Annotated in this window: 57 protein-coding genes (2 of these 57 running past the window's edge); 37 read left to right on the forward strand and 20 right to left on the reverse strand. The window is 53.2% G+C overall.

Features of this window, described 5'->3' with window-relative positions:
• From NHM04_RS00715 to NHM04_RS00745, 7 genes are all read left to right on the forward strand, one after another.
• On the forward strand, positions 1–968 hold the 3' portion of the coding sequence (locus tag NHM04_RS00715) for a NupC/NupG family nucleoside CNT transporter (RefSeq protein ID WP_254265143.1). It extends 253 nt beyond the left edge of the window; 968 of the gene's 1221 nt are visible here — the last part of the coding sequence; the start codon falls outside the window, past its left edge; the stop codon is at positions 966–968.
• 79 nt (positions 969–1047) lie between these two features.
• Complete coding sequence (locus NHM04_RS00720) at positions 1048–2625, forward strand: FG-GAP-like repeat-containing protein (protein ID WP_254265144.1); 1578 nt, start codon at positions 1048–1050, stop codon at positions 2623–2625.
• 83 nt (positions 2626–2708) lie between these two features.
• On the forward strand, positions 2709–3221 hold the full coding sequence (locus tag NHM04_RS00725; protein ID WP_254265145.1) for a GbsR/MarR family transcriptional regulator: 513 nt from the start codon (positions 2709–2711) through the stop codon (positions 3219–3221).
• A 36-nt stretch (positions 3222–3257) separates the two neighbouring features.
• Positions 3258–4601, forward strand: a complete 1344-nt coding sequence (locus tag NHM04_RS00730; protein ID WP_254265146.1) for a cytochrome ubiquinol oxidase subunit I — start codon at positions 3258–3260, stop codon at positions 4599–4601.
• Positions 4598–5602 carry a cytochrome d ubiquinol oxidase subunit II gene (locus tag NHM04_RS00735; RefSeq protein WP_254265147.1) on the forward strand — a complete coding sequence of 335 codons (1005 nt, stop codon included), beginning with the start codon at positions 4598–4600 and terminating at the stop codon, positions 5600–5602. Before NHM04_RS00730 ends, NHM04_RS00735 begins: the two co-directional genes overlap by 4 nt.
• Before the next feature lie 92 nt (positions 5603–5694).
• Complete coding sequence (locus tag NHM04_RS00740) at positions 5695–6348, forward strand: methyltransferase (protein ID WP_254265148.1); 654 nt, start codon at positions 5695–5697, stop codon at positions 6346–6348.
• 160 nt (positions 6349–6508) lie between these two features.
• Positions 6509–6967: a DUF2383 domain-containing protein gene (locus NHM04_RS00745; protein ID WP_254265149.1), complete on the forward strand. Its 459-nt coding sequence runs from the start codon at positions 6509–6511 to the stop codon at positions 6965–6967.
• Here NHM04_RS00745 and sppA read toward each other — a convergent pair whose 3' ends face one another.
• The 4 genes from sppA to arsC are packed head-to-tail and all read right to left on the reverse strand — an operon-like array spanning position 6968 to position 10157.
• Positions 6968–8797, reverse strand: a complete 1830-nt coding sequence (gene sppA / locus NHM04_RS00750; protein ID WP_254265150.1) for a signal peptide peptidase SppA — start codon at positions 8795–8797, stop codon at positions 6968–6970.
• 21 nt (positions 8798–8818) lie between these two features.
• A complete protein-coding gene (locus tag NHM04_RS00755) occupies positions 8819–9226 on the reverse strand; it encodes a DUF2069 domain-containing protein (RefSeq protein ID WP_254265151.1) in 408 nt (135 codons plus the stop codon).
• Positions 9223–9819 carry an NAD(P)H:quinone oxidoreductase gene (gene wrbA / locus NHM04_RS00760; RefSeq protein WP_254265152.1) on the reverse strand — a complete coding sequence of 199 codons (597 nt, stop codon included), beginning with the start codon at positions 9817–9819 and terminating at the stop codon, positions 9223–9225. Before wrbA ends, NHM04_RS00755 begins: the two co-directional genes overlap by 4 nt.
• On the reverse strand, positions 9816–10157 hold the full coding sequence (gene arsC, locus NHM04_RS00765; RefSeq protein WP_254265153.1) for an arsenate reductase (glutaredoxin): 342 nt from the start codon (positions 10155–10157) through the stop codon (positions 9816–9818). The genes wrbA and arsC overlap by 4 nt, the downstream gene beginning before the upstream one ends.
• Positions 10158–10311: 154 nt before the next feature.
• Between arsC and NHM04_RS00770 the strand changes: the two genes are divergently transcribed.
• Together NHM04_RS00770 and NHM04_RS00775 are read left to right on the forward strand one after the other, a co-directional pair.
• Positions 10312–10677 (forward strand): response regulator, encoded by a 366-nt coding sequence (locus NHM04_RS00770; protein ID WP_254265154.1) that lies wholly within the window; start codon positions 10312–10314, stop codon positions 10675–10677.
• Between the two features lie 7 nt (positions 10678–10684).
• Positions 10685–11941 (forward strand): valine--pyruvate transaminase, encoded by a 1257-nt coding sequence (locus NHM04_RS00775; protein WP_254265155.1) that lies wholly within the window; start codon positions 10685–10687, stop codon positions 11939–11941.
• 11 nt (positions 11942–11952) lie between these two features.
• On the opposite strand, the gene NHM04_RS00780 is transcribed toward NHM04_RS00775, so the two are convergent.
• Together NHM04_RS00780 and NHM04_RS00785 are read right to left on the reverse strand one after the other, a co-directional pair.
• A complete protein-coding gene (locus tag NHM04_RS00780; RefSeq protein ID WP_254265156.1) occupies positions 11953–12300 on the reverse strand; it encodes a hypothetical protein in 348 nt (115 codons plus the stop codon).
• 19 nt (positions 12301–12319) lie between these two features.
• Entirely contained in the window at positions 12320–13624 is a 1305-nt protein-coding gene (locus NHM04_RS00785) for a flavohemoglobin expression-modulating QEGLA motif protein (protein WP_254265157.1), read from the reverse strand.
• 137 nt (positions 13625–13761) lie between these two features.
• Here NHM04_RS00785 and NHM04_RS00790 point away from each other — a divergent pair, with 137 nt between their 5' ends.
• From NHM04_RS00790 to NHM04_RS00855, 14 genes are all read left to right on the forward strand, one after another.
• The gene (locus NHM04_RS00790) at positions 13762–14073 is read left to right on the forward strand and encodes a Rieske (2Fe-2S) protein (protein WP_254265158.1); all 312 of its coding nucleotides are present in this window, start codon (positions 13762–13764) and stop codon (positions 14071–14073) included.
• Positions 14074–14213: 140 nt separating this feature from the next.
• Positions 14214–14486: a zinc ribbon domain-containing protein gene (locus tag NHM04_RS00795; RefSeq protein ID WP_254265159.1), complete on the forward strand. Its 273-nt coding sequence runs from the start codon at positions 14214–14216 to the stop codon at positions 14484–14486.
• Positions 14487–14511: 25 nt separating this feature from the next.
• Positions 14512–16296: an aspartate--tRNA ligase gene (aspS, locus tag NHM04_RS00800; protein ID WP_254265160.1), complete on the forward strand. Its 1785-nt coding sequence runs from the start codon at positions 14512–14514 to the stop codon at positions 16294–16296.
• Positions 16297–16383: 87 nt separating this feature from the next.
• A complete protein-coding gene (locus NHM04_RS00805) occupies positions 16384–17124 on the forward strand; it encodes a YebC/PmpR family DNA-binding transcriptional regulator (RefSeq protein WP_254265161.1) in 741 nt (246 codons plus the stop codon).
• A 20-nt stretch (positions 17125–17144) separates the two neighbouring features.
• Positions 17145–17663, forward strand: coding sequence for a crossover junction endodeoxyribonuclease RuvC (ruvC, locus tag NHM04_RS00810; RefSeq protein ID WP_254265162.1), 519 nt, complete (start codon positions 17145–17147; stop codon positions 17661–17663).
• Positions 17664–17696: 33 nt separating this feature from the next.
• Positions 17697–18299: a Holliday junction branch migration protein RuvA gene (gene ruvA / locus NHM04_RS00815; RefSeq protein WP_254265163.1), complete on the forward strand. Its 603-nt coding sequence runs from the start codon at positions 17697–17699 to the stop codon at positions 18297–18299.
• 9 nt (positions 18300–18308) lie between these two features.
• The gene (ruvB, locus tag NHM04_RS00820; protein ID WP_254265164.1) at positions 18309–19331 is read left to right on the forward strand and encodes a Holliday junction branch migration DNA helicase RuvB; all 1023 of its coding nucleotides are present in this window, start codon (positions 18309–18311) and stop codon (positions 19329–19331) included.
• A complete protein-coding gene (gene ybgC / locus NHM04_RS00825) occupies positions 19328–19750 on the forward strand; it encodes a tol-pal system-associated acyl-CoA thioesterase (protein WP_254265165.1) in 423 nt (140 codons plus the stop codon). The genes ruvB and ybgC overlap by 4 nt, the downstream gene beginning before the upstream one ends.
• A 6-nt stretch (positions 19751–19756) precedes the next feature.
• Positions 19757–20458, forward strand: coding sequence for a protein TolQ (gene tolQ, locus NHM04_RS00830; protein WP_254265166.1), 702 nt, complete (start codon positions 19757–19759; stop codon positions 20456–20458).
• A 24-nt stretch (positions 20459–20482) separates the two neighbouring features.
• Positions 20483–20911 (forward strand): protein TolR, encoded by a 429-nt coding sequence (tolR, locus tag NHM04_RS00835; protein ID WP_254265167.1) that lies wholly within the window; start codon positions 20483–20485, stop codon positions 20909–20911.
• A 14-nt stretch (positions 20912–20925) separates the two neighbouring features.
• A complete protein-coding gene (gene tolA / locus NHM04_RS00840) occupies positions 20926–21738 on the forward strand; it encodes a cell envelope integrity protein TolA (RefSeq protein ID WP_254265168.1) in 813 nt (270 codons plus the stop codon).
• Positions 21735–23021, forward strand: a complete 1287-nt coding sequence (gene tolB / locus NHM04_RS00845) for a Tol-Pal system beta propeller repeat protein TolB (RefSeq protein ID WP_254265169.1) — start codon at positions 21735–21737, stop codon at positions 23019–23021. Before tolA ends, tolB begins: the two co-directional genes overlap by 4 nt.
• Positions 23022–23066: 45 nt before the next feature.
• Positions 23067–23576 (forward strand): peptidoglycan-associated lipoprotein Pal, encoded by a 510-nt coding sequence (gene pal / locus NHM04_RS00850; protein ID WP_254265170.1) that lies wholly within the window; start codon positions 23067–23069, stop codon positions 23574–23576.
• 10 nt (positions 23577–23586) lie between these two features.
• Positions 23587–24411 (forward strand): YbgF trimerization domain-containing protein, encoded by an 825-nt coding sequence (locus NHM04_RS00855; protein WP_254265171.1) that lies wholly within the window; start codon positions 23587–23589, stop codon positions 24409–24411.
• Between the two features lie 470 nt (positions 24412–24881).
• Here the strand turns inward: NHM04_RS00855 and ppnN are convergent, their stop codons facing one another.
• A complete protein-coding gene (gene ppnN, locus NHM04_RS00860) occupies positions 24882–26294 on the reverse strand; it encodes a nucleotide 5'-monophosphate nucleosidase PpnN (RefSeq protein ID WP_305881955.1) in 1413 nt (470 codons plus the stop codon).
• Between the two features lie 283 nt (positions 26295–26577).
• Here ppnN and NHM04_RS00865 point away from each other — a divergent pair, with 283 nt between their 5' ends.
• The 8 genes from NHM04_RS00865 to NHM04_RS00900 are packed head-to-tail and all read left to right on the forward strand — an operon-like array spanning position 26578 to position 31930.
• Positions 26578–27492, forward strand: a complete 915-nt coding sequence (locus NHM04_RS00865) for an urease accessory protein UreD (RefSeq protein ID WP_254265172.1) — start codon at positions 26578–26580, stop codon at positions 27490–27492.
• Between the two features lie 17 nt (positions 27493–27509).
• The gene (gene ureA / locus NHM04_RS00870; RefSeq protein WP_254265173.1) at positions 27510–27812 is read left to right on the forward strand and encodes an urease subunit gamma; all 303 of its coding nucleotides are present in this window, start codon (positions 27510–27512) and stop codon (positions 27810–27812) included.
• 8 nt (positions 27813–27820) lie between these two features.
• Positions 27821–28126, forward strand: a complete 306-nt coding sequence (locus tag NHM04_RS00875; RefSeq protein ID WP_254265174.1) for an urease subunit beta — start codon at positions 27821–27823, stop codon at positions 28124–28126.
• A gap of 1 nt (position 28127) precedes the next feature.
• Positions 28128–29831, forward strand: a complete 1704-nt coding sequence (gene ureC, locus NHM04_RS00880; protein ID WP_254265175.1) for an urease subunit alpha — start codon at positions 28128–28130, stop codon at positions 29829–29831.
• Positions 29832–29863: 32 nt separating this feature from the next.
• A complete protein-coding gene (ureE, locus tag NHM04_RS00885) occupies positions 29864–30352 on the forward strand; it encodes an urease accessory protein UreE (protein ID WP_254265176.1) in 489 nt (162 codons plus the stop codon).
• An 18-nt stretch (positions 30353–30370) separates the two neighbouring features.
• The gene (locus tag NHM04_RS00890) at positions 30371–31027 is read left to right on the forward strand and encodes an urease accessory protein UreF (protein WP_371872605.1); all 657 of its coding nucleotides are present in this window, start codon (positions 30371–30373) and stop codon (positions 31025–31027) included.
• 33 nt (positions 31028–31060) lie between these two features.
• Positions 31061–31678 carry an urease accessory protein UreG gene (gene ureG / locus NHM04_RS00895; RefSeq protein WP_254265178.1) on the forward strand — a complete coding sequence of 206 codons (618 nt, stop codon included), beginning with the start codon at positions 31061–31063 and terminating at the stop codon, positions 31676–31678.
• A gap of 24 nt (positions 31679–31702) precedes the next feature.
• Entirely contained in the window at positions 31703–31930 is a 228-nt protein-coding gene (locus tag NHM04_RS00900; protein WP_254265179.1) for a hypothetical protein, read from the forward strand.
• Positions 31931–31981: 51 nt separating this feature from the next.
• On the opposite strand, the gene mgrA is transcribed toward NHM04_RS00900, so the two are convergent.
• From mgrA to NHM04_RS00915, 3 genes are all read right to left on the reverse strand, one after another.
• Positions 31982–32995, reverse strand: coding sequence for an L-glyceraldehyde 3-phosphate reductase (gene mgrA / locus NHM04_RS00905; protein WP_254265180.1), 1014 nt, complete (start codon positions 32993–32995; stop codon positions 31982–31984).
• Between the two features lie 104 nt (positions 32996–33099).
• On the reverse strand, positions 33100–34017 hold the full coding sequence (cysK, locus tag NHM04_RS00910) for a cysteine synthase A (RefSeq protein WP_254265181.1): 918 nt from the start codon (positions 34015–34017) through the stop codon (positions 33100–33102).
• A gap of 49 nt (positions 34018–34066) precedes the next feature.
• Positions 34067–35302, reverse strand: a complete 1236-nt coding sequence (locus NHM04_RS00915) for a hypothetical protein (protein ID WP_254265182.1) — start codon at positions 35300–35302, stop codon at positions 34067–34069.
• Between the two features lie 186 nt (positions 35303–35488).
• Here NHM04_RS00915 and NHM04_RS00920 point away from each other — a divergent pair, with 186 nt between their 5' ends.
• The 3 genes from NHM04_RS00920 to ahpF all read left to right on the forward strand — a co-directional run bounded on the left by NHM04_RS00920 (position 35489) and on the right by ahpF (position 38905).
• On the forward strand, positions 35489–36424 hold the full coding sequence (locus NHM04_RS00920; protein WP_254265183.1) for an HPP family protein: 936 nt from the start codon (positions 35489–35491) through the stop codon (positions 36422–36424).
• A 209-nt stretch (positions 36425–36633) separates the two neighbouring features.
• On the forward strand, positions 36634–37200 hold the full coding sequence (gene ahpC, locus NHM04_RS00925; RefSeq protein ID WP_371872565.1) for an alkyl hydroperoxide reductase subunit C: 567 nt from the start codon (positions 36634–36636) through the stop codon (positions 37198–37200).
• 121 nt (positions 37201–37321) lie between these two features.
• Entirely contained in the window at positions 37322–38905 is a 1584-nt protein-coding gene (ahpF, locus tag NHM04_RS00930; protein ID WP_254265184.1) for an alkyl hydroperoxide reductase subunit F, read from the forward strand.
• Between the two features lie 61 nt (positions 38906–38966).
• On the opposite strand, the gene NHM04_RS00935 is transcribed toward ahpF, so the two are convergent.
• From NHM04_RS00935 to NHM04_RS00960, 6 genes are all read right to left on the reverse strand, one after another.
• Positions 38967–39518 (reverse strand): porin family protein, encoded by a 552-nt coding sequence (locus tag NHM04_RS00935; protein WP_254265185.1) that lies wholly within the window; start codon positions 39516–39518, stop codon positions 38967–38969.
• 663 nt (positions 39519–40181) lie between these two features.
• The gene (locus NHM04_RS00940) at positions 40182–41333 is read right to left on the reverse strand and encodes a polysaccharide lyase family 1 protein (protein WP_254265186.1); all 1152 of its coding nucleotides are present in this window, start codon (positions 41331–41333) and stop codon (positions 40182–40184) included.
• Between the two features lie 82 nt (positions 41334–41415).
• Entirely contained in the window at positions 41416–43560 is a 2145-nt protein-coding gene (locus NHM04_RS00945; protein ID WP_254265187.1) for a DUF1349 domain-containing protein, read from the reverse strand.
• 69 nt (positions 43561–43629) lie between these two features.
• Complete coding sequence (locus tag NHM04_RS00950) at positions 43630–46602, reverse strand: TonB-dependent receptor (RefSeq protein ID WP_254265188.1); 2973 nt, start codon at positions 46600–46602, stop codon at positions 43630–43632.
• A 248-nt stretch (positions 46603–46850) separates the two neighbouring features.
• Positions 46851–47900, reverse strand: a complete 1050-nt coding sequence (locus NHM04_RS00955; RefSeq protein WP_254265189.1) for a class I fructose-bisphosphate aldolase — start codon at positions 47898–47900, stop codon at positions 46851–46853.
• A gap of 235 nt (positions 47901–48135) precedes the next feature.
• Positions 48136–49422, reverse strand: a complete 1287-nt coding sequence (locus tag NHM04_RS00960; protein WP_254265190.1) for a 6-phosphofructokinase — start codon at positions 49420–49422, stop codon at positions 48136–48138.
• 407 nt (positions 49423–49829) lie between these two features.
• Between NHM04_RS00960 and NHM04_RS00965 the strand changes: the two genes are divergently transcribed.
• Genes NHM04_RS00965 through NHM04_RS00975 form a run of 3 tightly spaced genes read left to right on the forward strand, consistent with a single transcriptional unit; the run spans position 49830 to position 52166 of the window.
• Positions 49830–50090 (forward strand): Trp family transcriptional regulator, encoded by a 261-nt coding sequence (locus NHM04_RS00965; RefSeq protein ID WP_254265191.1) that lies wholly within the window; start codon positions 49830–49832, stop codon positions 50088–50090.
• A 28-nt stretch (positions 50091–50118) separates the two neighbouring features.
• On the forward strand, positions 50119–51498 hold the full coding sequence (locus NHM04_RS00970) for an anthranilate synthase component I family protein (protein ID WP_254265192.1): 1380 nt from the start codon (positions 50119–50121) through the stop codon (positions 51496–51498).
• Between the two features lie 11 nt (positions 51499–51509).
• The gene (locus NHM04_RS00975) at positions 51510–52166 is read left to right on the forward strand and encodes an aminodeoxychorismate/anthranilate synthase component II (RefSeq protein ID WP_256527003.1); all 657 of its coding nucleotides are present in this window, start codon (positions 51510–51512) and stop codon (positions 52164–52166) included.
• Positions 52167–52234: 68 nt separating this feature from the next.
• On the opposite strand, the gene NHM04_RS00980 is transcribed toward NHM04_RS00975, so the two are convergent.
• The 4 genes from NHM04_RS00980 to NHM04_RS00995 form a co-directional block, all read right to left on the reverse strand.
• A complete protein-coding gene (locus NHM04_RS00980) occupies positions 52235–53701 on the reverse strand; it encodes an MFS transporter (RefSeq protein WP_254265193.1) in 1467 nt (488 codons plus the stop codon).
• A 259-nt stretch (positions 53702–53960) separates the two neighbouring features.
• The gene (locus tag NHM04_RS00985; protein WP_254265194.1) at positions 53961–54929 is read right to left on the reverse strand and encodes an alpha/beta hydrolase; all 969 of its coding nucleotides are present in this window, start codon (positions 54927–54929) and stop codon (positions 53961–53963) included.
• Positions 54930–55135: 206 nt separating this feature from the next.
• Entirely contained in the window at positions 55136–55933 is a 798-nt protein-coding gene (locus NHM04_RS00990) for a DeoR/GlpR family DNA-binding transcription regulator (RefSeq protein ID WP_254265195.1), read from the reverse strand.
• 227 nt (positions 55934–56160) lie between these two features.
• Positions 56161–56753, reverse strand: the 3' portion of a protein-coding gene (locus NHM04_RS00995; protein ID WP_254265196.1) for an LUD domain-containing protein. 64 nt of this gene lie beyond the right edge of the window; 593 of the gene's 657 nt are visible here — the last part of the coding sequence; its start codon lies beyond the right edge, outside the window; the stop codon is at positions 56161–56163.

The raw sequence follows: 56753 nt of genomic DNA on the forward strand, positions 1-56753 counted from the left end.
AGCTCGGGTTTATTTTTGCCTTCAATGTATTGCCCATCGTTATATTTTTCTCCTCTTTTGTAGCTGTACTTTACTACTTGGGCATTATGCAGTGGGTTATTCGTATTCTGGGTGGGGCGCTGCGCTTTTTGCTGGGCACTAGCCGGGCAGAGTCGCTTTCCGCTACCGCCAATATTTTCGTCGGCCATACTGAGGCGCCCATGGTGGTTAAGCCTTTTATTGCCCACATGACCCGCTCAGAGCTGTTCGCCATTATGGTGGGCGGTCTGGCGACCGTGGCGGGCTCTGTGCTAGCCGGCTATGTGGGTTTGGGAGTAGAGCTAAAATACCTGTTAGCCGCGAGCTTTATGGCTGCGCCTGGTGGTTTTTTAATGGCGAAGTTAATTGTTCCGGAAACCGAAACTCCCGTAGAAGACATCGAAGCCAGTGCCGCCAGTGAAACTCAGTACACCAATGTATTCGACGCGGCTGCCGTGGGTGCAACCGACGGCTTAAAGCTTGCTAGTAATATCGGCGCGATGCTGATTGCGTTTATCAGCCTGATTGCATTGGTGAACGGCCTGTTTGCTCTAATCGGCTCATGGATTGGCTTTGAGTCCTTAAGCTTGCAGTGGCTGTTGGGACTATTGTTTCAACCCTTGGCGTTTTTGCTCGGTATCCCCTGGGAGGAAAGCAGGCTCGCGGGCAGTTTAATTGGGCAAAAACTGGTGTTGAACGAGTTTGTTGCTTTCGTCGATTTAGCCGCTCAGCGGGATCAGTTATCTCAAGCTTCCCAAGCCATACTTTCGTTTGCGTTGTGTGGTTTTGCCAACTTTGGCTCTTTAGCGGTACTGCTGGGTGGCTTTGCCACCCTGGCGCCCAAGCGCCGTACCGATGTTGCCAGTATGGGCCTAAAAGCGGTATTCGCTGGTTTTTTAGCGAATATGATGAGTGCCGCCATCGCCGGGTTTTTCTTTTCGCTGGGTTAATCGCAGGATAAAAATATTTCCAGCCGTATTGTTATTTCGCGATGCTTGGTAACATTCACAGGCAGCGGGAGATAATATTATGTTTAAAAAACGGGCTAGCAACATCGCACCAGTCATCGGCCTGATAGTTTTGGTATTCGGTACAGCGGCTGTGTGTTCTGCACAGGCGCAGCCACCAGAGCAAAAAACACCCCAGCAAATCGCCGCTTTGGCCCAGCAGTACTGCGGTTCCTGCCATACTACGCCCTCGCCGCAACTGTTACCTAAAGCCAGTTGGCCCGGAGTCATCGATTCAATGGCCGAACTGTCCGAGCGACGCCTGGGCAAGCCCTATATCCCCGATACCGCGTTGCACCATATAAAAGCCTTGTATTACGGCAGTGCACCCAAGGTGTTGCCAGTGCTGCCGTATATTGATCGCACTCACCCTCAGGTTCAGTTTACGCAAAAGCCTCTCTCGGTGCCGACTCAAGTGCCGCAAATTATGTCGATTACCCAGGTGGCCAACAGTGCAGGTTATTTTGAGTTTTTGTTGGCAGATGCCGAAGCAGGTGAGTTGATAAAACTGTCGGGCAAGGTGGGTGAGCTGGATCAGTGGCAGGAGCAGAGTATCGCACAGATAGATCTTCCCGTGGCTGTGGATACGCTGGACGCCAATGGTGATGGCTTGACCGATTACATTGTTGCCGATCTGGGTGAGCTGCCACCGAATGGCAACCCCTCGGGAAAAGTCTATGTGTTGCTTAACAATAGTAAGGGGGCATACGAGAAAAAACTATTGGTAGAAAATCTGGGGCGGGTGAGCGACGTCAACGCCCTGGACTTGGATCAGGATGGCGATACCGATATAGCTGTTGCCGTCTTTGGCGGCCAGGGGCGTGGCGAAGTATTGTGGTTAGAGCAAACCCCTAGCGGTTACCAAACTCATGCACTGCTGAGCATGAGTGGCGCGCTAAATATCGACGATACCGATTTAAACCAGGATGGAATCGTTGATCTGGTTACTCTGGTGGCGCAGGAGCACGAAACCTTGATTGCTTTTGTGGGGACGGGCAAGGGACAGTTTGAGCGGCATGATCTGGTTAGTGCTGGTCACCCAATGTTTGGTGCCACAAGTCTTACCGTAGTGGATCTTGATCGCGACGGCGACGACGATCTGTTGTTTACCAATGGCGATGCCTTTGATACCCAAACCGATCCCAAGCCCTATCACGGTATTCAATGGTTGGAAAATAGAGGCGAGCTTAAGTTTGCCGCCCATGACGTTGGGCGCTATTACGGGGCGGTCAATGCCAAGGCCGCCGATATGGACGGCGATGGTGATCTGGATATTGTCGCCAGCAGTTGGGTAAATTATTGGCAAGACCCCAAGCGCAATGCGCTGGTTTGGTATGAAAATACCGGCGCACAAAAGTTTATTCCATACCCTGTTAACCAGAGTCTACGTGGCCTGGTGCCGCTGATACTGGAAGATTTCAACGGCGATGGTCGAGTGGATATTCTTACTGGTTCATTTCGTATGGATTTATTGCATCAGGCGCTTAAACGAGAGGGTGATACCTTGAGTTTTGAACTTAATAAATCTGATCAGGCGCCACGCAGTGACCGTTTAATGATCTTTGTTTCCCAGTCTAGGCAAGCGTCTTCCTCCCCCTAGTGCTTGTTGGAGCCGCAGGTATTGCTTGCACCGGGGTTCGTGTCTTGTATAATTACTGAAATTTCAGAAATTAGTGAAAGTTCATGTCGCCGCTGATCGAATCGTTCGTTCGCCACTTTGGTGAAATGGGTAGCCGCTGGGGGATTAATCGCACAGTAGGGCAGATGTACGCCTATATTGTGCTGTCTGACGAGCCGGTAAACGCCGATGAGCTTGCCAGCGAGCTAAAAGTGTCACGTTCCAATGTGAGTATGGGGCTAAAGGAGTTACAGAGTTGGAATCTGGTGCGCCTAATGCATGTGCCGGGTGATCGTAAGGATTACTTCACCGCGCCTGAGGATGTTTGGGAAATCGCGATGACGCTTATCAACGAGCGACGCAAGCGAGAAATCGACCCGACGTTGACGGTAATGCGTGATTTACTGATGGAAAACCCGCGCAGCAGTGGGGATCAATACGCGCAAAAGCGCATTGAAGACATGTATCAGCTGATCGAGATGCTTACTCAGTGGAGCCGTGAAATACAACAGCTTAGCCCCAAGCAAATTTCCCGCATGCTTAAGCTGGGCGCAGGTGTAAGTAAGCTGCTCGGCTAGCGTAAGAGCCAGTTAACACGACAGCAAGAGGTAGTCATGCTGGATGTTTTTATGCTGTCGCGAATTCAGTTCGCGGCCAATATTACCTTTCACATTCTCTTTCCGACCATCACCATTGCGCTGTGCTGGCTGCTGTTGTTTTTTAAGCTTCGCTACAATCGCACTGGCGACGAAGCCTGGCTGCAAGCCTATCGGTTCTGGGTAAAAATTTTTGCTCTGAGTTTCGCCCTGGGCGTGGTCAGTGGCATTACTATGTCGTTTCAGTTTGGCACCAACTGGCCTGGGTACATGGAGACAGTAGGGAATATTGCAGGCCCCTTGCTCGGCTACGAAGTATTGACTGCGTTTTTCCTGGAGGCGACTTTCCTCGGAATTATGCTCTATGGTACCAAACGGGTTTCCAATCGCATTCATACCCTGGCAACGGCACTGGTGGCCGTAGGTACTTCTATGTCGGCATTTTGGATTCTGTCTCTCAACAGTTGGATGCAGACCCCGGCCGGGTTTGAGATGCGAGACGGTGTCGCCTTTCCGGTGGATTGGTGGGCGATTATTTTTAACCCCTCTATGCCCTATAGAGTAGGACATATGTTGCTGGCATCGGGGCTTACGGCTTCGTTTTTTGTCGCCGGAGTGTCTGCGTATCGCAGGCTAAAGGGCGATCACTCCCGTGAGGTTAGCTACAGCTTAAAAACCGGAGTTTATCTGGCGGCTCTATTGATTCCACTGCAAATATTTATGGGGGATCTACACGGGCTTAATACCCTAGAGCACCAGCCCGCCAAAATTGCCGCAATGGAAGGCGTATGGCATACCGAGTCAGGGGCGCCGCTACAGTTGTTTGCATTACCCAATAGTGAGACCAAGACCAACGACTATTCCATTGCTATCCCTCGCGGTGCGAGTTGGATTTTAACCCACAGTGGCGACGGCGAGATTCGTGGCCTGAATGAGTTTGAAGGCGAACACCCGCCGGTGGCGCCGGTGTTTTGGGCCTTTCGAGTAATGGTGGGAATGGGACTGTTGATGCTGCTGATGTCTTGGACCTGCACTTGGCAGGTATGGCGACGGGGGGCGCCGGACCGACTGTGGTTAAAAGGGCTGGTGGCGATGACATTTGCCGGCTGGGTGGCCACCGTAGCCGGTTGGTATGTGACAGAAATCGGCCGCCAGCCCTATATGGTTTACGGGGTGGTGAAAACCGCTGACTTGGTGACCAATACACCGGCCAGTCACGTTATGTTTACTGCCACCGCTTATGTGCTCGTCTATATTGGGCTGATAATCGCGTTCTTGCACACGCTATTTTATCTGGCTCGTAAGGCGGTAAAAAGCTCGGTTAAAGATTTGGATCCGGAAGTTGCGGGAGGCGAAATATGAGTGGCGAAGCTTATTGGTTGCCGATCATCTTTATTTTCTTGATGGGGCTTGCGGTTCTAATTTATGCCGTGCTCGATGGATTTGATCTGGGAGTTGGGATATTGATGCCCATGGGCCGGCCTGAATCGCGCGATACGATGTTTGCCTCTATCGGACCATTTTGGGATGCCAATGAAACCTGGTTGGTGCTGGCGGTAGGGGTGTTGCTCATTGCGTTTCCTACCGCTCACTCGGAAATACTGGGCACCCTGTATTTACCGGCTTTCTTTTTGCTGTTTGGCTTGATTTTGCGGGGCGTGGCATTCGATTTTCGCGCAAAAGCCCACGCCGATTATCAATTGCGTTGGGATCGCTGTTTTAAAACCGGCTCGCTCATCGCCTCGCTATCGCAAGGTTATATGCTGGGTATTTATGTCACCGGGTTTGAGGGCGGTGCTCTGTCAATCGGGTTTGGCGTACTCAGTGCGATTTGCGTTACCGCAGCCTATGCGTTTATCGGGGCCTGCTGGCTGGTGCGTAAAACCGAAGGTGAATTACAGCTATGGGCGGCAAAACGGGCGAGATTTACGGCGGTTTTAATGATTGTTGGCTTGATAAGCGTGAGCCTGGTGAACCCACTGATCAGCCCCGAAGTCTTTGATAAATGGTTTACCTTGCCCCAGGCGTTGTTGTTATTGCTGATTCCGTTTATGTGCGCGGTCTTGTTTGTGGTGCTGTTTATTTATTTGCGTCACTTCCCCTACGAGGGCGACTTCGCCTCCTGGGTGCCTTTTGCCTGTGCTATAGGTATATTTTTTCTCTCTTTTCAGGCCTTGGCCTACAGTTATTTCCCTTATGTTATACCGGGACAGCTGACTATTTGGCAGGCGGCTAGTGCCCCAGAATCGCTAATGTTTATTCTGGTTGGCGCACTGTTTGTATTACCCACTATTCTTACCTACACCTTTATCGTCTACCGAGTCTTTGGCGGTAAAGCGCAAGCACTCACTTATGGCGACTGAGGTTTCGCAGTTGCCACTGTCATAAAAATGCCCTCAAGGTTTTTTGTTCATCGTGGTAGCATAACCGCTTTGCTTAATACTTGGGGGCCGAGATGGCTGCAAAAAAAGCGCACAAATCGGGTTATAAAACCGATGACAAGAATATGCACATCTTGCACGATATTTACCTGCCAAAGGCACAACACAAAGAAATTCGTCGCTTTAAGCGCTTGTATGAAGAGCCGTCATTGCATGGCACTAAAGTCTGGCGTTCTAGTGCTGTGCTAATGGACTATTTACTCGAAAACCCGATTCGCAAGCGCGCGAAAGTGTTAGAGATAGGTTGTGGCTGGGGTGGCTTGAGCTGTTTTATGGCTAAGCATTTTGACGCCCGCGTAACGGCTGTTGATGCCGACGGCGCGCTCGCTCCCTATGTCGAGTTTGTTAAAGCGCTTAACGACGTAAAGAAAGTTGAGTTTGTCACCAAGCGTTTCGAAAAAATCACGAAAAAAGATCTGCAAGGCATACATACTCTAATCGGTAGCGAAATCTGTTTTTGGGATGAGATGACCAAACCCCTCTACAACTTGATCAAGCGTGCTCGTGACGCGGGGGTAAAGAATATACTGATCGCCGATCCGGGTCGGACGCCATTCTTAAACCTGGTAGACAAATGCGAAGCCAAGTTTGATGGGGAGATGCTTGGGCATACCATCAAAAAACCCTGGAAGACGGAAAAGTTCATCCTCAAGGTTTCCGGTCGCTAATGGCGGGGTAAATTGTACGTTTTACAAGCCTGGCCCCTTAGCCGGCTTGTTTTACACTCGGTATTTATAAGTTTCTTCCTTCAGCGAGCTATTTTGGTCGCCCTGAGCTGTGGCAAGGCATTTGCAGTAAGCCAGTCAATACGATTGCTCAGGAGGCGGTATGTTTGTTACTCACGAAAAAATAGCGGTAGAGTTTCTGCTGGATGATCTGAATGATTTGGTGCGCAGTCACTGCGATTTAATTGCCACCTACGAGGATGCGCAAAAGCAGGTGCGCTCATCCCAGCTGCAAGAATTGCTGGACCAGCTGCGACTGGACCACCGGGTCAACATTAAACTATTGGGGCAGCTGGTTGCTGACCATGGTGGTGAGCTGAATGCCTCTCCCGACAGCGGCCAGCTGCCACAAAAAATGCGCGTGATTTTCGGTAGCTTGCTCAGCGATGGCGCGGTAATTAGAGCAGTGCATAACGCCGAGGCTAAATTGCTGCAGGAATATACCCGTGCACTCAACAACTTGACTTATATTCCTGGGTTAGAAGCGGTGTTGGAAAGCAACCGCTTGGCTACGCAAAGACGCCAAGGGCGGTTGCAAATCGCGATTAGTTTGGATGACTAACTAATTGCCCTGACACTCAAGGCAAAAGCTCATTACCTCGCCTGGGGTGTCTGTGAGTGGCACGGAGGCCAGCGCGCTGCTCATCTGATTCCAGCCCGCTACCGCCTGCTTTAATTGGGTGGGCAAAGGCACGCTGACGCTCCCTAAGCGTTGCAGTAATTCTTCCATCGGCGTGAGCGGGGCGCTGATGGTTTTGACTTCCCATTTTTCAAGCTCAGCGGCTTCTGCGGCCGCTTGCAGAGTGTCCTGCAAGGTTCCCAGGCGGTCGACCAAGCCAAGCTCCAACGCACTTTTTCCACTCCATACGCGCCCCTGGCCGATTTTGTCGACCGCATCCACGCTCATATCTCGTGCATTAGCCACTGTGGTGATAAAGCGCTGGTAAATGCTGTCTACCGAAAGTTGCATTAGGCGTGCAGTTTCTTCGCTCATAGAGCGAGTGGGGTTAAGTGCGTCGGCCAAGGCTGTGCTGCCTACGCCATCCGTGTACACACCGAGTTTGGCGAGAGATTCCTCGAGGGTAGGAATTAAGCTGAAGGCGCCGATTGAACCGGTAATAGTGGTCGGTAGCGCCCATATTTGCTCGCCGGCGCTGGCAATCCAGTAGCCGCCCGAGGCGGCCACACTGCCCATACTGATGTAAACCGGTATACCTGCGTCCCGCGTGGTAGCAATTTCGGCGCGTATGATCTCCGATGCGAAGGCGCTACCGCCGGGGCTGTCAACGCGAATCACCAGGGCTTTTATGTCTCCGTCCTGCCGTACCTGGCGCAGCAGCTGAATCATGCTGTCACTGCCAATTGTGCCCGGCGGTTGCTCGCCGTCGTAAATGGGGCCCACAGCGTTAATCAGTGCAATATAGGATTTGCCGGGCAAGGGCAGCTGGCGGTTGTGATCTAAATAGCGGTACCAATCGACGCTTTTGTAACTGTCGCTGTGTTTGTCGTAACCCAATAAGTCGACAAGCTCGGCGCGCATTTGCTGGCGGCTGGCTACTTTATCCACCAGGCCGTAAGCCAGAGCCAAATGTGAGGTGTCGCCGCCGGCGCTGGCCAGGGCTTGATCGCTGTGGTTAATAAGCTGGTCGATTTTGCCTTTTTCCAGCTCGCGCATTGACTCCACCCGCGCGGTGTATTCACTCCATAATTGGTTTACCCACAAACGATTGTGCTCGCGCGAGGCCTCAGACATTTCTGTGCGCGAATAGGGCTCTATTGCGTCTTTAAACTTGCCCGCGCGAAAGATATGAAAGTTAAGCCCCAGTCTTTCGATAGCCTCTTTGTAGTACAGACGATAGCTGCCGTAGCCCGTTAGCAGCACAAAGCCCATATCGTGCAAATACACAGTATCGGCGTGGCTGGCCAGGTAATAGCGGTCTTGCATGTACTGGTCGGCCATAGCGATAACCGGCTTGCCGCTTTGTTTAAAGCGTTCAATGGCCTGCGCGATTTCATGCAATTTGCTGATGCCGCCGCCGTTGAGGTAGTTAAGGTTGAGCAGCAGGTGGCTTACCCGGCGATCATCTCGGGCGAGGTCAATACTGCGCACCAGGTCGCGCACAATGGTTTCGCTGTGCAAAGCGCTTTCGCCACCCAGTGCGGACAGGGCATCCAGCGCCTGGCGCTCATCCACCAGGGTGCCGTAAGGGGTTAATTCCAGCGCGAAAGATTCGGGCAGGACATCGCTTTGGCGCTGGCTGATGGCCACCACAATAATTACCACAATCAGTAAAAACAGCAGGTTGGCTATGACCCGGCGTGTCCAGGTTATGCCGTTCCACACAACCGCAAAAAAGCGGCCAATGGGGTTTCTGGATTTGGATTCGCTCACGAAATTTCCTTTTGTTGGGGTCTAGGCGTTCTGGCTTGTCTGCTGGTGTGCCAGGTTGGCGTGCTGCCGCCAGCGGCTGGTCATCATGGCCGCGCAGAACAACACCACCGTCAAGCCGACACCTAAATAGTCAATTACACTGGCCTTGGGCGCCATGGCGGTCACGACAAAACCGCAAAAATAAAACAAGGTGAGAAAGCACAGCCAGCTGTAGGTTCGGTAATGCCCACGAAAACAGCCGGGGATAAACAGTGCCAGCGGCAGCGTTTGAATGGCCCAGCGTACCCAACTGCCACTGGACTCAGTGAAATTGACCCAGCTGAATAAAAGGCACAGTCCCACCAGGCAGATAAGGCTTAGGGTACGACCCATTTGGTAGCGGCGGGTCAGCGGAGCGATGTCGGCAGCGGTGTATTGGGGAGTTTTCACGCGGTCCTCTTAAGTTTTAGTGCCAGCTCGGCGATGCGTTTGCCCTGGGCGTGGCACAGCGCCTGTTCGGTAGCATCAAGCTGCGGGTGTTCGCCGTGGTGGCTGGCGCCATAGGGCGTACCGCCAGCGGTAGTTTGGTTGAGTCCCCCCTCGCTGTAGGGAATACCGGCCATTATCATGCCCTGGTGCAGCAGCGGTAACATCATGCTCAGCAGAGTGCTCTCCTGGCCACCGTGCAGGCTGGCGGTTGAGGTAAAGACCCCGGCAGGTTTGTCGATCAGATCGCCGTTAAGCCATAAGTCGCTGGCCGAATCAATGAAATATTTCAGCGGCGCGGCCATATTGCCAAAACGGGTAGGGCTGCCCAGCAGCAGGCCCGCGCAGTGGCGCAAGTCATTTTTGCTGCAGTAAACGGCGCCTGTGGCGGGAATTTCGGGCAGGCTAGCCTCGGTATCCGGCGAAACCGGCGCTACCGTGCGCAGGCGTGCCTCCACACCTGTAGCTTCTACGCCGCGCGCCAAGGCTTCGGCCAGGGCCCGGGTGGCGCCGCTGCGGCTGTAGTAAAGAACCAGAATATAAGGGGCGTCGCTCACAGTAGCTCCAGTACCTTTTCCGGGGGGCGACCGATGCAGGCCCGCTCGCCAGCAACGACTATAGGCCGTTCGATCAGTTTGGGGTGGCGGCTCATGGCGTCGATAAGCTCGGCGTCGGAAAGTTCGCTGCGCTGTAAATCCAGCTCTTTGTATTCGGCTTCACCACGGCGTAGTAACTGGCGCGCGCCGATTCCTAGCTTGCCCAGTAGCTGCTGCAACTCGGCTTTATCGGGCGGAGTTTCTAAGTAGCGGATGATTTCGGGCTCGACCCCTCGCTCTTGCAGCAGTGCCAGGGTTTGGCGGGATTTGGAACAGCGAGGGTTATGGTAGATGCGCATAAATGGCTCCGGGTAAACTGACAGCGCTCGATTATAGCCGCTAGGCGCACCGCAGCGCATCCCAGTTTGCGGTAGCTTCAGCAATGAAAACCGTTTAAGGTTACTGGGTCTATAATGGCCGTTAATTGAATGTAATGTGGAATAAAAGCCGTTTATGAGCACACCGCTGTTAATTTGTGATGACTCGAAAATGGCGCGCAACCAGGTGGCGCGCTCACTGCCCGATACCTTAGATGTAGATGTCAGCTTTGCCACCAACGGCATGGAGGCTCTGCAGGCGATTCGCGATGGACGCGGTGAAATCGTGTTTTTGGATTTAACCATGCCGGAAATGGATGGCTACCAGGTGCTCGAACAGATTGCAGCTGAGCAGCTCAAATGTGTCGTGATTGTAATTTCCGGCGATATTCAACCTTCGGCGCGCGAGCGGGTTACCGGCCTGGGGGCGCTGGACTTTATCAAAAAGCCTGTCAACACTCAGTCTTTGCAAGAAACCCTGCGTAAGTTCGGCCTGATCTGATCTCTCTATGCGATTATCCCAGTTTGGTGAAACACTAAGTGCGGGCTCCAGCATTGTCTCGCTTATGGAGGATCTCGGCTCTGCGTTGCGGGAAAATCCGGAAATGTTGTTTTTAGGCGGTGGTAATCCGGCGCGCATACCGGCGGTAGAGACTGCATTGAGCGGGGCCTTGCATAACGCCCTGGCGGACCCTGAAAAAGCCTGGCAGATGCTGGGTGTGTATCAGTCGCCGGCGGGCGACACGCAGCTGCGCCAGGAGTTGGCCGACTGCCTTAAAAGCCGCTATCAGTGGCCTGTTAGTGCAGCCAATATTGCCTTTGCCAATGGCAGCCAGTCGGCTTTCTTTGTTTTGTTTAATCTATTTGCCGGCGCCATGAGCGATGGCAGCGCGCGTCATATTCAGTTGCCTTTGGTACCTGAGTATCTGGGGTATTCGGAGCTCGGGCTGGGCAGCAATTTTTACCGCGCCAGCCGCCCGGATATTGAGCTGATCGGTGACCATAGCTTTAAATACCATGTGGATTTTTCACGTTTTGCTATAGACGCCGACAGCGCCGCCGTATGTGTGTCGCGCCCCACCAATCCCACCGGGAATATGATTACCGATACTGAGCTGGCAGGTCTTGATGAACGCGCCCGGGTGGCGGATATTCCCCTGATTATTGACGGCGCATACGGACTGCCGTTTCCCGGCATTGTGTTTACCGAGGCCTGCGCCCATTGGAATGAGAATACGATACTGGTGCTCAGTTTATCTAAGCTAGGGTTGCCAGGGGTACGCACTTCTGTAGTGATCGCTGACGAGCCCGTGATTCGCGCCTTCGCCCAGGCCAATACGGTACTGAGCTTAGCAGCGGGCAATGTGGGGCCGGCCATTGCCCGTGAGCTTCTGGCCAGTGAGCAATTGTTGCAGCTGGGGCGTGAGCAGGTGACGCCTTTTTACCGCGAGCGCTGCCAGCAGACGCTGGCCATATTACAAGCCGCCCTCGGTCATCTGCCCATGCGAGTGCATCGCCCTGAAGGGGCCATTTTTCTCTGGCTCTGGTTTGAGGGGCTGCCCATATCCAGTGCTGAGCTGTACCAGCGTTTAAAAGCACGCGGCGTGTTGATTATTGCCGGCGAACACTTTTTCCCGGGCTTGCAGGAGCCCTGGCAGCACCAGTACGAATGTGTGCGTATCAGCTATGCGCAGCCCGGTCATGTGGTAGAGCAGGCCGCGAAGATCTTGTCTCAGGAGGTGGCTCGCGCCTATGCCCAGGGTTAATTGCTCTGGGGTTAGCGCAGCCGGTACCAGGGGCGGGCGCTGTGGTGAATCAAAGCCAGGTGTTCGGCTTTTACCGCGTCGCTGTCGTAGAAGAAGTAGTCTTGATTGAGAGTGCGATTTAGCCACTTTTTCACTGGTGTCACCTGGGCCGCTTCCAGGCTGGGCACGCCCAGCTTGTGCTGGGCGTTGTAGCTGTGATTCCAGTGCACCAGCACATGATGCTGCGCCAGCTGCACCGCTTCGTCTGCATCGTTTGCTTTTACCCGCCTGGCGGTCAAAAAACCGATAATCGGTGTCTCGGCGTAGTTATCAAAAAAGATACCGGTTCCGCACAGAACAACATCATAATAGCGGGACATAATGCCTGAACGAGCCTCGTTAACTGAGCGATTGGGGGGTGTTGAGTAAGCGCGCAAAGTGCTTGCGCACGCGCACATTGTCAAGCCCGGCAATACTACTGGAAAAGCCAAACCAAACATACAAGCCGTTAAGGTTTTTGAACATAGGCGGCAGGTGCTGCGGCCCGTAGATATGGCCCTCGCAAAAATGCTCGTATAGTACCGGAATGTCCTCCAGGGTTACCTTGCCCAGATACAGCATGGGAATCATTTCGGGCATGCCTGCGGCAATGGCGCTGCGGATAAAACCCACGTTCTCCACAAAACCTTTAACGTAGCTGATGTCCTTGGTAAACGCCGCTCCGCCGGTGACCGGGGCGCCGCGAAATACTCGCTGGGTCACTTTATAGCTGTCCTGGGGGCTGTCGCCGCGATCGCGAAAGTAGCGAAACACCTCGACAAAGTCGGCGCCGCTTTCGGCCATATCCACCGCTACCACCCGGTCACTCACTTTTTGTGCCCGGCGCGGAAACGAGCTGAATGTCAGGGTTTCCATCAGAACGGCCATGCCCTCCTGAATTGCGGTAATGCGCGGTGAGCCGACGCTCAGCCAGGTGGCCCAGGGCTGCGCACGGCCGTTTAGGGTAGTGCCGATGTGTACCCAACCCTCGTGGACTTCGAGTACGTTCAAGTCCTGCAAGGTGAAGGTAGCGCGGCTGTTGATTTTAATGCAATCCCCACCCGCGGCGGCATCTGAAACGATGTCGTCGGACAGCTCAACCCGCACCTTGTTCGCACCAAAGTACTCATCCATACGAGTGGCCAGATAGTCCACTGCAAACTCGGCGCTATAGCTGCGCCCGCCGGGCGGGGTCAGGTGCTCGGCGGCGGGCCAGGAGAATATTTGACATAGGTCCTGACCCAGCTCCAGCAGAGTTTTATTGTCGCCGGCAATAGTGTTGGAGGGTGAGCCGTACAGCAGGCGGCTGTAGTGGCCAAACTCTGCACTGCCGCGACAGCCCAGCATGGCAAGTACCTGGCGGTACTGCCCCGCAGTGTTGCGCATAATGTTGCCGAGCGCGTCTTGGGCGCCCAACTGGCGAATAATGTCTATTTCGAGCTGGGCAAACGCCTCACTTAAATTGTGGCGGTCAAAGGGTAGTGGCATGTGCTCGTAATAGTCCCGGCCGATATTGGGCAGGGCGGCGCCGTCACGGGCTAAGAAGGTATCTTGCACGCTGGCGGGCCATTTAATGGCATCGAGAATTCGGATAGGGCGCTGCAGGGCTACCAGGCGGTCAGACAGTGTCTTGATGCGTTGCAGGTAGGCTTGGGAATCGGGCATGGGAGCTGGAACCAGAGTTAACTTCCTTGAAGGGTGCAGTGTAGCCTGACGGGTAGTGTGGCGATAGTGGTTGAATGCGCAATTGAGCCTGATTGTGGCTCTTTTCACGCCCCGGCCATTGCGGCATAGTAGCGCTTATGGCTTATGTTCCTTTGGCACGCTTGCACGAACTTTACGATGGTTACCGTCAACCGATACGGCTGGCGGGACAGGAGCTATTGTTGTTGCAGGATGAGGGTCGCCTAGTGTTGCTGGCAAACCGCTGTCCGCACCGCCAGGCGCCCTTGAGTAATGCCAATATCGCCGCCGGTGTGCTGCGCTGCCCGCAGCACGGCATAGAGTTCTCTCTGCGCAGCGGGCAGGCTCTCAACGAGGCCGGTTGTGCCGCTTTGCAGTTCTTTCCCCTCATTTACGAGGGCAATACTGTCGGCGTGGAAGTGGCGCCGTAACAGCCGCTGCGTTCGCGTGGCCCGCACCAGCAATGGCGCGGTTTCGAAGCGTCTCACTCTCAGGTATAATTGCGCCCTTTTTGGCGGCCAGGGCAGCCTGGACGCGTTGTTTATTGGTAGGTTTGAAGTGGAGAAAAGCTATGCCTATCTATGAATACCGTTGTGAGGCCTGTGGCCACGAGATGGAAGCATTGCAAAAAATGAGCGATGCGCCTTTAACCGATTGCCCTAAATGCCAGCAAGCCGAATTGGTGAAAAAGATCTCGGCGGCCGGCTTCCGTTTGAAAGGCGGCGGCTGGTACGAGACCGACTTCAAGTCGGGCAAGCAGAAAAACCTTGCCGGCGGCGGTGAATCGAAAAAGCCCGCCTCAGGCGGCAAAAGCGAGTCGGCAGCGGCCGCCTCAGCCAGTTAATGAATAACCAGACGGGAATATACCTATGCGCAGTGATTACTGTGGCGCCTTGAATGCCTCTTACATCGACCGTGAAGTGACTTTATGCGGCTGGGTCGATCGTCGCCGCGACCACGGTGGTGTGATTTTTATTGATTTGCGTGACCGCGCAGGTGTTGTTCAGGTGGTGTTCGATCCGGACGCCAAAGAGAAATTTGAACTCGCCGATAAAGTGCGTGGTGAATATGTGTTGCAAGTAACCGGTAAGGTTCGTGCCCGCGACGCCGCGACCGTCAACCCCAATATGGCGACGGGTGAAATTGAGGTGTATGGCACGGAGCTGGAAATTCTCAACGAGGCCGAGACCATTCCTTTCCCGCTGTCAGAGCACTCAAGCGTGGGTGAAGATGTACGCCTGAAGTACCGCTACATTGATTTACGCCGTGCTGAGATGCAAAAAAGCCTGCAATTTCGTTCCAAGGTGACCATTGCGATTCGCAACTATCTGGACGAAAACGGTTTTCTGGACATCGAAACCCCGATTCTTACCCGCGCAACCCCGGAGGGTGCCCGCGATTATCTGGTGCCTTCGCGCACCCACGAGAACAAATTCTTTGCCCTGCCGCAATCACCTCAGCTGTTTAAACAGCTACTGATGGTGTCTGGCTTTGACCGTTACTACCAAATCGCCAAGTGCTTCCGCGATGAAGACTTGCGCGCTGACCGTCAGCCCGAGTTTACCCAGATCGATATTGAAACCTCGTTTATGGACGAGGAAGGCATTATGGGTATCACCGAAGGCATGATTAAGCAGTTGTTTAACGACTTGCTGAGCATCGATTTGGGCGAGTTCCCGCGCATGGACTACGCCACCGCCATGGAAAAATACGGTTCCGACAAGCCGGATTTACGTATTCCGCTGGAGCTGGTGGATGTGAAAGACTTGATGGGCGAAGTGGAGTTTAAAGTCTTCTCAGGTCCCGCTAAAGATCCGAAAGGCCGCGTTACCGCGCTGAAAGTGCCCGGTGGCAACGACAAGCTGACCCGCAAGCAAATTGACGACTACACCAAGTTTGTCAGCATCTATGGCGCGAAAGGCCTAGCCTACATCAAGGTTAACGACGTTAGCGATGTGGAAGAGGGCTTGCAGTCACCGATTGTTAAGTTTTTGCCCAACGATGTTCGCAAGGCTATTTTGCAGCGCCTTGACGCTCAAAATGGCGATTTGATTTTCTTCGGCGCGGATAAAGCCACCATTGTGAGTGAAGCTTTGGGCGCGCTGCGCTGCAAGCTGGGTGAAGACCTGGATTTGTACACCTGTGAGTGGGCGCCGCTGTGGGTAGTCGACTTCCCGATGTTTGAAGAGAATGACGACGGCTCCATGCAGGCATTGCACCACCCGTTCACCGCGCCATCGTGCAGCCCGGACGAGCTGAAAGCAAACCCGGCGACCGCGCTGTCACGCGCCTACGACATGGTGTTAAACGGTACCGAGTTGGGCGGGGGTTCTGTGCGTATTCACGATCAGAACATGCAGCAGGCGGTGTTTGATATTCTGGGCATCAGCAGCGAAGAGCAGCGCGAAAAGTTCGGCTTCTTGCTGGATGCCTTGAAGTACGGCGCGCCGCCGCACGGTGGCCTGGCGTTTGGTTTGGATCGCCTGATTATGTTGATGACCGGTGCCAGCTCCATTCGCGATGTAATTGCCTTCCCGAAAACTCAGAGCGCGGCCTGTGTAATGACCGACGCGCCAGGGGCGGTGGATGCCGCGCAACTGCGCGAGCTGCACATTCGCCTGCGCCAGAAAGAGCAAAAAGAAACGTCTGAATAGCCGTCATGGCGGTTAAACGGCCGGGCTTGCCCGGCCGTTTTTGTATCTGACAGTTGTATAACCCAGTAACAAAGAGCGGAGTCGACTATGGCTGGCCACAGTAAATGGGCAAACATTAAACACCGCAAAGCTGCACAGGATGCCAAACGCGGCAAGGTTTTTAGTAAAATTATTCGCGAGCTGACGGTTGCTGCGCGAAGCGGTGACAACCCCGACGACAACCCGCGCCTGCGCGCCGCTATGGATAAAGCCCTGGGCGCGAACATGAAAAAAGACACTATCGACAAAGCCGTAGCGCGCGGTGCTGGCAATGCCGACGGTGAAAACTACGAAGAGTGTACCTACGAAGGTTATGGTGTAGGAGGCGTTGCGGTGTTGGTGGAGTGTATGACCGACAATAAGAATCGCACCGTCGCCGAAGTGCGTCACGCTTTTAGCAAGCGCGGCGGTAATCTGGGAACAGACGGTTCCGTGGCTTATCTGTTTTCTAAAATCGGGCAGTTGGTTTTTAATCCCGATGTCGATGAAGATGACCTTCTTGAAGCCGCACTGGAGGCGGGCGCCGAAGAGCTTATCACCCATAGCGATGGCAGCAAGGAAATCGAAACCGCGTTTGAAGATTACTTTGAGGTGAAAGGCGCAATGGTCGCGGCGGGCTTTGCACCCGAGGCTTCGCAAATTACTATGAAGCCTGCCACCACCGTCGAGCTGGATAAAGATGGCGCGGAAAAAATTATCGCCTTGGTGGATATGCTGGAAGATCTGGATGATGTGCAAAATGTGTACACTAACTCCGACATTCCCGACGATGTTCTGGCGCAGCTTTAGCCTCAACCAGGTTTAACAATATGGCAATAGTTATGGGGGTGGATCCAGGTTCGCGTAAAACCGGCTTTGGCCTGGTGAATGCGACTGGCGGACGCTGTGAATACATCACCAGCGGGGTGATTCGCATCCCCGATATTGCTTTTCCCGAGCGCTTAAAATTAATTTTTGATAGCGTCACTCAGCTGATTGAGCAGCATTGCCCGCAGGAGTTTGCCATCGAGCAAGTGTTTATGGCGAAAAGTGCCGGCTCGGCGCTAAAGCTTGGTCAGGCGCGTGGAGCGGCGATTGTCGCGGCGGTAAACCAGAGCCTGCCGGTGGCTGAGTATGAAGCGCGTAAAGTGAAGCAGGCCATTACCGGTACCGGCGCCGCCGATAAGCTGCAAGTACAGCATATGGTAAAAACTTTGCTCAAGCTGCCCGCGTGCCCTCAGGAGGATGCCGCCGATGCCCTGGCCATCGCGTTATGTCATGTAAACTCCCAGCAACATTTAGTAAAACTCGCTCGCGCTCGCAGCTTTCGCCGTGGTCGTATGGTATAAAGAGCGACAAATTTGAACAGAAATTAATAACTCATGATTGGACGATTGCACGGCACATTGCTGGAACAACAGGCACCTTTTTTATTGCTGGATGTCAGTGGCGTAGGCTATGAGCTGCAGGCGCCCATGACGACTTTTTACCAGTTGCCTCAACCCGGGCAAACAGCCACGCTGTATACCCATCTCGCCGTCAGCGAAACCGCGCACCAACTGTTTGGGTTTGCCAAGCGCTCCGACCGAGATTTGTTTCGCACGCTTATTAAAGTCAATGGCGTGGGGCCGAAGATGGCAGTGGCGATTCTATCCGGGATGGATGCCGACGATATCGCCCGCTGTGTCCACGAGGATAACGTTGCCGCCTTGGTGAAAGTCCCTGGGGTCGGTAAAAAAACCGCCGAGCGATTGGTGATTGAGCTGCGCGATAAAATCGCGCCCTCCGCTGCGCCGCAGGATCTTTTAAACCCGGCAGCTGCCGCAGTGCCCGGTGGCGCCGACGAAGAGGCCGAAAGCGCTCTGATTGCATTGGGCTATAAACCGGCAGAGGCCAGCCGCATGGTAAATGCGGCGCACAAGGCGAATCCTACCGCCAGTGCCCAAGAGCTGATTCGTCATGCACTGCGAAAAATTGCCGGCTAGGGCTTTCTCATGATTGAAACCGACCGCTTAATTGCCCCCGAAACTAAGGGCCCCGAGGAGCAGCTGGACCGTGCGATACGGCCAAAAACTCTGGCCGAGTATGTGGGTCAGCCGGTGGTGCGAGAGCAGATGGAAATTTTTATCCAGGCGGCACGCGGGCGAGGCGAGTCGCTGGACCATACGCTGGTGTTCGGCCCGCCCGGGCTGGGTAAAACCACCCTCGCCAATATCATTGCCCAGGAAATGGGCGTGGCTTTAAAAAGTACCTCGGGCCCGGTGCTGGAAAAAGCCGGCGACCTTGCTGCGCTAATGACCAATCTGGAGCCCGGCGATGTTTTATTTATCGATGAAATTCACCGCCTGAGCCCGGTAGTGGAAGAAATTCTCTACCCGGCGATGGAGGATTTTCAGCTGGATATCGTGATCGGCGAAGGTCCTGCCGCCCGCTCTATTAAACTCGACTTGCCGCCTTTCACCCTGGTGGGCGCAACCACAAGGGCGGGACTTTTGACATCGCCGCTGCGCGATCGCTTTGGCATTGTGCAGCGCCTTGAGTTTTATAATATTTCCGATCTCACCCACATTGTGAGTCGCTCGGCATCGCTTTTGGGTGTGCCTATGGACGAGGCGGGCGCAGCCGAAGTGGCCAAGCGCTCGCGCGGTACACCGCGCATCGCCAACAGGTTGCTGCGCCGGGTGCGTGACTTTGCGCAAATAAAAGCCAATGGCGAGGTCAGCGAGGCGGTGGCCGACCAGGCGTTGAATATGCTGAATGTAGACGTGCGTGGTTTTGATCACATGGACAGACGTTTGCTGGTGGCCATGATGGATAATTTTACCGGCGGCCCGGTAGGCATTGATTCACTGGCGGCGGCAATAGGTGAAGAGCGTGGCACCATTGAGGATGTTATCGAGCCCTACCTGATTCAGCAGGGCTTTATCGCCCGCACCCCTCGTGGACGCGTATTGACCCCTTTGGCTTATGAACATTTCGGTGCTCCGGTGCCCGATCGCTTTAAGGACGGTTTGTGAGCGACAGCGTGTTCTCTTTGCCGGTGCGAGTTTATATCGAAGATACCGATGCCGGTGGTATTGTCTATTACGTCAATTACCTCAAGTTTATGGAGCGTTCGCGCACAGAATTTTTGCGCCAATACGGTTATGATAAGCCGGCGATATTGGACGGTGGTCAGTTACTGGTGGTGCACCGCGCCGAAGTAGATTACAAGCGCTCCGCCAGGCTGGATGACTTGTTACAGGTAACCACCGAGATAGAATCTCTGGCGCGCACCAATGTATTGTTTCGCCAGAATATTTTTCGCGGGAACGAATTGCTTTGTGCGGGTCTAATCCGCATTGCCTGTGTGTCGCCCGCAACCATGAAACCCTGCGCCATGCCGCTTACCATGCGTGAGAAGCTGGCCGAGACTATTGAAACGGACAAGAGTTAAGTCTTTATGCCAAACGAACATTCGCTTTCTATCTGGAGTCTGATTGCCAACGCCAGTTTACTGGTGCAGCTTGTCATGGCGCTGCTTTTTCTGGCGTCGGTTGTTTCTTGGGTGATGATTATTCAGCGCGGCATGTACCAGCGCAACGCTAGAGCAAAATATTTGGCTTTTGAAAAGCAGTTTTGGTCAGGCATTGACCTCAACCAGCTGTATCGTCAGAGCAATGGTAAAACAGGTAAAGACGCGGTCGACGGCGTCGAGAATATTTTTCGCGCGGGGTTTAAAGAGTTTATGCGTTTGCGCTCGCAAAGCAGTGCAGACTCGGATGCAGTCATGGAAGGCTGTCAGCGCGCCATGCGTGTGGCTTTGGCCCGCGAAGAAGAAAAGCTGGAGGCAAATTTGCCGTTTCTTGCCAGTGTGGCATCGGTCAGCCCCTACATTGGCTTGTTTGGCACCGTGTGGGGGATTATGAACTCTTTCCGCGGTCTGGCAAATGTTCACCAGGCCACCCTGGCTACGGTGGCGCCCGGTATCTCCGAGGCATTGGTGGCGACCGCCATGGGCTTGTTTGCAGCGATCCCGGCGGTGCTTGCCTACAACCGTTTCTCGGCTCGGGCCGAGGCCATGGAAAATCAGTACCAGACCTTTGCCGAAGAGTTCTCTGCGATTTTGCACCGCCAGGTGCACAGCAAGCAGGTGTCTTCGTAAATTTCCCATTGCAATAGGTGATGTATGGCAGCCTTTGGCCCCAAACAAAAAAAGAAACCCATGGCAGAAATCAACGTCGTGCCTTATATCGACGTAATGTTGGTGCTGTTGGTGGTATTTATGGTGACTGCGCCTATGTTGATGCAAGGGGTAAAAGTGGATTTGCCCGAAGCGCCCTCAGCGCCCATTGATAACAAAGACGACGAGCCTTTGATTGTCTCGGTGGATAAATCCGGTCAGTACTATATCGAGTTAGGCGGCGAGCCGAAGCAAGCCAAGCCACTCGCGCAGATTACCGAGATGGTCGGCAAAGTATTAGGTGAAAAGCCCAGCACACCTGTATTGGTGTGGGGTGATACCGATGTTAACTACGGCGTGGTAGTAGGCTTGATGACCCAGTTGCAAAATGCTGGCGCGCCTTCTGTCGGTCTGGTTACTGATCCGCCGCAGTAGGTGATGCTGTCTCTATGAATTGGCGCAGTAGTTACACCCTTCCCGTTGTTATCAGTGTCGGCATGCACCTGGCGCTGATAGCGGTTATTACGCTCGGTTGGGAGACAACCGCCGAGGTCAAACCTCGGGTTTTTAAGCCCAAATTTGTCGAGGCCAAACTGGTCGAGTTAAAGGCCCAGTCCAAAGAAGAGACGGCACCCGCGCAAAACAAGATCATCGACTTAACCAAACAGCGTGAGCTGGAGCGTCAGCAGGCTGAGGCAGAGCGCAAGGCCCGGGAGCAAGCGGCGCGAAAACGCCAGCAAGAGCAAGAGCGCAAGGCAAAGGCCGAGGCGGAGCGCAAGCGCAAGCAAAAAGAGGAGGCCGAGCGCAAACGCCAACAAGAGCTTGAAGCCAAGCGTCGCGCCGCAGAGGCCGCCGAGAAAAAGGCCGAGCAAGAGCGGCGCGAGCGATTGGAGCGTCAGCGCCTTGAAGAGCAAAAACGCAAAGCCGAAGCCGAGGCCCGGCAGCAGGCTGAATTGGCTGCAGCGCAGACGCAAAGTTACGTCAATATGATCGCTGCGCGCGTCGAGCAAAACTGGAGCAGGCCGCCATCTGCGCGCCGTGGCATGCGCGCCACACTCCTGATACAGTTAGTGCCCACCGGGCAGGTGGTCAATGTGACGGTGATTGAGAGCAGCGGTAACGCCGCCTTTGATCGTTCCGCCGAGCAGGCCGTGCGCCGAGTCGACCGCTTTACCGAGCTGCAAAACATGCCGCCTAAACTGTTTGAAGAAAACTTCCGCCAGTTGCGGTTGGAATTTAAGCCTGAGGATTTACGCTTGTGAGAATTTTTGTCGCTTTGCTGTTGTCATTGTGCGCCTTGACCGCCAGGGCTCAGCTGACTATTGAAATTACCCAGGGGGTAGATAACCCCACCCGAATCGCAGTTGTGCCTATGGGGTGGAGTGGCTCCTCGCCGCTGCCCGAAGACGTATCGTCTATCGTGTCGGCTAACCTTGAGCGCAGTGGTCAGTTTGAATCGGTGCCGCGCACCAGCATGCTGTCTTTCCCCAGTAAAGAGGCCGACGTGTTTTACCGCGACTGGCGTGTAATGGGCACCGAGTTTTTGTTGGTGGGCAATATAGAGGAGCGCGGCGGTCGCTACTATGCCACCTACAGCTTGTTCGATGTGCTGGGGCAGCGCAAAGTCATCAGCAATGGCAAGGTCGATGGTGGGGCGGGGCAGTTGCGCGACATCGCCCACCATATTTCCGATGTGGTGTACGAAAAAATCACCGGAATTCGCGGCGCGTTTGCCACCCAGATTCTCTATGTAGAGGCTTTTCAGCGCGTTAATCAGCCGGATACTTTCCGCCTGATGCTGGCCGATGCCGATGGCGCCCGCCCGCGGATGCTACTTGAGTCAGATGAGCCGCTGCTCTCTCCGGCTTGGTCGCCCGATGGTCGCCAAGTGGCTTATGTATCGTTCGAGACGTCCCGCCCCGCCATCTTTTTGCAAAGCCTCGCAACTGGGCAACGTGAACAATTGACAGATTTTACCGGCTTGAATGGCGCACCGGCCTTTTCTCCGGACGGTACCAAGTTGGCAATGGTGCTGTCTAAAGATGGTAACCCCGAGATCTATACCCTGGATTTACGCACCCGTCAGTTCACGAGAATTACCAATCATTACGCTATTGATACCGAACCGAGCTGGACGGCGGACGGAAAAGGGGTGGTATTTACCTCAAATCGCGGTGGCAAACCACAAATTTATCAGGTGACTCTTGCCAGCGGGCGGGTAGAACGCTTAACCTTTGACGGCGAGTACAATGCTCGCGGGCGAGTCTCGCTGGATGGCAACACCTTGGTAATGGTTCATCAGCGCAATGGGGTTTTCCACATTGCGGCACAAGATCTCACTACCGGCACTTTGCGTATCCTGACAGAGACAAATTTAGATGAATCGCCTACTATAGCGCCCAATGGTGCTATGTTGCTCTACGCGACACGCTTTGGGGGAAAAGGTATTTTGGCCGCTGTGTCACTGGATGCGGGTACCAAGTATCGATTGCCATCCAAGCAGGGTGATGTACGAGAACCCGCTTGGTCGCCATTTTTTAACTAAAATTGCAGTGAGCTCAAAAAATCAACAACTTGATCGGAGTTAATCATGATTACTAAAGCAATGAAACAGGGTCTGACTTTTGCGTTTGTTATGGCATTTTTGGTGGGTTGTTCCAGCACCGACACCAAAACTGACGATGCCGACACTGGCGCAAATGGCGGTGGCGTAACCACCGGCACTGCAGATGGCGGCACCTTGGGTTCCAGCGACGGCTCGCAAGACGGTATGCAAGATCTGGAAACCATTATTTACTTCGACTTTGATCAGGCGGTACTGCAACCTGAAGCTCGCACCTTGTTGCTGGCGCACGCCGAGCAGCTGCGCGGCACCAACACTTCTGTGCGCTTGGAAGGTCACGCTGATGAGCGCGGTTCGCGCGAGTACAACATGGCTCTGGGCGAGCGTCGTGCCAACGCTGTGCGTGATTTCCTGGTACTGCAAGGTGTAAACCGCAGCAACCTGGAAGTGATCAGCTACGGTGAAGAGCGTCCTCTGTCTCTGGGTAGCGGTGAGTCAGCCTGGAGCAAAAACCGTCGCGTAGAAATCGACTACTAAGAGCGTTTGAATGAAGAACCACCTGTTGTTAACGGCCGTTTTCGCGGCCGTTTTCTCTGTCAGTACACAGGCTCAGGTTCAGGTAGTGGACTCCCCGGTGCAGAAAGCATCGGGGGCGTCCGCTCCCGCTGCTAACGGCAACCTGAACACCAACCAACAAGCCGAACTTTTCTATCAGCTCCAGACGTTACAGCAAGAAGTGATGAACCTGCGCGGTCTGGTGGAAGAGCAAGCGTTCGAATTAAAGCGGTTAAAGCAGCAGCGCTTGGACGATTACCTTGATCTGGATCGTCGTATCAGCGCGTTGACCACCGGTACTACCCCTGAAACATCTCCTGCGGCAACCTCTTTTACGCCTAGCGGCTCTGCTGCTACGACTGCGCCCGCCGTTGCAGCCGGCAATCCAGAATCAGTTTCATCGACTACATCGGTGGCGGCAGCACTGCCTTCTGGTGTCAGCGAAGGTGCCAGTGAAGCTGAAGTTTATGGCGCCGCGTATGATCTGCTCAAGCAGCGTCAAATCGATGCGTCGGTAGCTGGTTTTAAAGCCCACTTAGAGCGCTTTCCACAGGGCGAGTATGCTTCTAACAGTTACTATTGGCTGGGTGAGATTTACCTGCTGAAAAATGACTTGCCTGAAGCGCAGCGCTGGTTCGGCGATTTGCTGGCGGAATTCCCGGACAGCCGTAAGGTGCCGGACGCCCAGTTCAAATTGGGTAAGGTCTACCACCTGCAGGGGCAAAATGATCGTGCCCAAGAGTTGCTGAATATTGTCGCTGCAAGCAATGCCGATGCGTCGCGCCTAGCGAAACAGTATTTACAGGAAAACTTCTAGCTTAAAACTTTTAGTTTATTGCGCCACGCTTTGCTGGCCGGGGCTTTACCCCGGCTGCGCTTGGTCTTTTTTTAATGCTTTAAATCAGCGGTTGCCAAATTGCGGGCAAAAAAAAGGCCCACTTATGTGGACCGCGGGTGAACTGTTTTCCGTGTTCGAAACGTGAGCTTGATTCCTTAGCCCTAGCGTCCTGCTGATATGTCCTTAACCCCTGTCGTGGTTAGCTCGGCGATCCTGTCCGTTGTTGACTATCCCTAAATCCCTGTCTTCCTTGCTTTTGCTTGTTTTAATCCCTGGCCTGCCTGGCAAAACGTCCTGTGAACCATCCTGGCCCCGTCGGCATCCCTGTAACGTCCCTGTGAATACAGTATCGTCCAACTGTAAGGTTTGGAAAAGGCGCTATTTACGCTTCTTTCTGTAGGACATTTCCTACACTGCCATAGCATTATTGCAACGATGTGAAGCTACTGTTACACAATTCGGTAGCAGGGAGTGTAGTGGCTTCCCGGCAGCTTCATGCGGCCCTGTTGTTGGAATGCGGTCAACAGGGCATCAACCGGTTGCATAATGCTCTGCTCGCCACTAATTTCGAATAAGCCGTGCTTTTCAATCGCGCGAATCCCTTCTTCTTTTACGTTCCCCGCCACAATGCCGGAAAAGGCTCGTCTAAGATTGGCCGCCAGGGTGTGGTTGTTCAGGTCGCGGCTTAGCTGCAGGTTGCTCATATTAGTGTGGGTAGGGGCAAACGGCTGCTGAAAGTCCGGCGATATCTTGAGTTGCCAGTTAAAGTAGTAAGCATCGTCAGTGTTTTTACGAAAGGCCCGCACCGATGCAATCCCCGCAACCATGGCGTGGGCGACGGCTTCAGGGTTATCGATAATAATCTGGTATTTTTGCTGCGCTTCGGGGCCTAGAGTCGCACCGATAAACTGATCGATTTGGCGAAAGTAATCAGCGGCGCTGGATGGGCCGGTGAACACTAAAGGGAAGGGCAGTTCACGGTTGTCTGGGTGAAGCAGAATGCCGAGTAAATAGAGGATTTCTTCCGCCGTCCCCGCGCCGCCGGGAAACACCACGATGCCATGGCCAGCCCGCACAAAAGCTTCCAGACGCTTCTCGATATCTGGCATGATCGCCAGCTCGTTAACAATAGGGTTGGGCGCTTCGGCGGCGATAATACCGGGTTCGGTGATGCCGATATAACGCCCAACGCCCAGACGTTGCTTGGCGTGGCCGATGGTGGCGCCTTTCATCGGACCCTTCATTGCGCCCGGGCCGCAACCCGTGCAGATATCCAGGCCGCGCAGGCCCATTTGGTAGCCGACTTTTTTAGTGTAGTCGTATTCGCCCATACTGATGGAGTGCCCGCCCCAGCAGACCACTACATTGGGGTCCACTTTAGGACGAATGATGTCGGCGTTACGCAGCATATGAAACACGGCGTCGGTGGTTGCCTCGGGGGCTGCGCTTTGCAGTACTCGGCTCAAGCGGTCATCGCTACTGGCAAATATTACGTCGCGCAATACCGCAAACAAGTGCTCGCTGATGCCGCGAATCATTTTGCCATCGACGAAAGCACTGGCGGGAGCGCCTTTTACATCCAGCTTTATCCCGCGCTCCTCCTGGATCACGCTGATAGCGAAGTCCGGGTAGCGTTCCATCAATTCCTTACCGTCATCCAGAGAGTTGCCGCAGTTGAGTACCGCGAGCGAACAACTGCGAAACAATTTATAAAGACCGCTTTGGCTGACGTCTAAAAGCTTTGCTACTTCCGCCTTAGAGAGAATATTCAGTTGGTCTTGCGGCGAGATAATGGCATCGATGGTGTGGTAGGTACCGCTTTCACGATGAGTGTGCTGATAAGGTAACTGACTTTGAGGCATAGACTTCTACTTCCTGTTGAACAACTATTCTTTTTGAGTGTAACCCATCTTAATTGGGCGCCGTTGATTAAATTCCAAGAGTGAGCCAGGTCTATGCACCCATGTGGTGCTTTTTGTTGCGTTGTTTTCTCGGTAGCATCAAAGTGGTGCGTTTTAACTGGTGGTTGAGAGCGAGATTCCCGACAATACTGACCTGTAAGCCAGCTGCGGTTGGCATGCTTCTTGTTCCCCTATGCCCAACAATAGACCGGGGGTGTCGCCCGGCAAGAAAAGAGAGTTAGCTTTGACCTTAATTGCCCAGCCAGCGGAGGGTTTAAGTATCCCCTCCCGCGATAGTTCTGCACAAATTTCACGCTCCTGGCTCGCCAGTTTAACGCTGCGCCTGGCGCACAGAGGTGGGGCTACCCGAGTTACCCGCGCGAAACACCAGGGCCCCCTGCGTGTACAGAGGCCGTTCTATCCTGAAGGCCAATTAGCTCATGTGTATTTGCTGCATCCACCGGGCGGGTTGGTGGTTGGCGATCAACTGACGTTAGACATGGCCACCGAGAGTGGTGCGCAAGCGCTGGTCACTACGCCCTCGGCGGGGAAGGTGTATTCGCTAAAGGCGTTGCGTCACAGTAACAAAAGTATCACCCAGGAGCAGACGATCTCTTTACGGGTGGAACCCCACAGCTCACTTGAGTGGTTGCCGCAAGAGACAATCATTTTTAACGGTGCCAACGCCAGGTTGCATACCCGAGTCGATGCACACAAAGACAGTCGGTTTTGTTTGTGGGATATTGTCTGCTTGGGGCGTCCCGCTTGCGATGAGACTTTTAACGACGGCGAATTGCTGCAAACCTTAGAAGTGAGTCTGGAGGGGCTGCCTATACTTCGCGAGCGTAACCGCGTCTGCGGGGGTGATCCAATTATGCAGCAGCCCTGGGGCCTGCAAGGGGCTACCGCGTTTGGCACTATGGTGGCAAAAGTCAGTATCCCTCGCGACGACATCGATCAATTACTTGAGCACTTGGCGGCAGAGCACAGCGATCAAGGCGCAAGTTGGGGGATTACGCAAAAGCAGGGCTTGTTGATTGCCCGTTATTTAGGCCCAAGTGCCGCACAGTGTCGCATTGGTTTTGCGGCTATTTGGGCAGCAATCCGCCCGACTATGATAGGCCGCGAAGCTGTGCAACCGAGAATCTGGAATACGTAAACACAGGGGATAGCCAGATGGAATTAAGTCCTAGAGACAAAGATAAGTTGCTGCTGTTTACCGCAGCGTTACTGGCAGAAAGGCGCAAGGCGCGCGGAGTAAAGCTAAATTACCCCGAAGCTGTGGCCTTGATTAGTGCAGAGATCATGGAGGGAGCGCGCGATGGCAGAACCGTCGCTGAGCTGATGGATTACGGTCGTCAGATTTTAACCCGCGACGATGTGATGGACGGTATCGCTGAGATGGTGCATGAGGTGCAGGTGGAAGCCACCTTTCCCGATGGCACCAAGCTTGTCACTGTACACAACCCAATCGTTTAGGAGTCCACATGATACCCGGTGAATACGATATTAAACCCGGTGAGCACATCCTCAACGAGGGGCGTGCCACGGTGACGCTGACTATCGCCAATACGGGCGATCGGCCCATACAGGTGGGGTCGCACTATCATTTTTTTGAAGTCAATCCGGCGCTTAAATTCGATCGCGCCAAAGCCCGTGGGTATCGTTTAAATATCGCCGCGGGCACGGCAGTTCGATTTGAGCCGGGTCAGGAGCGCGAGATAGAGCTGGTGGAGCTGGCGGGCGATAAAGTGGTCTACGGATTTCGCGGCCAGGTAATGGGGGAGTTATAAAATGGCGACAATCGACAGACGCGCGTATGCAGAAATGTTTGGCCCCACCACCGGTGACAAAGTTCGCCTCGCGGATACCGAATTGTGGCTGGAAGTGGAGAAGGACTACACCACCTATGGCGAAGAGGTAAAATTTGGCGGCGGCAAGGTGATCCGCGACGGCATGGGCCAATCGCAAGCCAGTTGTGCAGACACCCCTGATACGGTCATTACCAATGTGTTGATATTGGATTATTGGGGGGTCGTAAAAGCCGACGTCGCACTAAAAGGCGGGCGCATTGCGGCTATTGGTAAGGCGGGCAACCCGGATATCCAACCCGATGTGACCATTGTTGTCGGGCCCGGCACAGAGGTTATCGCCGGTGAGGGACAGATTCTGACCGCAGGTGGTATCGATGCGCATATTCACTTTATTTGTCCGCAGCAAATTGAAGAAGCTTTAATGAGTGGTGTGACCACCATGATCGGCGGAGGCACGGGCCCTGCGACTGGCACTAACGCTACCACCTGTACCCCTGGGCCCTGGCATTTGGCGAAAATGCTACAGGCGGCCGAAAGCTTTCCCATGAATTTGGGGTTTTTAGGCAAAGGTAACGCGAGTTTACCGCTGGCTGTGGAAGAGCAGATCGCCGCCGGGGCTCTGGGCTTGAAGCTGCACGAAGATTGGGGTACGACGCCCGCCTCCATTAACAATTGCCTTAATGTTGCCGAAAAGTATGATGTGCAAGTGGCTATTCACACCGATACCCTGAACGAATCGGGTTTTGTGGAAGATACCATCGCGGCGTTTGATGGTCGCACCATTCACACTTATCACACAGAAGGCGCTGGCGGTGGCCACGCGCCGGATATTATTAAGGCGTGCGGCTTACCCAATGTACTGCCGTCATCCACCAACCCCACGCGCCCCTATACCGTGAATACCATCGATGAGCATTTGGATATGTTGATGGTGTGCCACCATCTTGATCCGAATATTCCTGAGGATGTGGCTTTTGCCGATTCACGTATCCGCAAAGAAACCATTGCCGCCGAGGATATTTTGCACGATCTAGGGGCCTTCTCTATGATCAGCTCCGATTCACAGGCCATGGGCCGGGTAGGCGAGGTTATTTGCCGCACCTGGCAAACCGCGCACAAAATGCGGGTTCAGCGCGGCGCAATACCTGGCGAGACCTCCAGTGCGGATAACTTGCGTGCCAAGCGTTATATCGCCAAATATACAATCAACCCCGCTATCGCTCACGGTATTTCCCATGAGGTGGGCTCCATTGAAGTGGGCAAGCTCGCCGATTTAGTGCTCTGGAAACCGGCCTTTTTTGGTATTAAACCATCGTTAATTATCAAAGGCGGTGCCATTGCTGCGGCGCCCATGGGCGATCCCAATGCGTCCATTCCCACGCCACAGCCTGTGCATTACCGGCCGATGTTCGGGGCCTTTGGTAAGGCTTGCAAGGGCACTGCGGTAACCTTTGTCAGCCAGGCTTCGATTGAAGCCGGAATTCAAGGCTCGTTTGAGCTTGAGCGTCGTCTGGTGGCTGTGAAAAATTGCCGCTCGGTGACCAAGGCATCGATGATTCTCAACGACTACCAGCCGCATATGGAGGTGGACCCGCAAAATTATGAGGTGCGAGCCGATGGCCAGTTGTTAACCTGCGAACCGGCCACCGAGCTGCCCTTGGCGCAGCGCTACACATTGTTTTAAGGCGCCGTTATCAATACTGAGTGGAATAATTTATGTTAGAAGCGTTTAAGGTGGTCCAGGGCGAGGCGCCCGCAGACTCACCTGTAGTTGAACTTACCTTTGAGCAGCGGCAAAAAAGTCGCTACCGCACCGAGACCGTCTGTGGCCAGTCCTTGGGATGGTTTGTGGAGCGCGGTCACGTATTGGCTGACGGCGAGTTATTGGAATGCAGCGATGGCACTTTAGTAAAAGTGGTCGCCGCTTTAGAGACCGTTAGCAACGTGGTATGCGATGATCGCCGCCAGCTCGCAAGGGTGGCTTATCATTTAGGCAATCGCCATGTGCCCTTGCAAGTGGGTGACAATTTTGTTCGCTACCAGCACGATCATGTGCTGGATATTATGGTGCAAGGTTTGGGGCAACAAGTCAGTTGTGAACAGCAGCCGTTTAATCCAGAAAACGGCGCCTATCACGGCGGCTCCCACGGCCATTCACACAGCCACAGTCATGGCCACGATCATTCCCACTCTGAGGCCGTGTAGAAAGTGGTCCAGGCATCACTGTTACACTTGCTGCACCTTGTTAGCCCGGCATTGCCCGTGGGAGCCTATGCCTATTCCCAGGGGCTTGAGTATGCGGTTGAAGAGGGGTGGCTAAACGGCGACGATGCGCTCGCCGATTGGTTGGAAAATATTATGGCGCAGTCGCTGGCCTATTTGGACGTGCCTGTGCTGCGGCGTTGTTACAGCGCCTGGCAAGAAAAGGATCTGGCAGCGGTAAACCACTGGAATCATGTCACCCGCGCGTGCCGGGAAACCTCTGAGTTATTGCTGGAGGATGAACAGCTCGGACAGGCTTTGAACCGCCTGTTGGTGTCTTTACAAGTGCCCGACAGCGAGCCCGCGCTTTATCAGGCCACACCTTGTTTTGTCAGTCAGTTTGCTTTGGCGGGGATGCATTGGCAAATCGATATTGACGAGCTGGCCCAGGGGTTTGTCTGGAGCTGGTTGGAAAATCAGGTCGCTGCTGCCACTAAAATTGTGCCCTTGGGGCAAACTCATGCTCAGCAATTGCTGATCCAGTTAATGCCGGCCGTGTCGGCGACCTGCGAGCGAGCAAAAGCGGTGAGTGATGACGAAGTGGGCTTGAGTTTGCCGGGGCTGGCTATGGCGTCTTGCCTGCATGAGCGTCAGTACACGCGTCTGTTTCGCTCCTAATAGTAAAAATTTAATTAAGTTGAGAGAGTAACTATGAAAAAACCAACTTTGCGTCTGGGTATCGGCGGGCCCGTTGGCTCAGGGAAAACTGCGCTGGTGAAAACCCTGTGTGCGCACCTGAAGAATAAATACAACATCGCCGTCATCACCAATGATATTTACACTCGCGAAGACGCCGAGTTTCTGCAGCGTCATCAAGCGCTGGATGACGATCGAATTATTGGTGTAGAAACCGGGGGGTGCCCCCATACCGCGATTCGCGAAGATGCTTCGATGAATTTGTCGGCGGTGGCGGAGTTGCAAAATCGCCATGAAGGTCTGGATGTGGTGCTGATTGAAAGTGGTGGGGATAATCTCGCGGCGACCTTTAGCCCCGAGCTGTCTGATCTTACTCTCTACGTCATTGATGTATCTGCAGGCGATAAAATTCCCCGCAAAGGCGGGCCGGGCATTACCAAATCAGATTTGTTGATTATCAATAAAATTGATTTGGCACCGCTTGTTGGCGCTGATTTGGATGTAATGGATCGCGATGCACGTAAAATGCGCGGTGAAAAGCCATTCTTATTCACTAACTTAAAAGATGAAACTGGCGTTGCAGAAGTTATCGCCTTTATTGAAAAGGCCGGAATGTTAACCAGCGCGGCTTAAATTTTTGCAATGAGGAAAGTAGAAATGAAAAAGTGTTACTCCGTCTTAATGACTTTATTGGTTACTGTTTTCTCGCTTATGGCGAACGCTCACCCGCACCACGACGAACACACAGCCGACCATATCCACTTTTCTGTAGGAAGCTTTGCTTTAGTGGCTTTTATGTTGGTGGGCTACTGGGTGGTTTCTCGGTATCTGCGCGGTCGCAATGACGAACGCAGCAGTAAAGTCCGCGATAATAACGACCACTAAGCACAAAGCGCGAGGCGAATATCCGCCTCGCGTTTTCGGCGGCTTAATTTCCTACTTTACGATTGCGTCTATCGCCGAAATTTCCTCACGGCTGAAGTCCAGTTTAGCCAGCGCCGCTACAGAATCCTCTATTTGTTCCACTCGGCTGGCGCCGATAATCGCGCTGGTAACGGTTTTGTTATGCAGAACCCACGCGATCGCCATTTGTGCAAGCGTTTGCCCCCGTTGGTTCGCAAGCTCGTTAAGCTCGCGTATTTTCTCAATGGTTTGCTCACTGATATCGGTCTCGCTCAGATAAATCTGGTCGGCCCGGGCGGCACGTGAGTCTTTGGGGATGCCGCCGAGGTATTTATTGGTAAGCATGCCTTGGGATAAAGGGGAAAAAACAATCGCGCCCACGCCTTCTTCATCCAGCACATTGGTGAGTCCGTCTTCAATCCAGCGGTCGAATAAATTGTAACGCGGCTGGTGAATTAACAGCGGTGTGCCCAGCTCTTTTAAAATGGCCGCGGCTTTGCGGGTTTGCTCCGGTGAGTAGCTGGAAATACCGGCGTAGAGTGCGCGGCCTGACCGTACAATATAGTCCAGTGCACCCATGGTTTCTTCCAGTGGAGTATCAGGATCCATGCAATGGGAGTAGAAAATATCAAAATACTCGACGCCGCAACGTTTTAAACTCTGGTCGCAGCTGGCGACCAGATACTTACGCGAGCCGCCGATACCGTAGGGGCCGGGCCACATATCATAGCCGGCTTTGCTGGAGATGATCATTTCATCGCGGTAGCGATTTAGGCCCTCGGCCATAACCTGGCCAAAGGTGGACTCGGCCGAACCATAGTTGGGGCCATAGTTATTAGCCAAATCGAAGTGGGTAATACCGAGGTCGAATGCACGGTGCAGCATGGTGCGGGCATTTGCCAGAGAGTCGACGGCGCCGAAGTTTTGCCATAGGCCCAAGGACAAGCGCGGGAGCAGCAGGCCACTTTTACCGCAACGCTGAAAGGGCATGTTGCTATAACGTGATGGGTCGGCGCGGTAGAGGGGGTTGGGTTCGTGGGTAATCATGTGTGGTCTCTTATGTTTGATTATGTTTTAAGCGGTCGATTTTACGAAAAAACCGGCCGCAAGCGGCCGGTTCTGACGATTCTTAACAGAAATTGCCCGAGTCGCTAGGCGCTAAACAGGTCGTCGATGGAAAGATAGCGCTCGCCGGTGTCGTAGCAAAAGATAAGGATTTTACTGCCGGGGGCAAATTCGGCTTCTTTTTGTTTTACCGCGGCAAGTGTTGCACCTGACGAGATACCGACAAAAATCGCTTCTTTGCGGGCACACAGGCGCGCCATCTCAAAGCTGTCCTCTTCACTGACGGCAATGGTGCCGTCTAGGCTGTCTTTATTGAGAATCTCGGGTACAAAGCCTGCGCCTATACCCTGCAGTCGATGCAGGCCTTTCTCTTTACCAGCAATCACTTGCGATTTTTCGGGCTCTACGGCATAGGTTTGCATTTGTGCGTTTACTTTTTTCAGCTCTTCGCTGCAGGCGGTAATATGGCCGCCGGTACCCACACCGGTAATCAAATAATCCACGCCTTCGGGAAAGTCGGCGAGAATTTCTTTGGCGGTGGTGTCGCGATGGGCTTTTACATTGGCCTGATTGGTAAACTGTTGCGGCGTCCAGCTGTTGGGGTAGTCATCGCGCAGTTCGGCGGCTTTGTTAATGGCGCCGCCCATACCTTGTTCTTTGGGCGTTAATACTAATTCTGCCCCCAGGGCTTTCATGATTTTGCGTCTCTCTACCGACATGGACTCTGGCATGGTGAGAATCAAGCGATAGCCGCGCGCGGCGCACACCATAGCAAGGCCGATGCCGGTATTGCCGCTGGTGGGCTCGACAATAACGGTATCTTTTTGCAGCAAACCGCGTGCTTCGGCGTCTTCTATCATGGCTAAAGCGATACGGTCTTTGATGCTGGCACCCGGGTTGAATCGCTCGGCTTTCATCCACACTTCGATGTCGGAGCGAAACAAATGGTTGATGCGAATGTGCGGTGTATTACCGATGGTTTCGAGAATATTGTTGACCTTCATCTGGTGGCTCCCTGTGTTTGGATGGATAACAAATCTAGCAGAAACTGGATTAATTATCTTCAGTGGCCAAAAGTTTACTGTTTTCCAGTAGTGCCGAAGGCTTTCCGGTTATCTCGTGAACGATCTCTTTAAGCTCTTGCAGACTGACATCGCCTTCAGCAATCATCGCTTTGACGGCGTGGTCGAGGGATTTTTCACCGCCGCTATTGGCTTTAATCTCGTCATCCAGCTCGTCAAACAATAGGGCGGCGCGGGCGGTGCGCTCGCCGCTGGATGATTTGGCGTAGAGTGTCTTAATCTCTTTGCTCCAATCAGCAAGCCATTCGGTGACAATGTCACGGCGTGCATCGGTCATACCGCCGGCGCGGTGGAGAATGTCATAGGAGTAGTACTCGGCCAGGCCTTCGGCGATCCAGTCGTCTTTGCCTTCACCGCTGATACTGGTAATGGTGTGAAACAGCTCGTGTAACAGGGTACTGGTACCGTTTTCACTGACCATCGGGCGATCGGCGTGCAAAAACAAAGAGTTCGGCCCCGAGAGGCCGCCGCGCCACATGGGGTCCCCGGCGCTGACTATCAATATTTTCTCCGGAGTTTCTCCCACAACCTCTTTGATGGTGCTCCAATTGAGCAAAATAAAGCTCAGCACATCCATGCGCTTAACGGCGTTGCCCAAGGGCGCACTGATGGCGAGGTGAGTGTCTTCCATGCGCTCACGGCGGGTGCCGAGTTTGCCGGCAATAAACCAGCCGGTGGGGCGGTCAAAGCTGCGCTCCGGATCGTCGATAGTAAAGGTGCCGTCCTCGGTTTTGGGCCAGCCGCTGTTGACCGATGACCAGTCCTCGGGCAGCGAAAAACTCAAGCTCGCCTGGCTTTGGGCGCCTTTTACAGTGCGGACGGTGGCGGGGGGGATTAAATCGTCACCGCGGAAAATGGTAAAGTCTTCGCGGCGAATTGAATCGTAGCCGTCGCCTCGGCGTTTGTGGTTGAGCTCCACGGTCAGAGAGAGTCGGGCGTCCTGCTCGGGCGGTTGCCAGCGCGCGCGACCGTCCTCCTGCGTCAGCTTGCCATTGGCTTTAATATCGCTGTGAAATTTGCTATCGAGGTTGAAATCAATTTCTCGCACTGCGCCGGCTGAGGGGATTTCGATACTGACAAAAGCTCGCCCATCGTCCTCGGTGAGATCTACGTGATAATTCAGAGGGTAGGTCTCGGCCGCTGCCGACAGTGTAAAAAGGCTGACTGAAGTGTAAAAAGTCACAAGACGCAAGATGGCTTTTAACATTAGATCCCTTATCTATTTCATTGAAAAATAAAGAGTTATCGAATTTTAACCCAGTTGTTGTGAAAGGTTTGTGAGGTATGCTGACTTACTGAGCAAAGATTCAGCCAAGCTTGCGCTTGTGGTGGCTTGTCTCTAGTATGCACTGTTTTGGTGCCAAGGTGCTGTCAGGTTCTTAAGAGGCGAAGCGTGTCGCGAATTATTGAGTGGTTAGGAATCGAGTTCAATACCACCAGCCATAAAGACAAGTTAATTTCCGGGCTTGGCGCGCTGGTGGGCATTGCCTGCGTCTTTTTTATTTCCCGCGCCGTTGCTGGGGAGCTAACGGCAACGCTGATGTTGGCATCGATGGGAGCTTCGGCGGTGTTGCTGTTTGCTGTTCCCCACGGCACTTTATCGCAGCCGTGGCCCTTAGTGGGTGGACATCTGATCTCAGCGTTTATCGGTGTCAGCTGCCAGCACTGGCTTGGTAGCTCGCCGCTCGCACCGGCGGTTGCGGTAGGCTTGGCTGTCGCGGTGATGTGCTATGCGCGGTGTATCCATCCCCCGGGTGGGGCCACGGCGCTGGCGGCGGTAATCGGCGGACCCGAGGTGCATCAGCTGGGGTACTGGTATGTGGCCGCTCCGGTGGCCTTGAACGTTGCCGCCATCTTAGTCGCGGCGCTGGTGTTTAATAACCTGTTTGCCTGGCGGCGTTATCCCAGCAGTCTAATGAGCGCGAGCGCCGTAAAGGGGCATACTCCTAGCCTAACCCATGAGGATTTTGCCGCGGCCATGCACGAGCTGGATACTTATGTCGATGTCAGCTCGGAGGAGTTGTCGCAGATCTTTGACAAGGCCTGGGCCCATGCGCGTCGCAGTGACAGCGCGGGTCTCGTGTTGCGCAAGGGTTATTACTACAGCAATGGCGAAACCGGCGATCAGTGGTGTATTCGGCAGGTATTTGATGCCGACGATGACCTGACGACTGACCGCGCCAAGTTAATTTATCGTAATGTGGCGGGAGTTAGCGGCGCGCAGACTGTGCTGTGTACGGCGAAAGAATTTCGCCAATGGGCCAGATTTCAGGTCATCCACACCAATGGTCGCTGGGTGAAAGTCACAGAAACCCCCGCTGGAAATTAGCTTCCTCTGATTCGCTTTAAGCTTCACGCTACCTCGCACTACCCTTTAGCAAACTTGCTGCCCTCTCCCTAATTGCCTCGTGGACATTCATTGCTTTTGTCTATTGATTGTATTTTTATAGTTAATTTCAATCTTTTTTTTGTTGGCAATAGTATAAGCCCCGTGAACGAAATCACGACAATTAATTAACTCGCAATCAGGAGTACTGCATGTCTCGTTATATGAACAGTGAAGTAAAACCTTTCCAGGCTAAAGCTTACCTAAACGGTGACTTTATTGATGTCAGCGACAGCGACCTGAAAGGTAAGTGGTCTGTTGTTTTCTTCTATCCTGCGGACTTTACCTTTGTTTGCCCCACCGAGCTGGGTGATCTGGCGGACAACTATGAAGAGCTGCAGCGTCTGGGCGTAGAGGTTTATTCGGTGTCTACCGACACCCACTTTACTCACAAAGCCTGGCACGACTCGTCAGAGACCATCGGCAAAATCCAGTTTCCGATGATTGGCGATCCCACCGGCACCATTACCCGCAACTTTGGGGTAATGATTGAGGAAGAAGGTATTGCTGATCGCGGCACCTTTGTGATCGACCCAGAAGGCCGTGTGCAAATTGTAGAGATCACGGCGGGCGGTATTGGTCGCGATGCCAGCGAACTGCTGCGCAAGATCAAAGCGGCTCAGTACGTGGCGGCGCACCCAGGTGAAGTATGTCCGGCGAAGTGGAAAGAGGGCGAAGAAACTCTGGCGCCTTCTTTGGATCTGGTAGGCAAAATCTAAGTAACCGAGATTAATCTCTCATTGTTGAAACTGCCCTGTGGTTGCACCCCAGGGCACTAGCTCCCCCAATTGCCGGCTTCGGCCGGCTTTTTTAACGCTAGCGAAATATTAAGGCACACATATGTTGGATGCATCGATTAAACAACAGTTGGACACTTATCTGCAGAAGATTGCCGAGCCGATCGAGCTTTGTGTGTCCATGGACGACAGTGAAAAAGCGCGCGAGCTGAGCGCACTGGCAACTGAAATTGCGTCTCTGTCGGACAAAATTCAATTAACTTATCAAGCGGCCGAGCGCTCTCCGAGTATGGGTATCGCAAAAGCCGGCGAAATGCCGCGAGTTACTTTTGCCGGTATTCCTCTGGGGCACGAGTTTACTTCCCTGGTACTGGCACTTTTGCAAACAGGTGGCTATCCCGCGAAAGCAGAAGAGGCTTTGCTGCAACAGGTGCGCAAGCTAAATAGTCCGTTGCAGTTTGAAACCTATGTTTCCCTGTCGTGCCAAAACTGCCCAGACGTGGTTCAGGCTCTTAACTTGATGGCCGCCATTAACCCACTTATCAGCCACGTTATGATAGATGGCGCGCTCTTTCAGCAAGAAGTCGACGCACGAAGCATTATGGCTGTGCCCTCGGTGTACCTTAACGGTGAGCATTTTGGTCAGGGGCGCATGACCTTAGAGGAAATTGTGGCCAAAGTAGATACCTCGGGCGCTGAAGACAAAGTCGCTGAGCTGAACGCTCGCGATCCCTACGACGTGTTGGTAGTCGGGGGCGGTCCTGCTGGTGCGGCAGCGGCAATTTATGCCGCGCGTAAAGGTATTCGCACTGCCTTATTGGCCGAGCGTTTTGGCGGCCAGGTAATGGATACCGTGGGTATCGAGAATTTTATCTCTGTGCCATACACCGAAGGGCCAAAGCTGGCCGCGGGTTTGGAGCAACATGTGAAAGAATACGGTGTGGATATTATTACCGCTGAGCGTGTAGCCGATATCCAGCGTAAGCAAATGATAGAACTTAGCACCGAAAGTGGCGCGACCCTTTCCAGTAGAGCAGTGATTCTTGCCACTGGCGCGCGCTGGCGCGAGTTGGGTGTACCCGGTGAAAGTGAATACCGCACCCGTGGCGTGGCCTACTGCCCACACTGCGATGGCCCTTTCTTCAAAGGCAAGCATGTGGCGGTAATTGGTGGCGGCAACTCAGGTATTGAAGCTGCGATTGACCTGGCAGGCATTGTAAAACAAGTGACCGTGCTGGAATTTGCCGATACGTTGCGCGCCGATGAAGTGTTACAGAAAAAAGCGCGCTCGCTGCCCAATGTGAACATTATTACCAACGCGCAAACCACAGAGGTGCTCGGCGATGGTAAAAAGGTGACGGGCCTTGAGTACTTGGATCGGGTCAGTGGTGATAAACAAAAAATCGATCTTGCTGGCGTATTTGTGCAAATTGGTCTTGTACCGAATACTGAGTGGCTGAAAGATTCGGAGCTTGCCTTGAGCGCTCGCGGAGAAATTGAAATTGACGCTCGCGGTGCCACCTCAATTCCGGGGGTATTTGCGGCAGGGGATGCGACGACCGTTCCCTACAAGCAGATTGTGATTTCGATGGGGGCAGGTGCTAGCGCCGCGCTGGGTGCGTTTGATTACCTGATTCGCGAATCGGTCGGGGATGATAACCAGCAGGAACTGGCGCAAGCGGGTTAATGCTTGGTCATACAAAAAGCGCGGGATTTCCCGCGCTTTTTGTTATGCATAACGCAAAAGCTTAGAAGGTTACCGAGGCGCCCAGAGAGTAAAAATCGATATCGGCACTATCGGCTTCAAAAATTTCATATTCGGCGCGAATACCGAAAGATCCCAGGTGAAACTTGGCTCCTAAACCGTAGGCGGGGTCGGTGCCAGATTCGGAGGTGTCTAGGGATACATGTTCGATTTCGCTGTCCCAGTCAATAAAGCCCGCTTTGCCAAACAGGCCTACCGGACCCAGGTTAACCCCCACCAGGCCAGACAAATTCCAGCCGGTGACATCGATTTTAGTATCCAAATCATTTTGCGAGCCAAAATCGATATAGCCACCCTCAACTGCTAAATCCAGCAGGGGCACTAAGCCAAAGTTATAGCCGGCAAACAATTTGTAGCCGGTATCGTCATCGTCGAAGTCAATGCGCCCGATATCAGCCAGCTCTTCATCAAAGCTCAGCTCGGCATTACCCATGGAACCGCCGATGTAGATACCACTGTCGGAACCGGCGAAAGCCAATCCAGATGTAGAAAGGGCTGCCACGAAAAAGGCGAGGGAGGGAAGTGAATGTTTCATTGCCAATAGCTCCTTTTAGTCGGCAACTTGTAAGTCTTTTTAAGCTAGCAGTTGCCGGGTTGATTGTCTATCTGTCGTTTGTCATAAGCGCGCCACTGTGGTCAATGTTTGTGGCACAAGTAGCAAAAGAATGCCTTCGATTTTATTTGTACCTACTTAATAGTGCCTGGATAACCATTAATCTGTAGATAAAAAAGGGGCCGCTATTGCGGCCCAAGGGGGGAGGGTGATGTAGCCACGGCTGTGGCTGTCATCGAAGGGAATAAAAAGGGGCCATGGGGTGGCCCAACGAGGGTGATTGGTCCTGACTGGCGAAAAGCATAAGGCACACTTCCTGTCCCAAAATCTCGATCTCTTTTAATGTGCTGATCATGCTCTTCGTCCTCGTAAATTCTTAGCGGGGTATGAGTGCGACCGAAAAGGTTTTGCTCCGTCGCTTGCGTTTCCCGCTCACTTAATTGGTATATAGCGATGAGCGTGCCAGTATTGAAAAGTCTATTAAAAACAGTGTCTTATGGTTTTGGTGGTGAGGGAGAGGCCTATCTGGGAAGTGAACCGCTAAACGGTTTTACAAAGGTCTTCGTAGCTTTTGCAAAAAAGCGGCGGGCAGTGCCCGCCGAAGTGTTTCAGCCCATAGAAACAAGAGGAGAGAAGATCAGGGCATTACAAACAATCGTTAATTTTTCCGCTGCCGGCGTAAGTGGTTACATGCTCAACGACTTCGGCGGCGGGCATGGCCGAGTATTCATACTCAGGGGTATAGCTCACGGTCGATTCGAGGTCAGTGCCGGGGCCCGCGATAATGTCGCCACCGCTGGGGTTGCTCCAGCTAATGTTGGTGTAAATATTATCGGCTAAGTCCCAGTAACCCACTTCTTCAGAGTAGAAGCTGACAATAGGGTTTTGCACATTTTCAAATACCGTTCCCTCTACGCGGATGTTGGCGCCCATGCGGGAGTTGACCGCCGTAGAGTCGACATCTTTGTAGTAGTTGTTAAGTATGTGGCTCTCGCCGAACCGGAATAGCGGCATACGCGAGCTGGCGTTTTCCCAGTAGTTGGCATAGAAGGTAATACGACGATGGGCGTTGTCACTATCGCTGCTGCCCCATAGCGAGGTCTTCCAGCTATCGTGCAGGTAGTTGTACGAAATGGTCACGTTATCCACATCGCGTTTACCGCTGACCAACTCATCGTAGTAGTCCTTGTCGGAATCTAACGTGTTGTAGATTTCGTTGTGGTCGATCCAGATGTTGTTAGCGGGACCTTCCAGGCCGATACCGTCCTTCTCGCCTATGTCTACGAAACGAATTGTCAGGTTGCGGATAATGATGTTGCTAGCATCGGATATCTTAATGCCGATACCGTCTAGCAGTGCGTTGTCTCCGACACCAATGATGGATACATCCGACATGTTTTTAACGTCAAATTTATCCGTGTTGGAATTGTCCGGTGTAATCGTGCCGTCCACCAGGATGGTAAGTGGGTCAGCGCCTTTGCTGGCAAGTGCCTGGGCCAACTCAACGCCGGTAGTGACGGTTACGCTGCTGCCGCCTTCACCACCTGTGGTGCCATCGCCCAGACTGGCAAAGCCGACCACGGTATTCATCTGCTCGCAGTGATTGGCCACTGACGAACTGGAAGAAGACGCTTGTGAAGACGAGCTCTCGCTGCTTGCGGTTGAGCTGCTAGAGGAGCTGGAAGAGCCGTTATCCGGGTAGGTTGGGTCGCTGCCGGTAGTCGGGTCGTCAGAGCCACCACAGGCCGCCAAAAACGCGCTCAGTACCAACAGGCTGGAGTAGGATACTGCTTTCATAATTTGTCTCGTATTAATGGGATACAGCGTTTATTGAGAACAAAAAGATAACGCAGTGGCTGTTGCCACTGCGTTATCAACCTTACTCAACGATTTCTTCGATACTGATGTTGTCGAAGGACACGGTGATGTTGTTTTCACCGGGCGCCGCGTAAAGCCCTACGTACCAGCTGTTGCTGTCGGGTGTGGCTTTAAAATCGCTGGTGCTGTTGGCTTGTACAAAATCGATGCCGTCTTTCGAGTAGTAACGCTTCAGGCGCTTGTTCTCGCCATCGTCGTAGATCTCGATGCGCACGTAATCGCCCACTTCAAGCTCATCAATATTGGAGCGCGAGCGACTGCCGCTAGGTTTCATTTGCGCACGTGAACCAATCAGCTCGGCGGGCTCACCGTCTACATAAAAGCCTGCGTCAGCCCAGCCGGGCAGATCCGCAAAGTCAGCAACCGGATCCAGGTTCTCCATGATCATAATGCCAAAGCGGTAGGCGTTACCTGTGCCGATGTCGGCGCCTTGAACGTCGGTAATCTGCGCGGTGAACATAAAGTCGCTCATCTCTACCATTTGGTGGGCAAAGAACAGATTGTGGTTCGACGATGACATATTGCCGCCGGTGGCGGTTAAAGTGGCCGAGAAGGCTTCATTCTCGGTCAGCTCACCAGAGGGGGCAATATCGGATTCGCCGGCCATGTTCAAGGTGCTGGGAGTCCACTCGGCGTCGGAGCCCGGGGCACCGTCGAGATACTCAAAAGTGATGTTTTCAAGAGTCAGATTACCCACGCGGCTGTCGGCGCGAATTTGGATGAACGAGTTGGCGGTGCCAAACTCGGGCTCCAGCACAAGCTCGTAGGGCAAGGTAATATCTTCGGGAGTCAGCTCAGAGAACTTGGAATCGCCACCGTGCAGCGAGTTACCTGAGCTGGTGGTGTTGTTGTCGATATACACCTGGAATTTACCCGGATCGGCCGGATCGGCGCTGGTAAAGTCCGTCACTGTCATACGAATACGGTAGGGCGCCGAGAAATCCATATCACCGCTTGGCGCAACACCTTCGGCTGTCGGTGTACCTTTGTCGCCAATGGTAAAGCGCGCGTTGTTTAGGCTGAGCGCGTTGTTTTCGATGGTAATACGGCTGCTGCCGCTGGTGACCTTATAGAAAGGGTCGGTGCGATCGGTGGAGATCGACAGGAACTCCGCCTCGTCGTTTTCGCCGAACAGGGTGTCGGCATCGCTGGACAGGTCTACGGTTAATGGCAGACCACCGAAGGGGATGCCTTCAATTTCGGGCTCTGGGGCATTGTTGTCATCACCGCCGGTAGCGGGGTTTACCAGCTTGTAGTTAGAGTCTTTGGTCGAGCAGTCGGGCTGCGGGTTGTTACCCACATCGTCCTGATACTCGATAACCAAATCATCAAATACAGTCCAGCCGCCGCTGGATACACGCATGGCGATAAACGAATTCTCGGTGCCGATAAGCTCTGGTTTCGAGCCCACCAGCTCGCCACCTTCTTGTAAGGTGGTGTTGCCGGGAATATTAATCTCTACGCGCTCTCCGGGTACCAGGGTGTTGACCGGGACATTAAAGATGCGAGAGCCCACGTTACCGCCGCCGTGAATGGAGTTGGCTTCACCTGTGGTGTTGTTGTCTACGTAGATTTGAAAGTCACTGGAGCTTGCAGTGTCGGGGCGCGCTACCACGCAGAAAGAAATTTTATAATCGCGCGTTAAATCCAGCTCACCCCAGCTCAGGCCTTCATCAATGCCTTCGCCCGGAGTGGAGTCTTTGCGTGGGTCGGCGACATCTCCGGCCAGCGGCGATACAGTTTGCGCAATGGTAAAGCGGGCATCGCCCAGGCGCATTTTTTGATCCGGGTCGGCGGTAATCCAGTTGCTGCCCTCGGTATCAACGCTGCCGTCTTCCATAAAGACGCCGGCCATTGAGTAAAAGAAACCACCTTCGCCATCTTCGGCGTCACTGGCCAGGGCGCGATAATCTTCGGTAAAAAAGCCCTGGGTATCACTAGCACCAAAGTCTTCAATAATGGGCAGTTCGGTATTGGTGATCTCGGGCAGGTCGTCGCCGCCACCACCGTCGCCGCCACCGTTATCTGGTGGCACATCGATATCGATAATAATGTCGGGTGCACTTGAGTCGGGTTCGCTACCGCAACCGACGAGTACGCTGCTTGCTATGATCAGTGAGCTTAATAGCTTGAGCTTAGTGTTCATAAAGACCTACCTTCGTTATTTTAGATTCTATGTGGGGCGCTTGCGCGCCCGGTTTTGGTATCGATTGGCTTACATAAACTGAATGTTTACACCCAGCTGATAGGAAGTGCCGAAGTCTTCGGATTCGAACAGCACGTTGCCGCGCGAGTATTCGTTACCGGTAAAGTACTTGAAGCTTTTGTCTTCAGTCAGATTGAGGGCGTCGAAGTAAAACTGAATATCGTCGTTAAACTGATACGTGGCTTTAAAGTCGATGCCCAGGGTGTCGTCGTCGTAAATGTCGGACCAGGTAGCGCAGTTTTCGGGAATGCCACTGGCGGCGTCGGCGTCTATATCTGCTTGCGAGCAGGAGCCGATGCGCTCGAGTACTTTACTGCGGTAGTTGCCAATAACACGCATGGAGATATCGTCGTTTTCCCAACCCAGGGTCAGGTTAACCGTGGTGTCTGCCTGGTTGGGCAGCTGAATCTCTTCAACGCGAATGGTGTCGCCTACATTGGCGCTACTGTCAATCAGGGTCATGTTGCTCTGCACAAACAGTCCGGTTTCAAAGTACTGCGAGTAGGACAGCTCTAAGCCGTAAACCTTGGCCTGGTCACCATTGGTGGTCAGGTTGACATCGTCGTACACCTGGCCGGGCGGGAAGTAAAACTCGCTTACCTGATTTACCGGAATTTGCACCGGCATGTCTTCGAACGACAGGGCAACGCCACTGACATCGACAATAAAGTCGGAAATATCTTTATAGAACAGCGCCGCCTGGAAGTACAAATCATCGCTGGCGTACCACGAGATAGAGGTATCCAGGTTCATTGATGTCATAGCGGTTAGGGTTGGGTTACCCAGGTTAATGACATTGTCCGGGCTGACGTAAAAATTTTGCGTCTCAGAGGACAGATCATCCAGCGATTGCGCGCCTATGTCAGTGGGGTTGTCACTACACTCACCGTAATTGGCGCTGCCTTCTATGTCGTTACACACGCGGATCCGGCCAGAGAAATCGGCGTAGGCACGGGCCTCGTTAAAAGAGGGGCGGGTAAAGCTGGTCCAGAGCGCGGCGCGCACCAGGATATCTTCACGCGGTTCGTAGCGATAGTGAATACTGGGGAAAAAGTCGTCGTAGGAGCTGCTGGCACCTTGCATAGGTACGGCAATATCCAAAACCGCCGCTTCGTTTGCCACTTCAAAACGGTCGTTGCGGATAGACAGATTACCGGTAGAAGAAAACTCGGTTTGAGCCCAGCGTACCCCGGCAATCAACGACTGATTTTCGCTCAGCTGAAATTCACCCATCAAGTAGGCGGCGGCTGTGTCTTCGGTCAGTGTGTAATCGTCTTTCACACTGTCTTGGCCGGTGCGCAGCGGGTCAGTGTACTTGGCAATCGGCGTGGTGATGTCCAGCAGACGCTCGGCTTCACTGTACGTAATGAAATCGTGCTGAATGTCTGGATGGTCGGGGGTAAAAGTCGCAAAGTCGCCTAGGCGCGCGCCCGCTAATTGCAAACACTCTTCATCGCCTTCACAGCCGTTGGTGTAATCACCGGGTACCACGCTCCAGCGGTCTTTGTTGCGATCACGCTGGCGCTCTTTGATGGTGCCGCCGAATTTGATGTAATTAATAAAGTCGCTGTCGGCAAACTCTTTTTTGAAGTCGATCTTCGCCTGATCCAGTGTGTCGTTACGGAAGCTGTCTTCAATAAAAATATTATCGTAGAGCAGATTTTCCTGACGACGCTCGTTCTCTTGATAACCGTTCAAGCCACCGTAACCACCGGACTGGGGCAGGGTAGATGAACCACTCAGGGCCTCCAGAACATCCGGATCAACCACCTGCCCTAGAATATAACCTGGACCGGCTACGCCCAGCATGGGTAAGTCTCGGGCACGAAACTGCACCCGGCGGCCATCGGGCTTGCTCCAGTCGCCTTCGGAGCGAGCGTAATCGTATTCTACGCTCCAGCCGTCGCCGAAGTGGTTTTTACCACCCAGAGAGAAGGCGATGGTTTCGCTAGTGCCGTCTTGAATAAAGAACTGCTGTTGCAGGTCGGTATCTACCAGGCCAAACAGACCAGATTCGTTATCGGTATAAACAATATCGCCAGAGCCAGCTTGGCCAAAGCGATAGTATTCACGCATGGCTACGTCTAAATCATCGTACTGGGTGTAGCTGACCTTGGCGAAGTATTCGGAATTCTCTGTGGGGCGCCAGCCTAAATCGAAGGAGCCAGAGGTGCGCGTTCTTTCGGCATCTTCTTGACGCGCTTCGTAGCGAAACGGAATCAGGTTTGGCTCGCCCTCATAGGGTTCGGGCAGTGTGCTGACATCGGGGGTGATGTAGCGCGGCAGTGAATCGGAGTGGTGTTGTACCTGATACACCACGGTTGAGCGATCTTCGTAAGACAGTGAGTAGCCAATACCGATTGTGTCGTCGGCAAACAGGTGGGTGCCGTTCAGAGATACTTTTGGATTGAGCTCTTCTTTATAGGATTGGTAATTACCTTGCACCTTAACTTTGAGCGTGTCGGCTTTGCGATCAAAGGCCGAAATGGTATTTACGTTTACCGTACCGCCTATGGAGTTGAGGTCCATATCCGGGGTCAGTGATTTAATAACCTCAATTGAGCTCAGCATGTCGCTTGGCAGGGCATCCAGGGCAACCGAACGGTCATCGGCACCGGCGGAGGCCAGTTCGTTACCGTTCATGCTAACCGAAACAAAGCCGGGGCCAAGGCCGCGCACGTTAACGAATTTACCTTCGCCTTCGCTTTTTTGCAGGGTTACACCGGGTAAGCGTTGCAGAGATTCGGCTACGTTCTGATCGGCAAAATTGCCCATGTCATCGGTAGCGATAATTGAGCTGAAGGTATCTTTGTTGCGTTCTTGTTCCAGGGCGTTAAGTTCGGCTTGGCGAACCCCCTGAATCACAATTTCTTCCAGAGCCTCGCGCGGCTCTTCGTCACCGCTATCAGAGGCCTGCTGCGCGTGCAACTGGCCAGCCGATAACATGGCAACCATGAAAGGGAGCAAACGGTACTTCGGCATGATCGTTCTCCATTTTTATACGTTATTAGTGATCTTGTATTTGGTATTACCAATTTTCAAACGATATTTACATATCTGCGCCAATAATTCAATGTTTGGTTATACCATTGAGTAATTTGGTCAGTCAGGAGCAGTCGCCTTGGCTATTTGTCGGCGCGGATCCCTGGGTTTCGGGGTGATCGATGGATTTGCAGAGTAACTAACGGTGTAAAAGAGCGCCCGCAGCGAGGCTGCGGGCTGAGAGTGAGTTAGGCCAGGGTCACGGATTTGTCGAGATAGACATCCTGAGTGGCGTGCAGCAGGGCAACACCCTCTGCAAAAGGCTTTTGGAAGGCTTTACGGCCCGTAATCAGGCCCATGCCGCCGGCGCGTTTGTTGATGACTGCGGTGCGCACCGCCTGAATCAAATCATTTTCACCCGAGGCGCCACCTGAGTTAATCAAACCAATGCGGCCCATATAGCAATTGGCTACCTGGTAGCGCGTAAGGCAGATGGGGTGGTCGCTGGATAGCTCACTGTAGACCTTAGGGTGAGTCTTGCCCACAGGAACATCATTAAAGCCGCCATTGGTTTCCGGCATCTTCTGCTTAATAATGTCGGCCTCAATGGTTACGCCCAAGTAGTTGGCCTGACCAGAAAGGTCTGCAGAGATGTGATGATCCTTGTCGGCGGTTTTAAAAGCGCTGTTGCGCAGGTAGCACCACAAGATGGTTACCATGCCCAGGCGATGAGCCTCGGCGAAGGCTTCTGAAATTTCTTCCAGCTGGCGACGCGATGTGTCCGAGCCGAAGTAAATGGTCGCGCCAATGCCCACCGCACCCATGTCGTAAGCCTGACGCACATTGGCAAACATACGCTGATCATAGTCGGCCGGGTGAACCAGAGCATCATTGTGATTAATTTTGACAATGAAAGGAATCTTGTGCGCGTAGCGGCGCGATACAGCGCCGAGCACCCCCAACGTGGAGGCAACACCGTTGCAGCCACCCTCGATAGCCAGGCGGACAATATTTTCCGGATCGAAATACATAGGGTTGGGGGCAAAGCTGGCCCCGGCCGAATGTTCAATGCCCTGATCGACGGGCAAAATGGACACATAGCCACTGCCGCCCATGCGGCCGGCGTCCAACAGCTGCTGGTAGTTGCGCAGTACCTGGTTGGGGCGGTCGGTCAGGCTCAGCACATCGTCCACATAAGTGGGGCTGGGCAAGTGCAGGTGCTCTGCAGAGAAACCAGTGCATTTATGGTCTAGCAGGTATTCGGCTTCTGCACCTAAAAGGGCTTGTACGTCTGTCATGTCTCTATAGTCCTGTGCGTGCGAATTTGTCGCAGTAAATGTTCTCGCCTTAGTCTCGCTTCCTGAGGGCCAGGGCTTATTGCGCTGCAATCGCAGGGCGACGCGCTGGGCGTTGCCGATTGCGGCGGACTTGAGCGGGTCTCTCCGTGCCACATCCTGTGGTCTTGCGTTGGTCGTTTTTCGACTCTGTGGTTATAAAACTCGGTTGCTAAAAATGTGTGACGGCTGCAGTCTTTTAGGCCGGCTCGCCAATCGGGCGCTGGGTGTTGCCGCCGAAATACTCTGGCAATTTGCGCTCTATCAAACGGTGGCGAAAGTTTTGAAAGCTAGGCAACCCCGCCTGATACGGCGGATAGGCTTCACCGGCAATGAGCGGGGCAAAATAATCGCGGCCGGCTTGGGTTAAGCTAAAGCCGTCTTTGCTCATATAGTGACGCGGCATGTTTTTCTCACCGCCGACCACCTGTGATATATGCACAGGCTCGACGTGCCACTGATAGGGTACGGATTGTGTGCGTACAATCGCAGGCATCACTGACTGCAAGCCTTTTACCGCGTACTCAACTGCTGCCTTGCCCACGGCGTAAGCCTGGTCAACGTCGGTTTGCGAGGCGATATGGCGGGCGGCGCGCTGTAGGTAATCGCACACGCTCCAGTGGCACTTATAATTGAAGGCGGCCTTGATATCCTCTACCAAACGCGGCGCAACGCCACCCAGCTGGCCATGGCCAAAAGCATCTTCGGTGTCGATTACCGACAGGTATTCTCCCTGGCTGTCGCGTATGCCCTCGGCGGTTACCACGATACAAAAGCCTTTCTTCGCCACAACCTGCTTTACCTTTTCGAGAAACTTCTGCCGCTCAAAAGCGATTTCCGGCACCAAGACAATATCCGGGCCAAGGCCGCGCTCGTCGCAAGCCAGGGCAGAGGCCGCCGCAATCCAACCGTTTTGTCGGCCCATTACCTCCATTACAAACACCTTGGTAGAGGTTTGATGCATCGAGGCGACGTCGAAAGAGGCCTCCAGTGCGGAAACTGCGACATACTTGGCTGCTGAGCCAAATCCTGGGCAGCAATCGGTGGCTGGCAGGTTGTTGTCGATGGTTTTAGGAATACCGATGCAGGTCAGGTCATAGCCCACAAGTTCAGCGGCGTGGGCGATTTTACGAGTGGTGTCCTGCGAGTCGCCGCCGCCGTTATAGAAAAAGAAACGGATGTCGTGGGCCTGAAAAACTTCAATCAGGCGCTGGTACTCGTCGTGCTCTACATTTGGATTCTGCAGCTTGTGGCGGCAGGAGCCGAAGGCGGCTCCCGGAGTGTTGGCCAGCGCCGCCAGCGCATCGGGCGATTCGTCTGTGATGTCGATCAGATTCTCGTGCAGTGCGCCAAGAATGCCGTTGCGGCCCACATACACTCTATCGAAAACCCCCGGATAGTCGCGCGCGGTTTCAATGACCGCCGCCGCAGTCGCATTGATGACCGCGGCAGGGCCGCCGGACTGTCCGTAAAATGCATTTGCCATGAGAGAGCTCCAGTTAATTATGCCCTCTATTTAACCTTAATTGGACTGACCAAGCAATAGAAACTGGTAATACATTGTCGAGTTTTTGGTGTGGAAAACGATTAAATTTGGTAAGCCAGATTTGACACCGCTGTCATTTTCATCGCCTTAAGCCGATTGACTATTCTGACGGTTTTCTCAGCAGGCCAGGGCTTATCAGGCTTTTGCAGCTGTATATCGCCAATCATGAAGACGGAAGCGGCGCTGGCGCCTATTTACTATGGCCTTTGGCCATGGAAATTGTATGACAAAATGGTCAGGCCAGTTTTAAGGTTTAATTTTGCCTTCAGGCGCTAAAAAGTTCATTAGCAGGATCATTGCAGGTTAAAGGTTGTCAGCTCTTTTTGCTGATGTTATTGTACTAGTACATGAATACAGAAGAGCAACACTTTCACGATTTAATCGCCTACTTGCACCGGGCTGAAACTCCTTCCGACCTGGGTCGGATTCTGGAGGGCTTGCTGACGCCCGCAGAGCTGCATGCCATTTCTCAGCGGTTACAGATTACCCGCCTGTTAAAGGCCGGTGTCTCGCAACGCGAAGTGGCCAAACGCCTGGGCGTGGGTATTGCCACGGTTACCCGGGGTTCGCGCGCCTTACAGGCCGGCAAGTTAGATGATATCGAATGATTGTGCGAGACAAAGCAAAGGCCGTTTTATGACTCAGCCCCCAAAAATATCCATTCCCCGCAAGCCCAATTACGTCACCCTGGCGACCGAGTGCGATTTTTTCCAGCTATTCAAAAAAATTGAAAAGCGCTTTGATAATTGTTTTTTTCTCGAGTCGCTGGGTGAGGAAAGCCACATTTCCCGTTACTCATTGATTGGTTTTGATCCGGCGCAAATTTTCTCAGCCCGCGATAAGTCCTTAACCATCACTGACGCGGATGGCGCCTCCACCGCTTATCCCAGCGACAACCCGTATTACTTGCTGCGTGAAATTGTTCCCCAAGACATTATTTCGCGTGGCTATGCTGGGGGGTTGACCGGCTATATCGGCTACGATTGCATGAACTATTTTGAGCCGAGTATGAATATTCAGGCCAGCGAGTATTTTGATGCGTTTAAGTTTGGTCTTTATAAAGACGGTCTGATACTCGACAAAATGACCAATGAGATTTTTTACTTTTATTACGATGAAAATCGCGAGGCCCTGGTTAACGAATTAATTGCTGCAGACTATGAAGGTGATGGCGAGCTGACCATTACGCCCAAGGGCGATACCATGGACCGCGCTGCCCATGAAGCTGCGGTGGAAAAGGTCAAGCAGGATATTATCGAAGGTAAAATTTTTCAGTGCGAAGTGGGCTTTAAAACCTTATTTAAGGTTGAGGGCGATACCATCAGGGTGTATGAATCAATGCGCGAGGTAAACCCGTCGCCGCAAATGTATTACATAAAGTTTGGCAAGGAAAAAGTGATTGGTGCCAGCCCCGAGTTACTGTTTCGCTTGCGCCAAGGTGAAATGGAAACCTATCCGCTGGCGGGCACCACCAAGCGTGGCGCCACCGAGTCCGAAGACAAGCTGTTAGCGCGCACCCTGCTAAACGATCCCAAAGAAATTGCCGAACACAATATGATTGTCGATTTGCACCGTAATGATATCGGGCGCGTAGCGCAGTTTGGTACGGTAAAAGTTCGCAGCTTAATGGATATAAAACGCTTCAGTCATGTGCAGCATATTTCCAGTGAGATCGTGGGCATTATGTCCGAGTCGGAAGATATGTTCTCGGCGCTGGCCAGCAATTTCCCCGCGGGTACATTAACCGGCGCCCCTAAAATTGAAGCCATGAAAATCATTGACGAACTTGAGTCAGACGGCCGCGGGCCCTACGGTGGAGCGGTGGGGCATTTCTCATTTAATGGGGATTGCACCTTTGCCATTCCCATTCGCACGCTTTTTGTGAATGGCGAACACGGTTATGTGCAAACCTGTGGCGGTAATGTTTACGATTCGAACGCCGAAGACGAGTATCAAGAAATTCAACGCAAGTTTGCCGGTACCAAAAAGGTACTGGATCGCTTTAAGCCGGTTTAAGGAGTTTACAAGTGAACATTTTAATTATCGATAATTACGACTCCTTTACCTATAACCTGTACCAGTATATGGGTGAAATTCTAACCGCTGAAAAAGCCAAAGGAAGCGTCAGTGACTTCTCGATTGCGGTGAAGCGCAACAATGAAATCACCCTGAGCGACGTTAAAGCCATGGCGCCCGATCGCATTATTATCTCGCCCGGGCCTGGCTCGCCGGACGATAAAGCTTACTTTGGGGTATGCGCCGAAGTCATCGCTGAAATTGGCAAAACGACACCGCTGTTGGGTGTGTGTTTAGGTATGCAGGGCATTACCCATGTGTTTGGCGGTAGGGTGGTTAAGGCAGGGTTGCCGGTACACGGCAAAACCAGCCCGATTTACCACGATGGCCGGGGCGTATTTAGCGATGTTCCTCAGTCTTTGGAAATTATGCGTTACCACTCACTGGTGGCCGACCCGCACACACTGCCTGAGTGCTTGGCGCTGACGGCGGTCGTGGCCGAAGTGGGTATTGCTGATTTTGCCGATGCCGCGGCCAGTGGTGCGCCCATGGAAATTATGGGCGTGCGTCATAAGATCTACCCCATCGAGGGGATTCAGTTTCATCCGGAGTCTTTCGCCACTGAGGGTGGCAAGGATTTACTGCGCAATTTTTTGTTTGCTAATTGAACCCCTGGACTGCTGAACCGTGGTTACGGGTAGGTAACTCTTGCGTAATCCCTACCCGTAACCCGCTCTCAGTGTACCGGTATGCGCTGCACGCTACCGTCTGGCATCACTTCAATTAATGTGTCCTGTGGTGCGTCTAAAAGCATAGATGCAGCCGCAGCCAGGGCTATGCCAATGGCTATAGTCAGAAAGAAAGTGCCGGTGTCGACCAGAGAAAAAACCGTTAGAAATACCACCGCGCCAATATTGCCATAGGCACCGACAATCCCTGCGATTTGCCCGGTCAGGCTGCGGCGAATCAGGGGCACCATGGCAAACACACAGCCGGCGGCCGAGCCTAAAAAGAAAGAGCTGCACATCATCGCGGCAACCGCCAGGGCAATAGGCCAGCTGTCGTCAATACTGGCCATAATAAAAAAGCCAATGGCCGCACCGGTCAAAAGAATGGTTAACGAACGTTTGCGGCCAAAGTTATCGCTAATCCAGCCGCCGGAGGGGCAGGATGCCATATCCACCGCGGCAAAGCAGGCTCCGAACACACCCGCCAGGGCGACGGGCACTGCAAATGTATTTTGGAAAAACATGGGCAGCATGGATACCACCGCTAGCTCGGCACCAAAAGTTACGGCGTAAGCCAGAGATAAAATCATCACTTGTTTGAATTTATACTGGTACAGCTCGTTAACCGGCGTGGCAATAACTTCTTTATTAATCGCGAACAGCTTGCGGCACTGCAATAAGTAAAGCACCACAAGTGCTGCGTATATAAAGTACAGCACCTGAGCGGAAATCAACTGCAGCGCTTCAACCTTCCAGGCCAACAGCGCCATGGCGGCAAACATGGGAATGTTGCTCAGCAGATAGAGAACAAAATCTCGTTTGCTGGTGACCGCCAGGCCGCCTGACTTGTTGGGTTTAAAGTAGGTTGAGCCAGCGGGCGTGTCGCGCACCGATAAATAGTAAATAGCGGCGTAAACAAAGGCCAGTATCCCGGTTGCGCCGGTGGCGTAGCGCCAGCCATTTTCGCCCCCAAACCACAGCGCCAGAGCGGGCAGACTGATCGCAGCAGCCGCGGAGCCAATATTTCCCAGCCCCTTGTACATTCCCTCTGCCAGCCCCAGCTGGCGGGCCGGAAACCATTCGCTGATCATCCGTATGCCAATCACAAAGCCCGCCCCGGCAAAGCCTAATAAAAACCTGGCCAAGGCCAGTACTTCAAAACTTCGGGCGAGAGAAAAGAACAGGCAAAGACCACCAGTAATGGCCAGCAATACCGAGTAAATAGTGCGCGGACCATAGCTATCTACCAGCATGCCCACGATAATTCGCGCTGGAATTGTCAGTGCGACGTTCAGAATCAGCAGGGTTTTAATTTGCTGATCACTCAGGGCCAGCTGTTCTTGAATAACCACCAGCAGTGGGGCGTGATTAAACCAAACTAAAAATGAAACGAAAAAGGCCATCCAGGTAAGGTGCAGTACCTTAAAGCGGCCGATAAAAGAGAAGAACTTAAAATCTGCACTGGTGTTGCTCATAATTTTCCTGTTCGCTGCTTTATTTGCGGCGAAACGGGGCAAGTATTGGGCCAGCATCGGCATTTTGCTGGTGCATGGTCTGGCTTTGGGATGGAAAGTGGTGCATTTGGTTGTGTTTTGTTCAGTTTGCGAATGTGTTGGGTGATTTTTGAGCGGTTTTCAGTGTGGGCAAGGTGAAGTTGGCGGGGTAAAAGCACATCGTGTGCACAGAGATAAGTCTCTGTGCACGGCGTTGTGCGCAGGTTTTGTGCGTTCGGCGTTATATGTTTGCGGCAAACTGCTCTTTAATGAACGCTGCCATGGCTGAGGCGGCGGGTTGCATCCACGGGTCAAATAGCCAGAAGCTGTGCGGAGTATTACTAAAGGTGACGACCTTGCTGGGGATGCCGTGTTGGTTCAGGCGACGAATCATTTCATCGCGGCCTACATAAAAGCGGGTGCGCCCGCTGGCAAGAAACAGTATCGGCGGCGTGTGTTCATCGACATAGTAAATAGGCGATGCCTCGTGCCAATTGGCAGTCTGCTCAGCATAGTGCCCGCCCAGCCATAGTACCGCTGATGACGGCTTTTCGCGCGGCGCATCTTCGTATTTTCGTGCCTTTTCGGAGGTGAAATCCGATAGTCCATCGATATTAATAATAAGCTGCGCATCCGAGGATACTTTTCTCGTGGCCGCTTGGGGGTCAAACTTTTCCAAACCATTCGTAACACCCGTCAGGCTCGCTATTTGTCCGCCCGCCGAGCTACCCGCCACCACAAGTTGATCAGGGTTTATCTTGTATGTGGCGGCGTTTGACCGCATCCACCTTAGCGCCGCCTTGGTATCGTAAATAGCGGCGGGGTAGAGCGCCTCTGGCGCCAGGCGATAACTAATGGTTGCGGCGGCAATGCCGGCCTCGGCCAACTTTATGGCGATGGGGGCTAGGTGGGTCCGATAGCCCGATTGCCAACCTCCCCCGTGAACCAAAATAACTCCCGGAGTGGGGGAGCCTTGGGTTTTCGCGGGGCGGTACAGATCCAAGGTTAAGGTCCGCTCACCATAACTCACATAGGGAACGTCTTTATGGGTTTGGACCGAGTCTGGTGCCTCGATACTGGCAATGCTAATAAAGGGATAATCCCCGATATATTTTTCGAGAGTGTTTTCTGCCGTGTAGGTATTTTCCGCGGCCTGTACGATCGTGACGCAGCAGGCTAGTAGTAAGGTTAAGCTAAAGGCAAAACGCATTATGCAGTGCACTCTTGGGAATTTTTTGATGGATTATAATTGTTATTGCGCGTTGGCGCCGCGGTCTCTTCCCTGAAGCCAGCAAAATGCTATTGGTCCAAGTTGGTGGCTGTCCTCCGTACTTGCGTTGGCGCAAAGGAGGCCAACTCTCGCGTGTCGGGCTGACCGCTTGAACACCAATGAACAGGTGGCGAAGGAGTAGCGCTTTAGCTTGCCTGGTTAACGTCTACCAATATCACCTGAATATTTTCGCTCTCGAAATATTTGACCAGCGCCGGGTCGGCTTCGCTATCGGTGATTAACACATCCACATCGGAAAGAGGGCAGAGAATAAAGTTGCTGCGCTTGCCGAGCTTGGTGCTGTCGGCGAGCACAATTAACTGGTCAGCTTGTTTTTTTAGCTTTTGTTCGGTTTGAATCAGTAGGGGGTCGGACTCCATGACTCCGAATTTACCAATGCCGGGAGTACCCATAAACATTTTACTGGCTTGGTAATACTGAATAGTGTCGTTTTCGAAAGCACTTAAAATAATGCCTTGCTTACGGTAAAGCTCGCCACCTGGCAAGGTAATTTGATTGTCACTGGTTTCGGCCAGCTCTTGCGCGAGTACGAAAGAGTTGGTCAGGACGTTCAGGTGCCGCTCGGCGAGGAACTCTCTCATCATATAAGTGGAGCTACCACCATTGATAATAATGAACTCCCCATCTTCGCAGAATTTCACCGCCTCTTTAGCAAGCAGACGTTTTACATCGGCCCGTTGTTCCTTGGCCGCCAGAAACGCTGTGCCCGACAAATGAGGGCGACGCGAACGCCTTTCTGAGCTGTTGAGAACTTCGGCTCCACCGCGAATTTTGCGCAACTGCTCTTGCTTGGCAAGCTTGGTGATGTCGCGACGAATAGTTGCTTCCGACGCGTTTAACTGGCTGGACAAGTCGTTCACACTGGCAAACTGCTGTTCGTCGAGGATGTCCAGAAGCAACTGGTGGCGTTGTTTTTCGAGCATGGGAAGTCTATTTCCGGTAAGTCCAATCATTGAACGTAAATTTGATCAAAATTTAGCATATTGTTCGATTTTTAACAAGCAAAATCAATCTTTAATAATCATACAAACGATTATATGATTGTTTGGTTTCTACGGTCGCGGGGCTCATTTCAGGCCTTTCGCGCGAAGCCGCAGAGTCTTGTCCGATTCACCCGTTCATCTCAGCGGCAGGGTAACTTGGATACGGGTTAGAAGGTCTTTTCGATCACTAGGTAATCAGCTTCGCGAGGCCCGTGAGCACCTATTTGAATTTGTTGTTCAATATCCGCTGTGCGTGAGGGCCCGGTAATCCAATTAACTGTGCGGGGCAGGGTATTTCTGGCCCTCAGCCTTTGCCAGGCATCTTCCTGATAGGCGACGATATCCTCTCGTGCGATAACAATCACCAGACGTTCGACTAAAAACAGTAAACCGCTGGGGCATTCATCGCTGAGCGACATCACCGTTCCGGTCTCGGCGATCCCCGTGTGAGCCTGGACCACGCCGCAACTTTCCGCCGCTGTTGGCGTTTCGGTTGTGGTCGTTAAACCGTCCCAATCGAGCGCCTGATTGAGAATTGACGGTGAAAGGTGAAAGCGGGCACTGCTCGTGGTGTTGTTGGCGTTTTCCCGCAACCATTGAGTGACCTGAGCCATGGACTCAAGCTTTGCGACCCGCGCACCATTGCGACTTGCCTCAGAAATAAACGTCGCGACCGGATCGCTCATTTCCATTTTGGGCTGCACGGGCGGCGAAGTATGTTTAACCGTGAGTGCTTTAAAGTTTTCCTCCAAAGAGTCAG

This window comes from Gilvimarinus sp. DA14 (assembly GCF_024204685.1).
GTDB lineage: Bacteria > Pseudomonadota > Gammaproteobacteria > Pseudomonadales > Cellvibrionaceae > Gilvimarinus.

Excerpts from the sequence above, each read along its gene's own strand:
- NHM04_RS00720 (WP_254265144.1), top strand. The coding sequence starts at position 1,048 with ATGTTTAAAAAACGGGCTAGCAACATCGCACCAGTCATCGGCCTGATA.
- NHM04_RS00725 (WP_254265145.1), top strand. The coding sequence starts at position 2,709 with ATGTCGCCGCTGATCGAATCGTTCGTTCGCCACTTTGGTGAAATGGGT.
- NHM04_RS00730 (WP_254265146.1), top strand. The coding sequence starts at position 3,258 with ATGCTGGATGTTTTTATGCTGTCGCGAATTCAGTTCGCGGCCAATATT.
- NHM04_RS00735 (WP_254265147.1), top strand. The coding sequence starts at position 4,598 with ATGAGTGGCGAAGCTTATTGGTTGCCGATCATCTTTATTTTCTTGATG.
- NHM04_RS00740 (WP_254265148.1), top strand. The coding sequence starts at position 5,695 with ATGGCTGCAAAAAAAGCGCACAAATCGGGTTATAAAACCGATGACAAG.
- NHM04_RS00745 (WP_254265149.1), top strand. The coding sequence starts at position 6,509 with ATGTTTGTTACTCACGAAAAAATAGCGGTAGAGTTTCTGCTGGATGAT.
- arsC (WP_254265153.1), bottom strand. The coding sequence starts at position 10,157 with ATGCGCATCTACCATAACCCTCGCTGTTCCAAATCCCGCCAAACCCTG.
- NHM04_RS00770 (WP_254265154.1), top strand. The coding sequence starts at position 10,312 with ATGAGCACACCGCTGTTAATTTGTGATGACTCGAAAATGGCGCGCAAC.
- NHM04_RS00775 (WP_254265155.1), top strand. The coding sequence starts at position 10,685 with ATGCGATTATCCCAGTTTGGTGAAACACTAAGTGCGGGCTCCAGCATT.
- NHM04_RS00780 (WP_254265156.1), bottom strand. The coding sequence starts at position 12,300 with ATGTCCCGCTATTATGATGTTGTTCTGTGCGGAACCGGTATCTTTTTT.
- NHM04_RS00785 (WP_254265157.1), bottom strand. The coding sequence starts at position 13,624 with ATGCCCGATTCCCAAGCCTACCTGCAACGCATCAAGACACTGTCTGAC.
- NHM04_RS00790 (WP_254265158.1), top strand. The coding sequence starts at position 13,762 with ATGGCTTATGTTCCTTTGGCACGCTTGCACGAACTTTACGATGGTTAC.
- NHM04_RS00795 (WP_254265159.1), top strand. The coding sequence starts at position 14,214 with ATGCCTATCTATGAATACCGTTGTGAGGCCTGTGGCCACGAGATGGAA.
- aspS (WP_254265160.1), top strand. The coding sequence starts at position 14,512 with ATGCGCAGTGATTACTGTGGCGCCTTGAATGCCTCTTACATCGACCGT.
- NHM04_RS00805 (WP_254265161.1), top strand. The coding sequence starts at position 16,384 with ATGGCTGGCCACAGTAAATGGGCAAACATTAAACACCGCAAAGCTGCA.
- ruvC (WP_254265162.1), top strand. The coding sequence starts at position 17,145 with ATGGCAATAGTTATGGGGGTGGATCCAGGTTCGCGTAAAACCGGCTTT.
- ruvA (WP_254265163.1), top strand. The coding sequence starts at position 17,697 with ATGATTGGACGATTGCACGGCACATTGCTGGAACAACAGGCACCTTTT.
- ruvB (WP_254265164.1), top strand. The coding sequence starts at position 18,309 with ATGATTGAAACCGACCGCTTAATTGCCCCCGAAACTAAGGGCCCCGAG.
- tolQ (WP_254265166.1), top strand. The coding sequence starts at position 19,757 with ATGCCAAACGAACATTCGCTTTCTATCTGGAGTCTGATTGCCAACGCC.
- tolR (WP_254265167.1), top strand. The coding sequence starts at position 20,483 with ATGGCAGCCTTTGGCCCCAAACAAAAAAAGAAACCCATGGCAGAAATC.
- tolA (WP_254265168.1), top strand. The coding sequence starts at position 20,926 with ATGAATTGGCGCAGTAGTTACACCCTTCCCGTTGTTATCAGTGTCGGC.
- pal (WP_254265170.1), top strand. The coding sequence starts at position 23,067 with ATGATTACTAAAGCAATGAAACAGGGTCTGACTTTTGCGTTTGTTATG.
- NHM04_RS00855 (WP_254265171.1), top strand. The coding sequence starts at position 23,587 with ATGAAGAACCACCTGTTGTTAACGGCCGTTTTCGCGGCCGTTTTCTCT.
- ppnN (WP_305881955.1), bottom strand. The coding sequence starts at position 26,294 with ATGCCTCAAAGTCAGTTACCTTATCAGCACACTCATCGTGAAAGCGGT.
- ureA (WP_254265173.1), top strand. The coding sequence starts at position 27,510 with ATGGAATTAAGTCCTAGAGACAAAGATAAGTTGCTGCTGTTTACCGCA.
- NHM04_RS00875 (WP_254265174.1), top strand. The coding sequence starts at position 27,821 with ATGATACCCGGTGAATACGATATTAAACCCGGTGAGCACATCCTCAAC.
- ureC (WP_254265175.1), top strand. The coding sequence starts at position 28,128 with ATGGCGACAATCGACAGACGCGCGTATGCAGAAATGTTTGGCCCCACC.
- ureE (WP_254265176.1), top strand. The coding sequence starts at position 29,864 with ATGTTAGAAGCGTTTAAGGTGGTCCAGGGCGAGGCGCCCGCAGACTCA.
- ureG (WP_254265178.1), top strand. The coding sequence starts at position 31,061 with ATGAAAAAACCAACTTTGCGTCTGGGTATCGGCGGGCCCGTTGGCTCA.
- NHM04_RS00900 (WP_254265179.1), top strand. The coding sequence starts at position 31,703 with ATGAAAAAGTGTTACTCCGTCTTAATGACTTTATTGGTTACTGTTTTC.
- mgrA (WP_254265180.1), bottom strand. The coding sequence starts at position 32,995 with ATGATTACCCACGAACCCAACCCCCTCTACCGCGCCGACCCATCACGT.
- cysK (WP_254265181.1), bottom strand. The coding sequence starts at position 34,017 with ATGAAGGTCAACAATATTCTCGAAACCATCGGTAATACACCGCACATT.
- NHM04_RS00915 (WP_254265182.1), bottom strand. The coding sequence starts at position 35,302 with ATGTTAAAAGCCATCTTGCGTCTTGTGACTTTTTACACTTCAGTCAGC.
- ahpC (WP_371872565.1), top strand. The coding sequence starts at position 36,634 with ATGTCTCGTTATATGAACAGTGAAGTAAAACCTTTCCAGGCTAAAGCT.
- ahpF (WP_254265184.1), top strand. The coding sequence starts at position 37,322 with ATGTTGGATGCATCGATTAAACAACAGTTGGACACTTATCTGCAGAAG.
- NHM04_RS00935 (WP_254265185.1), bottom strand. The coding sequence starts at position 39,518 with ATGAAACATTCACTTCCCTCCCTCGCCTTTTTCGTGGCAGCCCTTTCT.
- NHM04_RS00940 (WP_254265186.1), bottom strand. The coding sequence starts at position 41,333 with ATGAAAGCAGTATCCTACTCCAGCCTGTTGGTACTGAGCGCGTTTTTG.
- NHM04_RS00945 (WP_254265187.1), bottom strand. The coding sequence starts at position 43,560 with ATGAACACTAAGCTCAAGCTATTAAGCTCACTGATCATAGCAAGCAGC.
- NHM04_RS00950 (WP_254265188.1), bottom strand. The coding sequence starts at position 46,602 with ATGCCGAAGTACCGTTTGCTCCCTTTCATGGTTGCCATGTTATCGGCT.
- NHM04_RS00955 (WP_254265189.1), bottom strand. The coding sequence starts at position 47,900 with ATGACAGACGTACAAGCCCTTTTAGGTGCAGAAGCCGAATACCTGCTA.
- NHM04_RS00960 (WP_254265190.1), bottom strand. The coding sequence starts at position 49,422 with ATGGCAAATGCATTTTACGGACAGTCCGGCGGCCCTGCCGCGGTCATC.
- NHM04_RS00965 (WP_254265191.1), top strand. The coding sequence starts at position 49,830 with ATGAATACAGAAGAGCAACACTTTCACGATTTAATCGCCTACTTGCAC.
- NHM04_RS00970 (WP_254265192.1), top strand. The coding sequence starts at position 50,119 with ATGACTCAGCCCCCAAAAATATCCATTCCCCGCAAGCCCAATTACGTC.
- NHM04_RS00980 (WP_254265193.1), bottom strand. The coding sequence starts at position 53,701 with ATGAGCAACACCAGTGCAGATTTTAAGTTCTTCTCTTTTATCGGCCGC.
- NHM04_RS00985 (WP_254265194.1), bottom strand. The coding sequence starts at position 54,929 with ATGCGTTTTGCCTTTAGCTTAACCTTACTACTAGCCTGCTGCGTCACG.
- NHM04_RS00990 (WP_254265195.1), bottom strand. The coding sequence starts at position 55,933 with ATGCTCGAAAAACAACGCCACCAGTTGCTTCTGGACATCCTCGACGAA.